The following is a 55,870-nucleotide window of genomic DNA, read 5'->3' on the forward strand; positions in this document are numbered from 1 at the left end:
AGGTCGTTGGGCATCCAGCGCCAGGGCGCGCCGGTCTTGATCACGTAGCGCAGGCCGTTGAACACCTCGCGCAAGCTGTGCTCGCGCTGCCCGGCCACCTCGAGCAGCAGCGTCAGATAGGGCGCGACCAGGGCCCATTCGTCATCGGAAACGTCAGAAGGGTAGGGCTTGCGGGCACTCATGCCCCGCAGCCTGATCGTTACCCGCCTGCAGGTCCATAACAGCCTCTAGGTGATGATGACCCAGGGTGACGGTGCGGCAGGAAGCCTTCCAACGCCTCCGGCCAAGCGGTTCACCTGTGCGTTGTTTCGAGCGGGAATCCGAGCATGCCTTATGTCATCACCTTCCTCGATGATCCTGGAACCGAGCGGAAGCGGCAGGAATTTCGCCCCCTGCATCTGGAGCATGTGATCCGGAATGCGCACCGCATCATCGCCAGCGGTGGCCTCTTCGCCGATGACGGCCAGACCTATACCGGGGGGCTGATCATCCTGGATACCGATCACCGCCAGGAAGCCATCGACTACATCGAGAGCGATCCTTTTTTCCTGCAGGGAATCTTCAGTCAGTACACCGTGCATCGCTGGCGCAAAGCCATCTTCGACCACCAGCGCGTGACGATCTGACAGGCCCGGGCCATGCGGGGTGCGAGCGGAACAGCAAAGCCTGGCCTGCAAGAAATCCGGCAGCGGCACGGGCCGTCAAGCACCCTCATCTGCCGCGGAGCGCCGCTGGATAACGGGGTGTTATCACCCTGAACGGCCGCGCATTGTCTTTGCCACGTGAATGAAAATACTCAACGGCAGCGCGATGCTCCTGCGCCGCTGCAAACGATGAGGGACGTCACATGAAAATCTCCGAAGCCGCCAACGCGGATTCCGGCGTCGTCGGAACGATGCGCGAGGGTGTCCTCGCGCAGAAATTCCTGCTCAAGGGCAAGGATGGTTCGCCGAACAACTATCTTCTGAATGTCGGGCGCACCGGGACAGGCGGGTGGGCGGCGCCGCGCCACAAGCACAATTTCGACCAGATCCGCTATGTGCTGAAGGGCAACTACCCCTACGGCAAGGACCAGGTCATGCCGGAAGGCACGGTCGCCTACTTCCCCGAGAGCGTCTATTACGGCCCGCAGGACCGCCCGGAAGGCCTGGAGATGATGGTCTGCCAGTTCGGCGGGGCAAGCGGCCAGGGCTATCTCAGCGTCACGCAACGCGAGGCGGCCAATGACCGCCTCAAGAAAAAGGGCGAGTTCAAGGGCGGCCTCTTCACCTGGCGGGACGAGGAGGGGAACCAGCACACCCAGGACGGCTTCGAGGCCTGCTTCGAGGAAGCCATGGGCCGCAAGCTCGCCTATGCCCCGCCGCGCTTCGGCGACGTGATCCTGATGGACCCGGCGAATTTCAGCTGGATCGCGGATGCGCATCAGGCGGGCGTCGCGCATAAATGGCTCGGCTCCTTCACCGAGCGCGAACTGCGCGTGGGCCTCACGCAGATCGCAGCGGGCGCGACCTTCCGCGCCGGTGAACAGCCTGCCCTGGAGGTGATGTTCCTGAGCCGCGGCTCCGTCACCGTCCAGGGCAGGACCTATGGCCGGCACACGGCGTTCGAGCTGCTGCCGGAGGATCCGCATCTGGAGGTGACAGCCGCCGGGGAGGCGGAATTTCTGCGCCTCATCATGCCGAAATTCTGAGGGTGCACCCTGGCCGGCGGCTGGCCTGGATCCGGCCGGGCCGCAGGCCAGCGCGCCCCACCTCTCCCCCCGCCGCCGGCACAGACCACAGGACCGCGCATGACCTCCCTGCCCGATCATGGCCCCCCGCGCCCCGTCATCAGCTTTCCGCCGCTTGAAGGCATGGCCTATCCCCGGCTGGAGGCGGCGGGTGTGCTGCGCATCCTCGCCGATGCGGCCGCCATCCTGGCCCTGCCGGCGGCGGAGCGCGCCGCGGTCCGTGTGCTGATGACCAGCGCGACGCGCGGCTGCGGCGCCCCCCTCGCCGATGCCCTGCCGCATCTGCGCCTCGTCCTGTCGCAGGGGGCCGGCCAGGACAGGATCGACCTCCCCGCGCTCCAGGCGCGCGGCGTGCGGGTGCGCTCCGTGGGGGAGGCGCTGACGGAAGATGTCGCGGATCTGGCGATGGCCCTTGTCCAGATGACGACGCGCGATCTCCTGCGGGCCGATGCCTTTGTGCGCGGCGGGGGCTGGGCCTCCGGCCGCTTCCCCGTCGGCCACAGCCTGGTGGATGCGACGATCGGCATCGCCGGGGTCAGCGGGCGGATCGGCCAGGCCATTGCCCGGCGGGCGGTCGCCTCCCGCATGAAGGTGGCGGGGCTCCGCCGCCCCTCGAATGCCGGGCTCGGCATTCCGCTCTACGAGGATATGCGGGCGCTGGCCGCGGCGAGCGACATCCTGGTTCTGGCCATGCCGGGCGGCGCCTCGCTGCGCCATGTCGTCGGGGCGGCGGAGCTGCGGGCGCTCGGGCCCCGGGGCCGCCTGATCAATGTCGGGCGCGGAGAGCTGGTCGATACCGACGCGCTGGTGGCGGCGCTGGAGGCGGGCGAGATCCTCGCCGCCGGGCTGGATGTCGTGGAGGGCGAGCCGCATGTGCCGGAGCGGCTGGCCCGCCTGCCCAATGTCGTGCTGACGCCGCATATCGGCGGCGCGACCTGGGGCCATCGCGAGCGCGCGGCGCGGATCGCCGAGGATGAAATCCTGGCCGCCCTCGCGGCGGCGCAGGAGGCCGCTCGCTGAGGCCCGCGCGGCCTCAGCACCTTCCGGCGGGGTGGTGATGCGCCACGATCGCCGCGGATGGCGGCGGTGCCGTGCCGTGGCGCGCCTCCCCGGCCTGCGCCGGTGTTCCGGCATCGTCGCTCATGGCGGCCCCGGCGGCCGCGATCTGGGCCACGAGGCCGCGCGCGGCTGCCGGCAGCACGCTGCCTTCGCGGAAGATGACGGCGATGTCGCGGTTGAGCAGCGGGTCAGCCATATCGAGCGCCTGGATGCGGCCTTCCCGCACATCCGCGCCAATCGCGGAGGCCGGCAGCGTGGCGAGGCTGTCGCTGCCGGCAACCATGGCCTTGATGCAGTTCGCTGAGCTGCACTCGGTCAACTTCCCCGGCAGATCCAGGCCCTCGGGTTGCAGCAGCCGCTCCAGCAGCGTTCTCTGCTTGCCGACCATCTGCAGGATCCAGGGATAGCGCACCAGGGTGGACCAGGTGAGAGGCTGCGCGTCGCTGGCCGGATGGCCCGGCCGGGCGATGACATGCAGCCTGTCGCGGAACAGCACCCTCTGCTTCAGACCCTCCAGGAAGCCGTAGAATTCCGTTTGCGCCACGATGAAGTCGAACTCGCCGCGCATGAGGCCGAGCAGAAGGTCGAGCTGGTTTTTCTCGGCCAGGCGCAGCGTGGCATCCTGGTTCTCCGCCTGCCAGAGGGTGACCGCGCGCGGGATGATGGTGACCGCGAGGCTGGGCAGCACGCCCGCATGAATGGTGCCCTCGGGGCTGGCGGCTCCGCCACTCACGCAGCGTTCCGCGAGCACGAGTTCCTCGCGGATCAGGCGGGCATGGGCATAGAGCAGCTCTCCGATCGGCGTCGGCGTGACCCCTGTCGGGCTTCGCTTCAGCAATTTCTTGCCCAGGTCACGCTCCAGGCGGTCCATCGAGGTCGAGAGCGCGGGCTGCGAGATCAGCAGATGCCTGGCCGCTTTCTTGAAGCTTCCCTGCTCGATGACACAGGCCAGATAGAGCAGCTTGCGCGGATCCATGGTTCCCTCCGGAAGAAACAGCTTTGCTTGCTTTTTTGTCGGGGAACGGCACCCGCATGGCCGTGGCGGCTGGCATCCCGGGCAATGCTAACGACATCCGGCCATGCCCCGCAATCGCGCGCGCCATTCCGATCCTTCGCAGGCGGCAGAAGGAAACCATCCATGCCTGTGCAGCGCAGCGAAGTCCCGCGGCGGATGCCGTGGCGGGGCTGCTCCGCGCCATCATGCCTCGCCTCCGTCCGCGGGCGATTGATGCCCTGCCGGGATGGGGGCATGCGGATTTCCACGGCTAATCCGGCCCGCCCGTGCCGCCTAGCCTCCGGCGCATGGCGGATCTGCCGCCAGCCAGGAGACAGAGCGATGAAGAAGCGCGTGCTGGGGCAAAGCGGCCTTGAGGTTTCCGCCCTTGGTTTCGGCTGCATGGGCCTGAACTTCAGCTATGGCCACGCCCTCGGCAGGGGCGAGGCGGTCGCCCTGCTGCGTGATGCCGTGGAGCGCGGCGTCACCTTTTTCGACACCGCCGAGGTCTATGGCCCCTTCACCAACGAGGAGATCGTGGGCGAGGCGCTGGCACCGGTCCGCGACCGCGTGGTGATCGCGACCAAGTTCGGCTTCCACATCGAGAACGGCCAGATGGCCGGGCTGGACAGCCGCCCCGGGCAGATCCGCGCGGTCGCCGAAGCCTCTCTCCAGCGGCTGGGCATTGAGGTGATCGACCTGCTTTACCAGCACCGCGTCGATCCCGCCGTGCCGATCGAGGATGTGGCCGGCACGGTGGGCGACCTGATCCGTGAGGGCAAGGTGAGGCATTTCGGCCTGTCCGAGCCAGGGGCCCAGACCGTCCGTCGGGCCCATGCGGTGCAGCCGGTCGCGGTGCTGCAGAACGAATATTCGCTCTGGACGCGCGGGCCCGAGACCAATGGCATCCTGCAGGCATGCGAGGAGCTCGGCATCGGCTTCGTGCCCTATAGCCCGCTGGGCAAAGGCTTCCTGACCGGGGCGATGAACCCGGATACCCGGATCGAGGCCAGCGACTTCCGCGCCAGGCTGCCCCGCTTCACGCCGGAGGCGATGCGGAAGAACCAGGCGCTGGTGGACCTGCTGGCGGAGGTGGGGCGGCAGAAGGGCGCGACGCCGGCGCAGATCGCCCTGGCCTGGCTGCTGGGGCAGAAGCCGTGGATCGTGCCCATCCCCGGCACCACCAAGCGGCACAGGCTGGAGGAAAATCTCGGTGCCGCCGATGTGGCGCTGACGGCGGAAGAGCTGGGCGCCATCGCCCGCGCCGCCGCCGCGATCCCGATCGAGGGCAACCGCTACACGCCGGAACACGAGGCGATCACCGGCCGCTGACCCGGCGGCGGGGGGAGAGGCCTCGCCAGGATTGCCGATCCGCGGCCCCGCCGATATGTTCATTGGGAAATAACGGGGTGGCGGGGCCACCAGCCCTGCCGCTTCGCCCGCCCCAGGCCGGCGCGGGTGCCAGCCCTGGCACCCACCCGGTGCCGCACCCAGGAGATCGGGTTCATGACGCTGCCCGCCCGCAACCTGCTGCCCGGCGGTATGGCGGACACCGGCGCCATCCTGGGCAAGGCGTGATGCCGGCCGCCCCTGGCCGGCGTGCGCTGCTCGGCGCGCTCGCCACCTGGCCCCTGGCCGCGCGGGCCCAGGAAGCGCGCGCGCTGCGCGATCAGGACAGGCGCGCGCTGCGCGATGCCGCCGGGCGGCAGGCGATCCTGCCCGCGCGGGTGGCGCGCGTCTTCGCCGCCGGGCCCACCGCCGCGCTGCCGGTCTGGAGCATCGCGCCCGACCTGCTGGCCGGCTGGCCGCGCGCCCCCAGCGGCGCGCAGCTGGACTTCCTGCCGCCCGAGGCCGCCGCCCTGCCCGAGACCGGCCGCCTGACCGGCCGCGCCGGCGACACCGCCAGCATCGAGGCCGTCATCGCCGCGCGGGCGGACATGATCCTGGACTACGGCTCCGTGACGCCGCCCTATGCCGCGCTGGCGGATCAGCTCCAGGCGCGGACCCGCCTGCCCACGCTGCTGCTGGATGGCGCGCTGGCGAAAATCCCCGAGACATTCCGCCTCCTGGGCGCGATCCTCGCCCGCGAGGCCGCCGCCGCTCCCCTGGCCGAAGCCGCCGCGCGGTTGCTGGACGAGGCGCAGGAGGCCGCCGCGCGGCTGGCGGCGCGCGGGCGGCCCCGCGTCTTCTACGCGCGCGGGCCGCAGGGGTTGGAGACGGGCGTGGCGGGCTCCATCAACACCGAGATCCTGGAGGTCTGCGGCGCGGAGAATGTCGCCGCCGTGCAGGCTGGCACGGGCGGCCTGGCCGAGGTCCCGGCTGAGCAGGTGCTGCTCTGGGATCCGGACTGGATCGTCACGCCGGAGGCCGGGCTGGCGGCCGCCATGCCGGGGCACCGGCTCTGGGGCAGCCTGCGGGCGGTGCGCGCGGGGCGGGTCGCGCTTGCCCCGGCCCTGCCCTATGGCTGGGTGGACAGCCCGCCCTCGGTCAACCGCCTGCTGGGGCTGGCCTGGCTGCCGGTGCTGTTCGGCGCGCAGCCGCGCGACGCCCTGCCAGGCCGGATCCGCCAGCTGCACGGCCTGCTGTACCACCGCCTGCCGGATGCGGCGCCGCTGGCCGCCCTGCTGCGGGGAGCTTTGCCGCAGGGCCTGCCCTGATCCGCGCGGCGGCAGGCCCGCGTGGCCGCCGCCGCGCTCAGTATCCCGGCTCGATCGCCTCGATACGGACGGAGACCGCGGCCTGGCCAGCGCCGGCCTTCCCCCGTCAGCGCTGGTACTGCGCGTCCGTCACATGCTCCAGCCAGTCCACCGGGGAGCCGTTGAGCTTCTCCTGGATGGCGATGTGGCTCATGGCCGTGGTCGCCGTGGCGCCGTGCCAGTGCTTTTCCCCCGGCGGGAACCAGATGACGTCACCCGGCCGGATCTCCTCGACCGGGCCGCCCTCGCGCTGCACCCAGCCGCAGCCGGCGGTGACGATCAGCGTCTGGCCCAGCGGGTGGGTGTGCCAGGCGGTGCGGGCGCCCGGCTCGAAGGTGACCAGGGCGCCGGCCACGCGGGCGGGGGCGGGCGGATTGAACAGCGGGTCGACGCGGACCGTGCCGGTGAAATACTCGGCCGGCCCCTTGCCGGAGGGCTGTGCCCCTGCGCGGGTGATGTCCATCTTCTCTCTCCTTGTCGCCTGAGAGGCGGGCCCGCCCTGCGGCGGGCCGGTGGCGGTCTTGCAGTCTGGCAGCCTGGCGCAGGAGATAGGCGAGGAATGCCCGCAGGATTAGAGCAGGAAACCGACATAGTCCTATCGGGCCGGCTCATCAGTGGAGCGGGCGTAACGCGGCGGGGCCGGGGCGGGCTCCCGCGCGGCGCACCTCACCCGGGCATGATCTTTATGGAACACGGGCTTAAGGAGATGGAAGCTTCGGGGGGGTGAAAATAAGGGGCTTCACAGCCCCGGATTGGTCACACCGATGCCCTGCCCTGGTTTCCCCCGGCGACAGCACGTCCCCACCGGAGCCCCGGGGCGCCGGCAGGCCTGCATGGTGCTGGCCTCGGTGATGCTGGCGGCACCGCGCCTCGCGCGTGGGGCGCCTGCCACCGTGCTGCGCATCGGCTATAGCAGCGGCACCACCGGCCAGCTGGGCGAGGGCGCGCGGATCATGGCCGAGCGCCTCCAGGCCCTGACGGAAGGGCGCGTCCAAATCGACTCCTACCCGCAAAGCCAGCTCGGCGGCGATCTGGACATGCTCCAGGCCATGGAGCGCGGGACGCTGGACATGACCATCAACGCCGCCCTGTCGAGCTTCGTGCCGGAGCTGGGCATCTTCGAGGTGCCCTTCCTGTTCCGCGACATCGCCCATGCCCATGCGGTGCTGGACGGGCCGATCGGGCAGGCCGCGCTGCGCCGGCTGGAAGCCCGCCAGCTCGTGGGGCTGTCCTGGGGCGAGAACGGGCTGCGCCACATCACCACCACCGCCCGCCAGATCCGCGGCCCCGCCGACATGGCCGGGCTGAAGCTCCGCTCCGCGCCCTCCCAGGCCATCCTGACCACCTTCAAGACCCTGGGCGCCGAGGCCGCCATGCTGCCTTTCGGCGAGCTCTATGCCGCCCTCGCCGCCGGGCGCTTCGAGGCGCAGGAAAACCCCATCGGCACCATCGAGAGCGCCGGGCTGTGGCAGGTGCAGAAATTCATCAGCCTCACCGGCCATGTCTATTCGCCCGCCGGCCTCGTCATCTCGCGCCACAGCCTGGAGCGGCTTTCCGCCGCTGACCGGGCCGCGCTGGAACAGGCCGCGCGGGACGGCGCCCAGGCCTCCCGCCGCGCCGCCGTCCTGGCGCAGCAGAACGGCCTGGCCCGGCTGCGCGACCGCGGCATGACCGTGATCGAGGTGGACCGCACCGCCTTCGCCCGCGCCCTCGCCCCCGCCGAGGCGGCCTTCGCCACCATGTTCGGGGCCGAGCAGCTCGCCGCCATCCGTGCCGTCAAGGCCTGACAGGACAACCGTCGCCATGGCTTTTTCCCTGGGCATCCGCGGCCGGATCTTCGTCGGCTGCGGCACGCTTCTGGCCTTCCTCCTGCTCTCCGCCATCCTGGCCTGGAATGGCATCGCCTCCATCCGGGCCTCCGCGGACCGCGCGGGGGAGGCCGCCGAGCAGGCGAGCCAGGCCAGCACGCTGGGCTTGCAGGCCACCCTGCTGCGGACCCATGCCCTCCGCTTCATGGTCACCGAGAACCCCGGCGACCGGCTGGAGGTGGAGCGCGCCCTCGCGGCGCTGCGGGCGGAACTGGCGCGCTTCGCGCCCCTCGCCAATGATTCCGGCTTCCAGGATACGCTGCGGCGCTACGAGGCGGCGCTGCAGAAGATCCTCAGCGGTTCGGCCGCCCGCCAGGGGGCGCTGGCCACCCTGCAGCGCGACGGGGCCGAGGCGCGCAATATCCTCTACACCCTGCTGCGCGACATGGCCGGGCGGGGCGCGCCCCAGCTGGTCCCGGCGCTGCGGGTGCAGGATTCCGTGGATTTCCTGCTGACATTCCAGGCCCGCCACTTCGCCACCCGCCAGCCGGGCGATGCCGATATCGTCGCCACGGAAGCCCGCCGCCTGGAACAGCGCATGGCGGATCTGCTGCCCCTCCTCGCCGGCCTGCCCGAGGCCCGCCATGCGGAGGAACTGGCCAAGCGCGCCAAGTCGCTTCGGGAGACCGTGCTGGCCAGTGTGGAGGCCAGCCTGCGATTCACGGCGGGCCTGGCGGAGGCCACGCCGCTCGCGGGGGAGCTGGTCCGCCGTGTCGCCGCCGCCAGCGAGACCGCCCGGAGCGAAGGGGATGCCAGCCTGGGCCAGGTGCGCGACAATGCGGCCACGGTCGGCTCGGGCGTGGCCGCCATCGCCCTGGCTGCCTTCCTGGCGGGGTTGGGCATCGCCGTGCTGATCGCCCTCTCCATCACCCGCCCCCTGGGGCGGCTGCAGCGGACCCTCGGGCGCATCGCCCAGGGGGATCTCGGCATGCCGGTGGGCGATACGCAGCGGCGCGATGAAATCGGCGATATCGCCCGCGCGGTCGAGATCTGCCGGGGCGGGCTGGAGGAGGCGGCCGGGCTGCGGGCCGCCGAGGAGCAGCGCAAGGCCGAGGCGGAACTGGCCCGCCAGGCCATGCTGCGCCAGGTGGCCGATGGCTTCGAGAAGGATGTGGGCGGCACCGTCGCGGCGGTCGCGCAGGCCGCCTCCAGCATGGAGAGCACGGCCCGCGACCTCTCCTCCACGGCCCGGCAGGCCAGCGAGAAGGCCGCCACGGCCAGCCGCGCCTCGCACGATGCCAGCGGCAATGTCGCCACCCTGGCCAGCGCCACGGAGCAGCTCAGCGCCTCCATCGCGGAAATTTCGCGCCGCATCGCCGAGACGGCCGCCGTCAGCCAGCAGGCGGCCGAGCGGGCCCAGCGGGCGGATGCCACCGTCACCATCCTCTCCGGCGCGGCGGAGCGGATCGGTGACGTTGTCTCGCTGATCCAGAACATCGCGGGGCAGACCAATCTTCTGGCGCTGAACGCCACGATCGAGGCGGCGCGGGCGGGGGATGCCGGCAAGGGCTTCGCCGTCGTGGCGAGCGAGGTGAAGAACCTCGCCAGCCAGACCGCCAAGGCCACCGAGGAAATCGCGGAGCAGATCGGCCGCATCCAGTCCAGCACCGGCGAGACCGTGGCGGTGCTGCGCGCCATCAGCCAGAGCATCACGGAAGTGAGCCACCTGTCCTCGGCCGTGGCGGCCGCCGTGGAGGAGCAGGGGGCCGCGACGCGCGAGATCGCCAGCAGTGTCGCCGCCGCCGCGCAGGGCACCAACGAGGTGTCGGCCAATGTCACAGGGCTGAGTCAGGTCTCTGGCGTGGTGGGCGAGGCGGCGGGCAGCGTGCTGTCCGGCGCCAGCGGCCTGGCGCTCCAGTCTCAACAGCTGCGCCAGCAGATCGGCCAGTTCCTCCAGAAGGTCCGCACGGCGGAGTAGCCCGCCCCCGCCATCGCCGCCTCCGCGGCGGCACCCGGCGGGCAGAGCATGGCTTGGCGAAAACAGACGGCGTGGGTGTGCGTCTGCCGCCGCTTTGATGATCCCTCCGGCAGCGCCCGCGCCATGCGCCGGGCCCGCATGCGGCCCAGGGGCGCGCGGCGCGGCTGGAAAAACTTCGCGCCCGGCAAATCCGGAGGCCTCAGGCGGGCGGGGCCTGGGTTTGCAGGTAGCGCACGAGGTTCTGGCCGCCTTCCAGCAGGTCGCCCTGCAGCGCCTCGCGCGCGGCCACGGGGTCGCGCCGGCGCAGCGCCTCCAGCACGTCCAGGTGGCGATGGCGGATGGCATAGCTGGGCGGCGCGTGCGGATAGATCACCGCATGCATCGGGCCATTGCGCAGCCAGATGGTTTCGATCAGCGCCATCAGTTCCGGCATGGCCGCGGCCCGGTAAAGGCCGCTGTGGAAGGCCCAGTTCCAGCGGCTGGCCTCCAGGCCATCCCCGGCGCGCTCGGCCGTGATGTAGTGCTCATGCGCCGCCTCCAGCGCGGCGATTTCCTCGCTGCCGATGCGGCTGGCCGCCGCCTCCGCCGCCATCCCCTCCAGCGCCAGGCGGATGGTCCGCAGTTCCAGATACTGCGCGAGGCTGAGCCGCGCGACGGTGATGGAGCGCGCCGCATCCATCACCAGCGCGCCGGTGCGCGCGAGCTGCACCAGCGCCTCGCGCACCGGCGTTTCGGAAACCTGCATGGCCGCCGCCAGATCGCGAATCTTCAGCCGCTGCCCGGGTTGCAGGCGGCCCTCGAAGAGGGCCTGCCGCAAGGCGTCATACACGCGCTCTGTCAGGCTGGAACGGCCCACGGGTGCCACGAAATTCGCATCCGCCGTCATCGCTTCACCCGTCCCTGCCCCTGTTCTGCTGCGCGGGCTTATAGCGGCAGGGCGGCCTCGGACGGAACAGCCCCCGCCACCTCCGGCGGGCGGTGCATGGCCCAGGGGCGCGCCGCCTCGAAGGCCGCCGACATCTGCAGCACGCCGAGATCGTCGAAGCGCCGGCCGACGATCTGCAACCCCACCGGCAGCCCGGCGGCGGTGAAGCCGCAGGGGATCGAGGCCGCCGGATTCTGCGAAAGATTGAAGGGGTAGGAAAATTCCGCCCAGCTCATCCAGTCCCACGGGTGTTGCGGCCAATGGGGCGGCTGTAGCCGGTCCGCCGGGAAGGCGGCCACCGAGACGGCGGGGGTCAGCAGGAAGTCCCATTCCTCGAAGAAATGGTGGATCTCGGTGCAATAGGCGTATTTCACCAGCCGCATCTTCTGGTACTCGGCCAGGGTGATGTGCTGGCCGGCCTCGATGCAGGCGACGAAGCCGGGGTCCATCTTGTCGCGCCATTCCGGCAGGCGCTCGGCATGGCGGCTGAAGTGGGCGGGCCAGAAGAAGCGCGCGAGGTCCGGCCCGCGCGGCCCCCAGGGCGTCGCCACCTCCTCGACCGGCAGGCCCAGATCCTGCTCGAAGGCGCGCACGGCCCGTTGCACCAGGGCCGCCACCTCGGGGTCCACCCGCGCATGGCCGAGATCGGCGCTATAGGCGATGCGCGGCCGGCGCGGGCGCTGTGCCAGGAGGGCCGGGTAGTCCGCCGGCGGTGCCTCAAGGCTCGACTGGTCATCCGGGTGGGGGCCGGCCATCACCTTCAGCATCAATGCCGCGTCGCGCACCGTGCGGGTCAGCGGGCCGAGATGCACCGTCTGGTCGCTGGCCGTCATCGGTGATTGCGGCACGCGGCCATAGCTCGGCTTCAGCCCATAGACGCCGCAGAAATGCGCCGGCATGCGGATGGAGCCGGCGCCATCGCTGCCCTGGTGCAGCGGGCCATAGCCCGCCGCCGCCGCCACCCCCGCCCCGGCCGAGGACGCCCCGGCATTATAGCCGTGCTGCCACGGATTATGGGTGATGCCGGTCAGCGGGCTGCGGCTGACGCCGGTCCAGCCGAATTCCGGCGTGGTCGTCTTGCCGAGGATGATGGCCCCCGCCGCGCGCAGGCGGGCGACCATCGCATTGTCGGCGGCGGCGACATCGCCGCGGCGCAGATGCGTGCCGTATTCCACCGGCATGCCGCGCACCGCCTCATGATCCTTGATGGTGACGGGAATGCCGTGCAGCGGCCCGAGCGGCGCGCCCGCCACCAGCGCGGCCTCGGCCTGGCGCGCCGCCTCGCGCGCTTCCCCGGCGGCGAGATGGGCGAAGGCGTTGAGCTGCGGCTCCCGCGCCGCGATGCGCGCCAGCACGGCCTCCACCACCTCGGTCGGGGAGAGGGTGCGGGCGCGGATCATCGCCGCCAGGGTGGTGGCGGGCGCGAAGCAGAGATCGGTGTCGTCCATGATGCGCTCAGCCCTGCTTGCGGAGGTTGTAGAAGAGCGGAATGCCCTTCAGCACGCCGCTCAGCGTGCTGCGATAGGCCGTGGCCTGATAGAAAAGGCCGAGCGGGATATAGGGAAGATCCTCGAAGGCCTGGAGCTGGATGTCGCGGCAGAGGCGCTGCTGCTCCTCCGCGTCGGTGCTGTCCATCCAGGCCTCGCGCAGCGCCTCGATGCGCGGGCTGCTGGGCCAGCCGAACAGCGCCGCCTGCCCCGCGCCGCGCAGATAGGAATGCGCCGCCGGCGTGCGGCAGCCAAAGCCCGCCGCGTAGTTGCAGTTGACGCTCCAGCCGCCCTGCTCCGGCGCCGCGCGTGAATTGATCTTCTGCGACACCGTCGCCCAGTCCAGCGCCTGATAGTCCAGCGTGATGCCGAGCTTGCGGAAGAGATCGCCCGCCACCTCGCTCATCGCGTTGAGCACGGGGAAATCGGTGGGCACGGCGAGGACGACGCGTTCCCCCTTGTACCCTGCCTCACGGAGCGCGCGGCGCGCCGCCTCCAGGTCGCGCGGGCCGGTCAGCGCAGCCATGCCGGCCTCGCTGGCCATCGACGAATCCGGCTGGAAGAAGCCGATGCCCTCCTTCCACATGCCGCTCTCGGTGCCGGCCACGGCGGTCATGAAATCCGCCTGGCGGATGGCGGGCAGCAGCGCGCGGCGGATGGCCGGGTTGTCGAAGGGCGGGTGCAGGTGGTTGAAGCGCAGCACGGCCATGAAGCCGGTGTTGTCGATGATCTCCACCCGGATGTTGCGGTTGCGGCGCAGCAGCGGCAGGAAATCCGCCGTCGGCTGCTCCCACCAGTCGATCTCGCCGGATTGCAGGGCGGCGGCGGCCGTCGCCGCGTCGGGGATGGTGTGCCACTCCACGCGCTCCACCTGCGCGAGCTTCGGGCCGGACCAGAAGCTCGTGCTGCCCGGGCGCGGCTGATAGCCGGGGAAACGCGCATAGACGGCGCGCGAGCCGGGGATGCGCTCGCTGGCGACGAAGCGGAAGGGGCCGGAGCCGATCACCTCCGGCACCTGTTCCGTCACCGCCAGCTGGGCGTGACGCTCGGGCATGATGACGGGCAGTTGCGGCGCCGGCTTGCCCAGGATGTCGGCGAGCAGGCGGAAGGGCTTCTTCAGCCGCACGCGCACCGCTTTGTCCGAGGCAGGCGCGAGGTCGGCGATCTGCGCGAAGAGCGTCTGCGCATAGGTATCGCGCTTGCCCCAGCGCTGCAGGCTGGCCACCACATCCTGCGGGCGGACGGGCGCGCCGTCATGGAAGGCGAGGCCCTCGCGCAGCGTCAGCCGCCATTCCAGCCGGTCCTCGCTGACGGCATAGGAGTCCAGCATCTGCGGGTGCGGCCGGTAGGCCTCGTCCACGCCGAACAGCGTGTCATAGACAAGCGCGGCGTGGTTGCGCGTGACATAGGAATTGGCCTGGATCGGATCGACCGAGGCCAGGTCCGCCTGTGGCGCGAAGCGCAGCGTGCCCTGCGCCTCCGCCGCGCGTGACAGGCGCGGCGCGGCAAGGCCGATGGCGGCCGTGCCCAGAAGCAGATCCCGACGTTTCACCATAGTCGCCTCCTCGATGGGGGTGATGGCGTCCCTGTGTGATTCTTCTTGTTGTGCTCAGAGCGCCGCGACGGCGGCGAAGCCGTGCTCCGCGGCGCGGATCGCGGCGTCGATCCCGGCCTCGTCATGGGCGGCCGAGAGGAACATGTTGTGGCGCGGGTGGAAGTAGACGCCCTGCGCCAGCACCGCGCGGCAGAAGGTGCTGCCCTTCACGCCCTCCGCATCCTCCTCGAAGAGGACCAGCGGCATCTGCGCCGGCCCGGATTGCCGGAGGCCGAGGCCGTGGCGCGCCGCGCCGCGCGCGAGGCCCTCGCGCAGGCGCAGGCCCAGCACGGCGAGGCGCGCCGGCACATCGTCACGCCGCACGACGCGCAGCGTGGCCAGCGCCGCCGCCATCGGCACCGCCGCGCACCAGAAGGAGCCGGTGAGGTAGAGCCGCCCCGCCGTCGCGCGCAGCCACTCCGCCCCCGTGATGGCGGCGAGCGGATAGCCATTGGCGATGGCCTTGCTCCAGGCGCAGAGATCGGGCGCGATGCCGAGCCCGGCCCAGCTTCCCCGCACATCGAGGCGGAAGCCGGCGCGCACCTCGTCGATGATCAGCGCCGCGCCGCGCGCGTCGCAGATCGCCCGGGCCTGGGTGGCGAATTCGGCGGTGGGCATCTCCTGGTCCCGCCCGAGGTCGTGGCGGAAGGCGCTGACCAGGATGCCCGCCAGATCCTCCCCCGCCGCCGCCGCCGCGCGCGCGAGGCTCTCCGCGTCGTTGAAGTCGTAGTGCAGCAGATGCGCGCGGTCCTCGCTGGTGACGCCGAGCAGCGAGGGCGAGCACCACGGCACCGCGCCATGATAGGCGCCGCGCGCGACGAGGATCTTGCGCCGCCCCGTCGCGGCGCGGGCGAGGGTGACGCAGCCCGTCGTCGCATCCGTGCCGTTCTTCTGGAACAGCACCCAGGCGGCGTGCGGCAGCGTGTCCACCAGGAGTTCCGCCAGTTCCACCATCACCGGCGCCGGGCCGTTGAGGCAATCGCCCTGGCGGCGCTGGCGCTCGGCGGCCTCCTCCACCTCGGGGTGCTGGTGGCCGAGCAGGTTGGGGCCCCAGCTGCACATGAAGTCGAGATAGCGCGTGCCATCGGCATCCCACAGGTGGGCACCTTCGCCGCGCGTGAAGAATTGAGGGTAGCCCTCCGGCAGGCGGGCGGCATGCAGGTGGCCCCACATGCCCGTGGGCACCACCCGCGCGGCCCGGGAGCGCCATGCCGCATCGGCGGAATTGATCAGCCCGTCCATGGCCGACTCCGATATGTTATTTGATATATCATATGTTGACATGAGCCGGATCGAACCGCAATCGATATGTGCAGCAGGGCGCCACCCCAGGCCGCCCCGGAGGATTCCCATGAACGCCACAGCAGAAGCCGATCTGGAGGCCTGGCTGGCCACCCTCGCCGCCCGCCTGGAGGCGGGTGACCCCGCCGGAGTGGCGGCGCTCTTCGAGGAAGGCGGGCTGTGGCGCGACATGCTCGCCCTCAGCTGGTCCATCGTCACCTTCGAGGGTCATGGCGAGATCGCGGCACTGCTGGCGCGCAACCTCGCCGCCGCCGCGCCGCGTGGCCTGCGCCTGTGGCCCGGCAGCGCGCGGATGGAAGGCGGCGTGCTGGAAGGCTGGTTCCGCTTCGAGACGGCGCAGGGCCGGGGGCGCGGCCATGTCCGCCTGCGCGGCGGGCGGTGCTGGACGCTCTTCACCGGGCTGGAGGCGCTGGCGGGGTTCGAGGAGCCACTGGGCCCGCGCCGCGCCCCTGGCACGCATCACGGCGCCTTTCCCGGCCGCCGCGGCTGGGGCGAGCAGCGCGCCGCCGGGCGCGCCGCCCTGGGCCGCGAGACGCAGCCCTTCTGCCTCATCATCGGCGGCGGCCAGGCGGGGGTGACGCTCGGCGCGCGGCTGAAAATGCTCTCCGTGCCCTTCCTCATCATCGATGCCCAGGAGCGGCCGGGCGATGCGTGGCGCCAGCGCTATGAATCCCTCTGCCTGCATGACCCGGTCTGGGCCAACCACCTGCCCTACCTGCCCTTCCCGCAGCACTGGCCCGTCTTCACACCGAAGGACATGATGGGCGACTGGATCGAGGCCTATGCGCGCATCATGGACCTCGACATGTGGTGCGGCACCCGCGCCCTCTCCGCCGGGCGCGACGAGGCTGCCGGCGCATGGCGCGTGACGGTCGAGCGCAGGGAGGGCGGCAGGACGGAGCGCCTGCAGCTGCACCCGCGGCATCTGGTGATCGCGACCGGCATGTCCGGCGCCCCTGCCCTGCCCGCCTATCCCGGGCGCGAGCGCTTCCGGGGCGAGCAGTGCCATTCCAGCGAGTACCGCAGCGGTGCCGCCTATGCCGGGAAGCGCTGTGTCGTCATCGGCTCCAACAACTCAGCCCATGATATCTGCGCCGATCTCTGGGAGCATGGCGCCGAGGTGACGATGCTCCAGCGCTCCTCCACCCTCGTGGTGCGGGCGGAGACGGTGATGCGCTTCATCAGCGGCAAGCTGTTTTCCCAGGCGGCGGAAGAGTCCGGCCTGACGACGGAGGAGGCGGATTTCATCCTGGCCGCGCGCCCCTTCGCCCTGCACGCGGCGCTTCAGAAATCCATCTATGCCGAGATCCGCCGCCATGACGCGGCCTTCTACGCCGGGCTGGAACGGGCCGGCTTCCTGCTCGACTTCGGCGAGGATGAGACGGGGCATTCGCTGAAATACCTCCGCCGGGGGTCTGGCTACTATATCGATGTCGGCGCCTCGGAGCTTGTCATCCGCGGCGATATCCGCCTGTGCAGCGGCGCCGCGGTGCGCGCGGTGACGGAGGAGGGGCTGGCGCTGGAGGATGGCCGCCACCTGCCGGCTGATCTCATCGTCTACGCCACCGGCTATGATCCGATGGAAGGATGGATCGCGCGGCTGATCTCGCCGGAGGTGGCGGCCAGGGTCGGGCCGGTCTGGGGCCTGGGCTCCGGCACGCGGCGCGATCCGGGGCCCTGGGCGGGCGAGCTGCGCAACATGTGGAAGCCCACGCGGCAGGAGGGGCTGTGGCTGCATGGCGGCAACCTGCAACAGGCGCGCTTCTATTCGCGCATCCTGGCGCTGCAACTGAAGGCGCGGCTCGCAGGGCTGGCCACGCCGGTCCATGATCCACGCCTGGGCGGAGTTTGAGGGGGCCCCCCTCAGGACAGACCACCGCTCAGCGTGCCCCCGGCCCATCCTCCAGCTGCGGGCTGTGCTCGCCCAGTTCCCGATCGATCTCCAGCAGTTCGTGGCGCATTTTCTCCATCTCGGCGATGATGCGCTCACGGCGGCGGATCAGTTCCGCCTCGCGGTCCAGCCGCGCCTGCCGCAGGCGCCGCTTGAAATCGATGATGGCATCCCGCCGTGCCCGGGGGCCGACCAGCCCTTCCTTCCGGGCGGCATCCAGTTCGGCCTCGCTCAGGGTGGTGAGCTGGTAGGCCACGGAATAGTTCTGCGGCAGTTCCGCCGGGGAAATCCGGCCCTCCGCCAGGGCGCGGGAGACGCATTCGAGCTGGGACGCGATCTGCACGCTGAATGGCAGCTTGCCGAGGAAGACGCGCCATTCCGCATGCATCTGCGCCCGCCGCTCGGCCGGTGTCAGATGGGTGTTGCTGCCCCGGATGCGGTCCTCGATGAGGTGGCGGGCCTGGATGATGCGGTGGCCGATGGTCAGGAAGGCTTCCTGCGCCCGCGACCACAGCGTGCCGATTTCCACGGCCAGGTGATCCGGGTTGGAGGTTTCGAAGGCGGCGATCGCCAGCGCATCGCCCCGCTGGTCGGGGTTGGCGGCCGGCTCGTGGTCGATGGCCTGTTCGATGGTGCGGCGGATGCGCGCCGGGTCAAAGCCCCGGCGCTCGGGCGCGGGGCTGCCCGTGGTGGTGCGGCGGACCGCCATGGCTCAGCCCTCCCCCAGCCCGGCGCGGCGGCGGACGGCCCCCCAGACCGCTTCGATATCCTCGCCACCGGTGCATTTGCGCATTTCGGTTGCCCCGAGGCCTACCTCGTCGGCAGCGAGGAAATCATAATACTCGCCGATTTCCACGGCGCAGAGTTCGGCATGGCGGACCAGCCGCTTCTTCGCCAGGCCGATGACGCGGGTGGCCTTGGGCTTCACGAGGTTGAGCACCGCCAGGGTCGGCCGCTTCCAGACGGAGAGGGCATGCAGCAGGGTCTCGGCGCTCTCGGTATCGGAAATCCCGACCTTGGTGGGCACCAGGACAAGATCCACGCCGAAGGAGAGGGTCTTCAGCACCTCGGAACTCTGGTCGATCGCGGGGGGGGTGTCGAAGAACACGATGTCATGCTCATCGAGGGCCAGGACATCGGTGGCGTCGCGGGCCTCGTGCGGGTCCGCCTCATAGCCGGTGATGGGGGCGGCATCGGGGCAATACTGGGTGCGCCGCTGCAGCCACTTGGTGACCGTGCGCTGGGTGTCGAAATCCACCACGGCGACATTGTAGCCATTGGCGGCGGCGGCACCGGCGAGGTTCTTCACCAGGAAGCTCTTGCCCGGCCCCCCCTTCGCCCCGGTGCTCAAGATGCGGATGGTCCGCTTCAGCCGCCTGGTGCCGCCTTCTGCCATGATCTGCTCCGGGAAAAATCCTGTCGGGACCCTAAAGCGTTTTCGGCGGTGCGGCGAGAGTGGCCGGCAGTTTCTTACCGGTAAGATTTCCCACTGCCTTCCGGCATCACGGCGAAAGCCCGGGCGGGGCAGCGCCTCCCCACACCATGCTCGCCAGACCGCGCGGAAGCAGGCAAGCTGGCGCCAAACAGAATACGCCATGGGAGGATGACATGACGGACCAGGAAGGCTTTTGCCGCGCGCTGCCCCGGCGCGGCCTGCTGGGCGCGGCCGCGGCGCTCGCGCTGCCGGCCGTGGCGCGGGCGCAATCGGGCACCATCACCCTTATCGTCCCGACCGCCGCCGCCGGCACGACGGATTTCGCCGCGCGCCTGCTGGCGGAACCGCTCTCCCGCCTGCTGGGGCAGACGGTGGTGGTGGAGAACAAGCCCGGCGCCAATGGCGCGCTGGGCACGCAGGATGTGGCCCGTGCCCGGCCCGATGGCACGCGGCTGCTGGTGCAGTATTCCGGCTATCAGGTCGGCACCCCGGCGGTGGTGAGCAATCTCGGCTATGATGTGCGCAAGGATTTCGCGCCGGTGGCGCTGCTGCTGGATGCGCCGCAGGTCATCTTCCTGCACCCCGCCATCCCGGCGGGCAATGTCGCGGAGCTTGTCACCTATGCCAAGGCGCATCCGGGGCAGCTGAATTACGCCTCCTCCGGCTCCGGCTCGCTGCAACATCTGGGCACCGAACTGCTGAAGCTGCGGACAGGGACGGACATGACCCATGTGCCCTATCGCGGCACCGGCCCGGCGACGCAGGACCTGATCTCCGGCCGCGTGCAGATGATGATGACGACACCGCCGCCCCTGATGCCCTTCGTGCGCGAGGGCAGGCTGAAGGCGCTGGCCATCACCGCCGCCACGCGCAGCCCCGCCCTGCCGGATGTGCCGACCCTGGCCGAGCAGGGCCTGCCGGGGATCGAGGTGGTGGGCTGGTTCGCCCTCTTCGCCCCGGCCGGCACACCGCCCGCCCTGCTGCAACGGCTGGGCGAGGCGGCGGATGCCGTGGTCGCCAGCCCCGAATTCCGCCGCCGTGCCGAGGAGCAGGGCGCGGTGGCCCGCCAGATGCGGCCCGAGGAGATCCAGGCGCGGGTGAACCGCGAGTTGGATGAATGGACCCACGTGGTCCGCGATGCCAGGATCCAGCCGGAGTAATCCTTGCCCGATCCGCGCCACCCAGCGCGGGCCGGGCCGATGGGGGCGGGAGCCTGGTGCTGCATCCGGGCGTGGTGCCGGCGCATGGCGGGTGCGCCGCGCTCTGAAAGACGGTTTGCCAGCACGGCGCAACCCCGAAACAGGCTTCGCCCTGCTTCAAACTGAAGGCGGGTGCAGGGGACCCTGTCCCCTGTTGGGGGTGTTTGAGGGGGCAAAGCCCCCTCAAGACCACCTGAGAGACACGGGGACGGGAAGGGCCCCCCCGCTCAGACGGGAAGCTCGGCCTGCGGGCTGCCGGCGCGGAGATAGCGATAGCGGTAGGTCTTCGCGCGGCCGGAGCCGATGATCTCCTCCGACCAGGAGACGAGGCCGCCCGCCTGCTGCATATCGCTGAGCGCCTGCCGGACTTCCTCGCGCAGCTTGACGCGCTGCTTGGTCGTCTCGGCCCTGTAGTCACGGCCGGCGAGGCTCGCGAGCAGTTCGACGTCGATCCAGCTATGGGCGGGCTGGGAGTCGATATAGGGCCACCAGCAGCGTGCATAATCGCTCTTGAGCCGAAAATAGACATCCGCATCGACGGCGACGAGATGGCGTTCCTCCAGGGTGCGGCGCACCCACTCGCCATAGCTCACCGTCACCCGGCTATCGAGCTGGGCGCCCTCCCACTCGATCTTGCCGATCAGCGCATCCGACCAGCCGGCCCCGGCGAGGAGGCCGCGGGCCTCGGCTTTCATGAACTCCTCATGCGAGCCACGGAAGACGCGGATGGAGACGCGTTGAAGTTCCTGCAGCACGCGCAGGGCGGTCAGCAGATTCGTCACATGGACGCTCAGGCCCGAGGCCACCAGCAATTCCCGCCATGAGGTCTCGGTCTGGCACAGGATGATGCGCTGGCCGGCATCGGTCCTGGCTTCCACGCGGCGGGCCCGCAGGCGGAAGAGGGCGACCAGCATGTCGCGGTGCCGGGTGCCGAGTTCGCGGCCCGCCACCTCCACCACCGAATGCGGCGGGACGATGTAGATGCGCCGGAAGTTGGAATCCGTGTTGAGCGAATGCGTCCGCGCCGCGAAGGCGGAGGTGCGGGCGAGGCGGGAGGGCATGACGGCGGGTGCCCGGCGGCCGCGGGCATTCTGGCGGGTCTTTTCCAGCCGCGCCAGACGGCGGCGCTCGACCTCGCTCAGGTTCTTCGGGCCAACCTCGACCATGTCAAAATGCCCCCGCGATTCCGCTTCGCGCCGGAATGCCCCCGCGATTCCCGATGGGGAGGAGCATAGACAGGAAATCCCGGCTGGGTATCCCCTAAAGTGCTCCGGTGATTCCCGGTGGGGCATCACTTTATCCACAGGACCGTGGATAAGTTTCCCGGTCCAGTGAATCGCAGGGGCATTTTGCGTAAAAGCGGGGGCATTTTGCGTAGAAGCAGGGGCACTTTACCCCATTAAGTCCCTGATAAAAAAATGCTTTTTACCCTTTAGACTTATATTATTAGACGAATCATAGACCCCAGGCTGTGGACACATTCTGTTGCGTGGAAGGCGTGGTGAAGCACCGGACAGTGGATGGCTGCCTGGGATAGGCCCCAAGCCTTCAGACCAGGGATCGCCAAAAGGTAGAACAGCCGCCAGGGAAGGGGCGCTCTGGGGCCAAAATGCCCCCGCTTTTACGGCTTACCAGGGAGGCCGCTGTCCCAGACCGGCAGACGTTCCAGGAAAATAAAATATATTTTTCAGTGTGATACGGTCAAAGCCTCATCCTGCGGCAAGGGCCGATACCCGGCAGCTATAGCCGGGCCGGATGCCGATGCACGGCTCAGAGCGGCACGATAGGCCGCCGGCGTCGTTCCCAAAGCCGCGCCAAACACCCGCGTCAAATGGCTCTGACTGGAAAAGCCACAGGCCGTGGCGATCTGGATGATGGGCATATCCCTGCGGAGCAGCGCGCGGGCACGCTCCAAACGGCGCCACTGGACCCATGCCTGTGGTGAAACGCCATGGCTGGCCCGGAACATGCGCTGAAAGTGAAAGGCGCTGAGCTTCGCCAGGGCCGCAAGCTCGTCCAGCCGGAGCGGCATATCCAGATGAGCCTCAATATACTCGCCGATACGCCGCCGCAGATGCGGGGCCAGGCCCCCTTTCAAGGCGGGCAGGGGCAGGCCCTGCGGCGATGCCATGGCCAAAGCCGCAAAGGTGGCTTCCGTGGCGGCCTCGTCCGCCGCGAGGGCATCGCCACGGGGCAAGGCCAAGGCCAGATGGCCCAGCGCGGCCGCCACCCGTGGCGCCTCCCCCAGGGAAAGTTCCGGCAGCACCATCAGCCGGGCATCGCGGTCGAAGGCCTCCGTATAGGCCCGGCGCAACCCGGCATCCGGCAGGTACAGGTGCACGAAGGCGAAGCGCGTGGTGATCTCCCAGTCCGAGACATGGCCCTGGGGCATGACACATACCGCCCCGGGACGGCCACGCCCGGCCTGCCGCCCCAGGCGGCGTGTACCCTCACCTCCCTGGATGTAGAGGCTCAGGGCATGCCCCTCCGGCCGCTCATAGGCGACCCGGTCCTGGCTGTTGCTCCAGATCGCCGCGGACCGGCCGAAGCCGAGTTCCATGGCGTGCAGCCTGCGGGCATTGGAGGCGGAGAGGATGGCCTGAACAGTGAAGGGCTGGATCGGCATCAGCACGCGGTGAGGCTTGGAAGCACCAGGATGCGGCCGCGCCCCAGGGCGGGCAAGGATGATCCGCCGCAAGATCCTGCAAACGCCGCGCGGGCGGCGGTGCTATCGCCATGGCTATGCAGAACGCGCTTCTCTTCCTGTCCACCGTGCTGATCTGGGGCAGCACATGGCTTGCCATCACCTGGCAGGTCGGGCCGGTGCCGGTGCTGGTGTCGGTTTTCTACCGCTTCGCCAGCGCGGCGGTGATCCTCCTGGTGGTGCTGGCGGCGCTGCGGCGGCTGCCGCTGCCCGGATGGCGGCACCAGCCCTTCCTGCTGGCCCAGGCGCTGTGCCTGTTCAGCTGCAATTTCCTCTGCTTCTACAATGCGGCGGGCTATCTGCCGTCCGGGCTGATCTCCGTCATCTTCTCGCTGGCGACGCTCTACAACGCCGTCAATGCCCGCCTGTTCTTTGGGGACAGGATCAGCCCCCGCACGGTGCTGGCGGCGCTGCTGGGCGTCTGCGGCGTGCTGCTGCTGTTCGGGCAGGATATCTTCATCCGCTTCGAGGCCGATACTCTGAAGGGCCTTGGGCTCGCCGCGCTGGGCACCCTGTTCTTCTCGCTCGGCAACATGGCCTCGCACCGCAACAGCGCCGCCGGCATCGCGCCCCTGACGGCCAATGCCTGGGGCATGGCCTATGGGGCGGTGGTGCTCCTCGCGCTGATCGGGCTGACCGGCACCCCCATGGTTGCCCCGCCCGATGCTGGCTATCTCGCCGCGCTGCTCTATCTCTCGGTCATCGGCTCGGTGGTGGGCTTCACCACCTATCTGATGCTCGTCTCGCGGATCGGCTCCTCGCGGGCGGCCTATACGACGGTGCTCTTCCCGGTCGTGGCCCTGTCGCTTTCCACCCTGTTCGAGGGGTATCGCTGGGGGATGCCGGCGCTCGCCGGGCTGGGGCTGACGCTGCTGGGGAATGTGGTGATCTTCTGGCGCGGGCCGCTGCCACGCCGCCCAGCCGCCTAGCGGAGAGGACGCCTCAGAGACCGTTCGGACATGCAGGCCGCCCGTGACCTGAAGGAAACAGGCGCTTTCCAAAAGGGTTTCCAAAGGCCTCAGGCCTTTGGTGGGGAGAGTTTGAGAGGGGCAAAGCCCCTCTCAAGACCGCTCAGCACATTGCCAGACAGACCCTCACTCCAGGCGGATATTGGCCTCCCGCACCACCCGGCCCAGCCGCTCGCGCTCGGAGGCGTAGAACTGGCCCATCGCCTCCGGCGTGCCGCCCAGGATATCGGCCCCGCTCTCGACGATCCGTTTCCGGGTTTCGGCTTCCGCGATCATGCCGTTCACCGCCGCGTTCACCTGCCCGATGATGTCGCGCGGCGTGCCGGCGGGGGCCATGAGGCCCCAGACGCTGGCCAGCTCGACGCCCTCGATCCCCCCCTCGCGGAAGGTCGGCACATCCGGCAGCGCGGCAGAGCGCCGCGCCGAACTCACCGCGAGGGGCCGCACCCGCCCATCCTCGATATGGCCGCGCAAGGTGGGGATGGAGCCCATGTAGCTGTTGATCTGCCCGCTGATCAGGTCCGGCAGGGACTGGGCGATGCCGCGATAGGGGATGTGGTTCAGCTGGATGCCGGCGCTGCGCTGCCACAATTCCAGGATCAGGTGGGACACCGTGCCGATGCCGGGGGAGCCAAAGGTCAGCTGGCCGCCGCGGGCGCGGGCGGCGGCGGTGAATTCGGCCAGGGTCTTCCAGGGCGCGTCCGCCCGCACCACCAGCACGGCGGAGCCGCTGGCGATGAGGGCCACCGGCATCAGGTCGCGGTCTGGGTCATAGGGCAGCTTCGGATAGGTCAGCGGGTTCAGCACGACATTGTCGGTCTGCGCCATCACCAGCGTGTGGCCATCCGGCCGGCTCTTGGCCGTGGCGTCGAGCGCGAGATTGCCACCGGCGCCCGGCTTGTTCTCGATCACGATCGTCCAGCCCTGCGCCGCGGTCAGCCGCTCCGCCACCAGCCGGGCCAGGTTGTCCGTGCCGCCGCCCGGCGGGAAGGGGACGATGAGGCGCACCGGGCGGCTCGGGTAGCTCTGTGCGATCGCGGGGGCCGTGGCCATGCCGAGGCCCGCGGCCAGCAGGCCGCGCCGTGTCAGGCTCATTTCGTGTTTCCTCCGGTTCTGGTTGCGCCCAGAGTGCGGGTGTTGCCCGGCCACGGGAAGGGCTTATCGGCCGGTGCGGGGTTCTCCTCCGCCGGGACGGGCGGTGGACAGGCGGGCCACGATCCTCATCATGGATCCCGATGGAGCGGCGGCTGGCAGCGCCCTGCCGGCCGGCTCCACCCAAAATTCCCGGAGGAGAGACGCCCCATGGCAACGGTAAACGCTTTGGCCCGGCCCAGGGCCAAGGCCCGGTCATGAATCGTGTGGAACTGCTGGATTCCCGCGCGGCCTGGCTGCGCCTTGGCGTCCTGGTCGCGCTGTCCACCGTGGGCGGGGTGGGGATGTGGTCCGTGATTGTGGCGCTGCCCTATGTCCAGGCGGAGTTCGGCATTACCCGTGGCGCGGCATCGATGCCCTATACGCTGACCATGCTGGGCTTCGGGGCCGGTGGCATCCTGATGGGGCGGCTGACCGACCGCATGGGGCCGATGAAGCCTCTGCTGGGCGCCACGCTGGCGCTGGCGGCGGGATATCTGCTGGCGGGGCTCGCGCCGGGCATCGGCGTCTATACCCTGGCGCAGGGCCTGCTGATCGGGATGCTCGGCTCCTCCGCCGCCTTCGCGCCCCTGGTGGCCGAGGCCTCCCTGTGGTTCCGCCGGCGGCGTGGCATCGCGGTCGCGATCGCCGCTTCCGGGAACTACCTCGCGGGGGCGGTCTGGCCACCGCTCCTCAGCGGGCTCATCGGCGCTTACGGGTGGCGCACCGCCCATCTCATCGTTGGTGCCATCTGCCTGGTGACGATGGTGCCGCTGGCCCTGTTGCTGCGCGCGCGGGCTCCCGCGGGGCAGGGGGGGGCCACGGCGGGTGAGGCCGGCATGGCCGGGGCCTTTGGCCTCTCCCATGGCGGGCTGACGGCCGTGCTGGCCACTGCCGGGGTGGCCTGCTGTGTCGCCATGGCGATGCCGCAGGTCCATATCGTCGCCTATTGCGGCGACCTCGGCTATGGCGTCGCCCGGGGGGCGGACATGCTGTCGGTGATGCTGGCCTGTGGCATTGTGTCCCGCCTTGCCTCGGGCCTGATCGCTGACCGGATCGGCGGGCTCCGGACGCTGCTGCTCGGCTCCGTGCTGCAGGGCCTAGCGCTGTCGCTGTTCCTGTTCTTCGACGGATTGGCCTCGCTCTATGTGCTGTCGGCGCTCTTCGGGCTGGTGCAGGGCGGTATCGTCCCGTCCTATGCGGTCATCGTGCGGGAGAGCTTCCCGGCCGCCGAGGCGGGCACGCGGGTCGGGATCGTGCTCATGGCGACCCTGGCGGGGATGGCGCTCGGGGGATGGCTGTCCGGGGTGATCTTCGATGCCACCGGCAGCTACGCCGCCGCGTTTCTCAATGGCGTCCTGTGGAACATGGCGAATGTGCTGGTGGTGGTGGCGCTGTTGATGCGCCGCCGCGCGCATCTTGCCCCGGCATGACGCGCCTGTTGGCATTGGGGGAGCGCAAGACACCCCGCTTCAGCATGTCGGAGCGGGGCGTTGGCCGATGCTGGGGGAGGAGATCCCTGGAATAAGGCGGGAGCTTTTACCCACGCGGTAAGCGGGGTTTACCGCGTGTTATATTTCACACGCGCCATGAAAATAAAAATCCAAAATATATAAATATTTTCTGAAAAATTTCTTATTAATGTAATAAAATATACGATTATATTTTTAATATAAAATAATTAATACGATCAATAAATCGAATAAAGCCATAAAGTTATTTTGTCGGATATGTCCGGCCGCACCTTGGCTGGCAACTCGCCGACAGGGGCAGGCTCTGCATGCTGAGAGGCTGGCTGGAAACTCATGCGGAACGACCGGGGTGCCTGAGTGGCGGATGAGGCCGGCCACCGGGCACTCCCCTGGCGGCGATGAGGAGAGGGGAGCGGGATAACCTTGAAGACCGCCGCCCTGTGTAGAGTCATCTTATGGTTTTTCATGAAAAACTTTAATAAGAAAGCGATACGCCGAGCCTGATGAAGGTTTTTCCCATGAAGCGTGCCGACCTCGCGCCCGCGCTCATCGCCCGCCTGAAGCGCTATCCGGCGCCGTATGACAGCCATTACGGGGTTGTCCCGCTGCCGCCGCCCGCGGAGCCGCCAGCCATCCTGGGGCTCAGGGACCGCTATGAAACGGCCATCGGCGCCCTGGCCCGGCTGGAGGCGCTGGCCGCGGAGCTGGGGGATGGCTGGCTGGTCTCCCGCCTCCTGGCGCGGCGCGAGGCGGTCACCAGCTCCGCCATCGAGGGCACGAACAGCACCCTGGACGAACTCCTGCTCATCGAGGAGACGGCCGAGGAGGAGGCCGCCCCCCGCCAGCAGGCCGCCGGCCAGGTGCGGGACTACGCCCTGGCCCTGGAGCGCCTCATGCCCGAGGCCCGGCGGCTGGGCACGGCCATGTTCACGCGCGATCTCGTGTCACGCCTGCATGGGGCCGTCATGCAGGCCGATCCGGACTTCCCGGGCGTCCCGGGCCAGATCCGCGAAACGGTGGTCTGGATCGGCCCTCCGGGGTCCGGCATCGCCTATTCGACCTACAACCCCGCGCCGCCCGAAGACGTGCCTGCCTGCCTGGAGGAGAGCCTGGCATACATGCGGGGGGAGGCCGATGCCCTGCTCCCCCCCAGCATCATCACCCGCATGGCGGTCGCCCATGCCCATTTCGAGGCGGTGCATCCCTTCACCGATGGCAATGGCCGCGTCGGCCGCCTGCTGCTGCCCTTGCTGATGGCGGCGGAGCGGCACATCCCGGTCTACCTCTCGCCCTATATCGAGGCCCATCGGCGGGACTACTACGATGCCCTGAAAGCGGCGCAGCAGCGGCTGGCATGGCAGGAGATGATCGGCTTCATCGCCAGTGCCATCACGGCCACGGTCGCGGAACTGGACGAGACCCGGAAGGCCCTGGCGCGGCTCCGGGCCATCTGGGAGGCGCGGCGCCGCTTCCGGGTGAACTCGGCCAGCCTGCGGGCGCTGGACATCCTGCCGAGCTATCCCGTCATCACCACGGGGCGGCTCGCCGGCCTGCTCGGGGTGACATTCCCGGCGGCCTCCGCCGCGATCGGCCAGTTGCAGGAGGTGGGCATCCTGCGCGAGAGGACGGGCTATCAGCGGAACCGCATTTTCGCGGCCGAGGAGGTGCTCACGGTGATCAACCGGCCATTCGGCGAGGCGCCGGTCCTGCCAGGAGAGGCGGGGTAGCGCCCCGGCCGCCACAGGCCGCTCCTTTGGCCTGCCCCCTTAAAAGCGGATCGCCGCTGATGCGCGACGGGGAAGGGGGGACGCGGCGGGGCGATTGAGAAGGCGGGAGCAGAACACGCCGGAAGAGATCATGGCAAAACCGCGCCGGATCGAGGTTCCCGTGGCGCAGGGCATTCCTCTGGGCGGAGGATTCGCCCCTTGCTCAGCGACTTCCGGTGTAGCACTTCGCCGTGGCCTCAGTGACCGCGCCTGAACTGTTTGAGCTTCGCCCAGCGCGGATCTTCGTCGTCCTCAGTGATAACCGCCGCCTTCGCATCCGCCCGGCGGCGGAGGGCCTGCTCGATCAGGGCGTTAAAGCGCAGCCGTTCATCCTGGGCCAGCCTGGTATCCCTGTAGTGCTCAGGGAAGCGGCGGGCGAGCCAGAGATAGGCGCTCAGCCGCAGCACCTGATGCTCGCAGGCGCCGAGTTCGCTGTAGCTGGAAGGAACTTTCCAGATCGGGCTGCGAGGCGCGGAGATGGATCTGCCGGCGGCGTGCAACCTGGCCCAGAATGCGATTTCCGACAGCATCCGGGGGCCATCGCCACCGGCGGGCACCCCCAGATATCGATAGCGGTCTTTGAGGGGCAGGCTGTTGGTATCGGTGAAGGAGGCAATACCCCGCGCGCTGTCCATGGCGGCCGGGCGCAGGCGCGGGTCATCCCCGATGAGATGCTGCGCGATATAGTCCAGGATGGGCCGCAGCTTCTCGGTTTGCAACCGCTGGGCAACAGCGGCCACGGCGTTCCAGGGCGGCATCACGGGCAGGCGGTCGTCTTCGGGCGGCTCCGCCGCGCCCTCCAGGGCGGCGGCCACGAGAGCCGGCTCCTGGCCTGCCAGCACACCGGCAACCCCACTCTCGGCCAGCCCGTAGCGGCCGGCGCGCCCGGCAATCTGGCGGATCTCCGCGCTCGTCAGCGGGCGCTTGCGGCGGCCGTCGAATTTCTCCAGCGTGGAGAAGATCACCCGCTGAATGGGCAGGTTCAGCCCCATGCCGATGGCATCCGTGGCCACCAGCACCTGGGCGTCGCCAGTGCGGAACCGCTCGCTTTCCGCCCTGCGCACCTCGGGGCCGAGCGCGCCATAGATGGAGGCCACCGCGAAACCCCGCTGCAGCAGCAGCGTGCGAAAGCGCAGCACGTCCGTGCGCGTGAAGGCGACCAGCGCGTCACCAGGCCGGACATCCTCAAGGCGCAGCGGGGTGGGCTCGGCCACCAGCGGCGATTTGCGCTCGAAGCTGAGGACCTCGAGTGCCTCACCGGTCATATCGGCCAGCCTGGTCACGAAGGGCACGGCATCCGGCGAGCCGGTCATGACGATCGTCCGGGCTGGCATGCCGACCAGCGCCTGGGTCCAGGCCCATCCGCGGTCATGGTGGGCGATGATCTGCACCTCGTCCACCACCGCCACGTCGATCGCGCGGTCAAGCTCGGCCATCTCGATGGTCGAGGACACGTGCGTGGCCCCGTCAACCAGGACCTCCTCCTCACCGGTCCGCATATCGGTGGGCACGCCCGCGGTGTTGAGGCGGTCGGCTCCCTCCAGTGCCATCAGGCGCAGGGGTGCCAGATAGGCCCCCTGCCGCGCCGCCTTCAGCGCCTCCATGGCCGCGTGGGTCTTGCCGGAGTTGGTGGGGCCGATATGCAGAACCAGCCGCCGGCGCATGGCCCGGGCCGTCGGGAACATGCGGGCGTAGTCGTCAAGGCCGGTCTCGCTCCGCAGGGCGTGCCGGTCGCGCTCCTGAGACCACCGGTTGATGGCCTGGGCCAGGGCCTCCTCCAGCCGGCCGGTGACCAGGCGGATCAGCCTGTCAGCAGGCGCCGGATCGAGGCTCCCGATGGTGCCGAGGCCCTGGCGGACCGCCTTTTCCAGCGCCTCGGTGAAGCGGGTGTGCATGGTGTCCGGCATTCCCTGCCGGACGGACGCCACGCGGGCCGTCCAGGCGGCCAGCGTGGCCCCCAGGCTGCGGCTCACCCGGCTGACCGCCGCATCCCCCGCCGACATCATGGCGGCCCGCAGCTGCTCCCGTGCTTTGCCCCTGGGGAAGGGCCCCACACGCGCCGCCATCGCATCGTCGGGTAAGACAAACAGGGTTTCAACGGCCGTCACGCCGAGAAACGGCAGGTCGATCCTGACGGGCCGCGCCATGGCCAGCCGGTGATCCAGCAACCTCGCCCCCGGTCCGGCCATGGCGAGAAGGGCCTGGTCGCGGCAGGCCTGCACCCGCGCCATGACCTTCTCGGACGCCAGTGCGCTGGCGCGCCGGCGCGCCTTCAGCACGCTCTGCCATTCACGGCGCCATTCCGGCACCCGCGTTGCCAGCTCGGGCAGGCGGGCAGGATCGAAGCGGGGCACACCGGCGCCTTCGCCCCGCTGGCCGTTCCGCTGGCCAGCTGGCCGTGTTTCGGCGACCGGCAGGCGGCCCTCCGCCAGCCAGCGCCGGAATTCGGTGGGCGTGATCGCCAGAAGCTGCCGCAGCCTGGAGCCTCCGATAAGGCTCATCTGCCAGCGCCGCCATGCGTCTTCCTCGGCCTGCCGCCGTTGCATGGCTTCTGCGGCGGCACGCTCCGCATCCTGTGCCGCGCGGCGGGCGGCCTGCTGCGCGAGCTTCTCGCGCCAGATTTCCTCCCGCTGGGCGCGCTGAACCAGCATGGCCATGCCCTGCGCGGCCTGCGTGCTCAGGCCGAGCGAGGGCGCGACCAGATCCGCCACGGCCTTGGCGAGGGAAACGCCGGGCGGCAGTATGGCGTTCAGGGCCGCCAGTCCGGCAGCGGGCTTTTGCCTCAGCCGCTCGGCCAGGGCCTTGCCGTCCGCGAGACCCAGTTCTGAGAGCCCTGCGCGGATCCGCCCGGACATCCGTTCCGCGAGGATTTCGACCGCGTCCTCAACCCGGCGCGCCAGCATCGCATCGGCGATATCCGGGCTGTCCAGGATATCGGGAAAGAAGGGAAGGCTTTCGGCCTCCAGCATGCGGCGCAACGTCGCGGAGGCCTCGGCGCGGGCCTGGGCCATTTCCCCGGCTTCTGGCCTTTCCCCGAGGCGGCTGTCCTGCGGGGCAAAGACCACGCGATCGCGGGCATCAGGGCCAGTCTCCGCGCGCGCATTGGCCGTCAGGCACGGATCCTGGCTGCCATGGCCTCGCGGGGCACCGGTCATGGGCAAACACGGCAGGGGCGTTGTTCAGCCCCGGGCTCCTGGGATCTGTCTTTCCGGATGGCCTGACTTTCCTTCTGCCTCGGATGGTACCGGTTTGCTGTCGTATCGATGCCACGGATTGCTGTTCCCCTCAACGGGGCAGAGGGATCCGGGCCAGGCAGGGGGCAGGGTCATGGGCAGGGTCAGGGCCGGGGGATTTCAGCGCCTCCCTCCTGGACCGCGCCGGGCATGCGGCATGGCCGCCGGCCAGCGCCCGGCGCCACAGCCCTCTGGCGCCGCCGCTATTCCCCGGCTCTATAGCATCAGCGGAAGAAGTGATGGCTGTCAGGGCGCCGGTCCCCCCTAGCCTCGCGCGGCATTCCAGCGAAAGCCATGGGAACCGGTCCGCTGCCGGAGTGCACGGCGACAGGCTGCGGCGTCGTTCACCTGGAGCCACGCCGCCCGGACGCCACGGCAGCCCTGGGGGAGGAGAAAAAACGCATGCGCCGGACAGACGCCACGCCCTCGCACGGGAACGGCTCCACGCCGCACAGCCGCCATATCAGCCGCCGCCTTGCCCTGGCGCTGGCCGGTGTGCTGGGGGCGCCATCGCTCGCCCAGGCCGCCTTTCCAGACCGCGACATCCGCCTGATGGTCGGTTTCTCGGCTGGCGGCGCGGTGGATCTGGCCGCGCGGCTGGCCGCGGACGCCCTGCGCCCCGTGCTCAACCAGAATGTGGTGGTGGAAAACCGCTCCGGGGCCTCGGGGCTGATCGCGGCGGACGCCGTCGCCAAATCCGGTGCCGACGGCCATGTGCTCTATGTCGCGGCGGCGAGCGCCTTCACGGTGCTCCCACAGCTTCCCGGCCAGCCGATGCCGCTCAACATGGAGCGCGACCTGACGCCGGTGGCCAATCTCGCGGCGGTGCTGAACGCGCTGGTGGTGACCCCGCGCGCGCCTTTCCGCACCCTCCCCGAATTGATCGCCTATGCGAAAGCCAATCCGGACAAGCTCTCCTATGCCTCGACCGGAAACGGCACGAGCCAGCATCTGGCGGGCGAATTGTTCGCGCGGCAGGCGGGCATCCGCATGATCCACGTGCCCTATCGCGGCGGTTCCAACGCCATCCTCGATATCGCGGCCGGGCGGGTGGATCTGATGTTCGGCAACTTCCCTGAATTCATCGGCCAGATCCGCGATGGCGGGCTCAGGCTCCTCGCCTTCGGCGGCCGGCAGGCCTCGCCGCTCTTTCCGGAAACGCCGCTGGTGCGCGACACCCTGCCCGGCTTCGAGGTCACGAACTGGATCGGCCTCGCCGGCCCGGCCGGCATGCCGGAGGCCGCCGTCTCGGCATGGAACGCCGCCCTGGCGCGCATCGTGGCCGCGCCGGATTTCCAGCGCCGCGTGGCGGAGAACGGCATGGCGGTCCTCGGCCAGGATCAGGCCACCTTCCGCGCGACCATCGAGGCGGACCGGCAGCGCTGGGGCGAGGTGATCCGCGCGGCTGCGATCCGGGCGGAGTAAACCGGGACGCAGGGCCTGCTGGCATGGGCGGATTGGCCGGTGGCGCATCCGCGCCGCGCTGCGTGCGCCCGCCCTCCCCCCCAAGATGGCTGCCTCCGCCCTCAATCGGCGCTGATGCCGGCCGCCTTCACCACGCCGCCCCACTTCACCGTCTCCGCTCCGATCAGGCGGGCCAGGCTGCCGGCATCGCCCTCCATCGGCTCGGCGCCGATCACGGCCAGCTTCTCGCGGATGAGCGGGTCGCGGAGGGCGGCGAGCACGGCGGCCTCCACGCGCCCGCGGGCGGCTTCTGGCAGGTCCTTCGGCGCCATCATGGCGAACCAGGGATCCACGGCATAGCCGGGCAGCCCGGCCTCGGCCACGGTCGGCAGGTCCGGATAGGCCTGGGCGCGCCGGCTGGTGGTGGCCGCCAGCACCCGCAGCCGCCCGCCCGCGATATGCGGGGCCGAGGAGGTGACGCTGTCGAACATGACATCCACCCGGTTGCCGAGCAGGTCGGCGAGGGCAGGGCCAGAGCCGCGATAGGGGATATGCGTCATCTCCACCCCGGCCATGGCACAGAACAGCGCCCCCGCGAGGTGGATCGAGGTGCCATTTCCCGCCGAGGCATAGGTGATCTGCCCCGCCCTGGCCCGTGCCGCCGCGATCAGCCCCGGCATGTCCCGGATGGGCGAGGTGGTGGGCACGACGAGGATATTCGGCACCACCGCCACGGGGGCAACCGCCAGCAGGTCGGACGGCGCATAAGGCAGGCGCGGGTAGAGAGCCGGGTTCACGGCCTGGGCCATGGAGACCATGAGCAGGGTGGCCTGGTCGCCGGAGCGGGCCGCGGCCTCGGTCCCGATGGTGCCGCCGGCGCCGGCGCGGTTCTCGACCACGCAGGGCTGGCCCAGCGCCTCGCCCAGCACGGGGGCGAGGAGGCGCGTCATGGCATCGATCGCGCCACCGGGCGGGAAGGGGACGATGATGCGCAGGGGACGCGCCGGCCAGGGCTGCGCCATGGCGCTGCCGGGCAGCGCGGGGCAGGCGGGCGCCGCGGCGGCGAGGCCGAGCAGCAGGGTGCGGCGGTTCATGATGCGCGCCCCCCTCAGAGCGCCGAGGGATGCGCGGCGAGCGGGGTCACCTGGATGTCCATCCAGGGAAAGAGCGGCAGGCCGGAGAGCAGCGCGTGCAGCTCGTCATTGTCGGCCACGTCGAAGATGGAGACATTGGCGTAGCGCCCGGCGATGCGCCAGATATGCGGCCATTTGCCCTGGCGCATCAGCGCCTGGGCATAGGCCCTCTCGCGCGCCTTGATGTCGTCCGCCTCCAGCTTCGGCATGTCCGGTGGCAGGTTCACCTGCATGGTGACGTGGAACAGCATGTCTTGTCTCGTTTCCTCGGAAGGGATGGGCCGGGGCCGGGGGCAGCCCCGGCCTGAAAACACGGCGCGTGTTCTTGAGAGGGGCTTCGCCCCTCTCAAACTCTCCCCACCAAAGGCCTGAGGCCTTTGGAAACCCATCAGGGTTCTTTCCTCAGGGCCTGTCGCGGTTCAGGCCCGGGCGCGGATGCGGGAGGAGAAGCCCTCCTCCCTGTCCGTGGCGGCGCGCTGGAGCGTGAAGTCGAAGGCAATGGAGGCGTTGCTGCCCTGGCGGTTCGGCACCGGCAGCAGCCCCTCCCGCGTGCCAAACGCGAAGTCATCCGCGGCGAAGGGGTCGTCACCGAAATTGATCTGCGTCGTCAGCGTGCGGTAGCCCGGCGCCTCGATGAAGAAGTGGACATGCGCCGGCCGGTTGCCGTGGCGGCCCAGCGCGGCCATGAGCCTGTCGGTCGCGCCGCCGGGCGGCACGCTGTAGCCATTGGGCATCTTCGAGCGGAAGGCATAGCGCCCTTCGCCATCCACCCGGATGCGGCGGCGGTTGTTGAACGGCGTCTGCGCGCCGGTCGGATCGAAATGTGAGTAGAAGCCTTTCGAATTGGCGTGCCAGACATGGATGATGGCCTGGCCGACCGGCTCGCCATCCGGCCCGCGCACGCAGCCATTCATGAACAGCGTGCCCGTGTCGTCGGGATCATCGGTCAGGTTGACATCGCCCTCCACCAGCGGGGCACCTTCGACATAGAGCGGCCCCTCGATCGTCCGCGGCGTGCCACCCGTCAGCCCGGCCTCGGCATCCTTCGCGTCCATGTAGAGATCGAGGAAATGCTCGATCCCCACGCCCGGCGCGATCAGGCCGAACTCGGCGGCGCCATTCTGGAAGAAGGCGAGGGCGCGCCAGAATTCACTCTCGTCGATGTCGTGCCGGACGATCACGCGCATGGCCGCCTCGATGAGATCGCGCGTGATGGCCTTGATCCGCGCATCGCCACCCTCGGCCCGGGTGCCGCTGGCGCGGTCGAGCAGATCCTGCACCGCCGGGCTGTCCACGAAATCGACCTTCATAGGCTTTCTCCCTTGTTTTGTTTTGAGCCGGCCGCGCCCGTCTTGACCGGTGCGGCATGGCCTGCCCCGCAGGGTCAGCCGGACACCAGCAGGCGGCTCCGGTCCGTGCGGAAGTGTTCGAGCTTGTCCTCGTCGAGATCGGTGCCGATGCCCGGCCCGTCCGGCAGGTGGATGGCGAAGTCGCGCACCTCGATCTCCCGCGTCGCGAGGCTGTCGCGCAGCAGCAGCGGGCCGAACAGCTCCGTCCCCCAGGCATGTTCGCCCAGCGTGCTGTAGAGGTGGAGCGAGGCCAGGGTGCCGATCGTCCCTTCCAGCATGGTGCCGCCATAGAGGCCGAGCCCGGCCGTGCGCGCGATCGTGGCCACCGCGCGCGTGCCCGCCACGCCGCCATGCTTGGCGGGCTTCAGCGCCACCGCGTGGCAGGCCGCCTCCGCCGCGTGGCGCAGCGCGTCCTGCGGGGTGGCGATGCCTTCATCCCCCATGAGGGCCAGGCGCGGATTGGCGCGCTGCAGCCGCGCCATGGCGGGCACGTTCCACCCCGCCACGGGCTGCTCCGCCATCACCACCCCGGCCTCGGCCAGGGCGGGCAGGAAGCGGGCGGCGGTCGGCTCGTCCCAGGCCTGGTTCACATCCACCCGGACGGAGGCGCGGCCCTCGAAGGCGCGGGCAATGGCGGCCACATGCGCCACATCCTGCTCCGGCGCATGGGCGCCGATCTTCAGCTTGAAATCGCGATGGCGGCGGAGGGAGAGCATCCGCTCGCCCTCCTCGATGTCGCGCGCCGTGTCGCCGCTGGCCAGGGTCCAGGCGATGGGGAGGTGGTTGGTCTGCGGGCCGCCCAGCAGCTCGGCCAGGCGGAGGCCCCCGGCCCGCGCCACCGCGTCGTGCAGCGCCAGGGAGAGCGCGGATTTGGCGAAGTGGTTGCCGCGCACGGCGCGCGCGATGCGGGCCTCCACCTGGTTCAGCTGGGCCGCGTCCTGGCCCAGCATGGCCTCGGCCAGATAGGTGCCGGCGATGGCGGCGATCCCCTCCGGGCTTTCCTCCCCCCAGCGCGGGCCGCCGATGGTGCTGGCCTCGCCATAGCCCTCAACGCCGCCGGCCGTCACGCGGAGGATGACGACATCCATCGCCGCCACGGTCGCGAAGGCCAGATGATGCGGGCGGATGGTGGGGATGCGGGCGGGGATCGCCTCGATGCGCTCGATGGGCAGGCGCGGCATGGCGGATCCTCCTCGCGGCATTCTCGTTGGTGCGGGAGACTGGTCGGGTGCAGTGCTTCGATCAATATTCATATTTCGAATGTTGCGTTCGAAGGAATCGAATGGATTTGAACCAGCTCCGCCTGTTCCTGGCCCTGGCCAGGACCGAGCATCTCAGCCGGGCCGCGGCGGAGGCCGGGCTGGCCCCCGCCACCCTCTCCCACCATCTGGCGGCGCTGGAACGCAGCCTCGGCACCACGCTGTTCGACCGCTCCGGGCGCGGCCTGCGGCTGACCGAGACGGGCCGCCTGCTGCGCGGCTTCGCCCTGCGCATCGTCAACGAGGCCGAGGCGGCGCGGGCGGCCATCGCCGAGCAGGAGCGGGCGGAAAGCGGCACGCTGCGGCTGGGCGTGATCCATTCCTTCCATGCCAACCTGATGCCGGGGCTGGTGGCGGAGTTCCTCCGCGCCCATCCCGGCATCCGGGTGGAGGCGCGCGAGATGATCGCCAGCGCCATCGAGCAGGGGCTGCTCGATGGCGAGCTGGACCTTGGCCTGGCCTTCGCCCCCGCCGCGCATCCGGGCCTGGGCTGCGCGCGCCTGTTTGACGAGGCGCTGGTGCTCGTCACGGCCCGCGGCAGCCCCTGGGCGGGCGCGCCGCCCGAGAGCATCCCGCTCGCCCTGCTGCCGCCGCGCTTCGCCACGCGCCGCATGATCGACGCGGCCCTGCAAGGCCGCTGGGCTCCGAAAGTGGTGGCGGAGGTGGATGCCATCGGCTCCATCCTCGCCCTGGTCCGCAGCGGCGCGGTGGGCACGGTGCTCTCGGCGCGGTCGGTCGTGGGGGAGGGGCTGGATTGCCGCGCCATCGCCGACCCGCCGCCCATGCGCAGCGCGGCGCTGCTGTGGTGCCCGGCGCGCTACCAATCCGCCAGCGCCCGGGCCTTCTCCGCCCTCGTCCGCGCCCGGCTGGCGGAGCCAGGGGGGCGCCGGGGCGCGCGGCGCTGATCCGCCTTTTGAGAGGGGCTTTGCCCCTCTCAAACTCTCCCCACCAAAGGCCTGAGGCCTTTGGAAACCCATGCGTGGGGCTTCCCTCGTGGGGGGCGAGGGGGCAGGGCCTTATGGGGTAGGCATGGTCAGACAGGCCGTGCCCCGAAATCCGCATGCAGGGCCAGGATGCGGCGCCGCAGCCACTGGATCCCGGCATCGCCCTGGAAACTCGCATGGGTGTGGACCCCGACCTCGATGGGGGGGAGAGTGAAAGGCAGGGGGTGGAGGCGGAAATCGCCATGGCTGTTGAAGCGCTCGGCGATGCTGCGCGGGAAGATCACCGCGAGGTCCGTGCTCCGCACCACCTCGGGCGCGACGGTGAAATGTGCGATCCGCAGGATGAACTCACGCCGCACGCCCAGGGCCTGGAGCACCCGCTCGATCACCTGGTGCCCCGCCGCGTTGACGGTGGCGTAGACGTATTGCAGCCCTGACAGATCCTCGGCCGTGACGGGGCGGTCTGGCAGCGGGTGCCCGGCGCGCACCATGCAGACGAACGCATCCGAGAAGATGGCGCCGCTGTCGATGCCCTCTTCCGGGCCGGGGACGTAGCCGAAGGCGAGGTCCACCTCCCCCGACCGCATGGCGGCGGCCACCGTCTCGACCGAGAGCGGGGTGATCTCCAGCCGGACAGAAGGGGCTTCCCGCTTCAGCGCGGGCAGGAGCTTCGGCAGCAGGAAATACTCGGAGGCATCCGTCATGGCGATGCGGAAGATGCGGTCGGAGCGCGCGGGGTCGAAGGAGCGGTGCTCCTGGACCGCGCGGTGCAGGAGGGCGAAGGCCTGGTCCAGCGGCTCGCGCAGACGCGCCGCGGCCTCGGTCGGCACCATGGCGTGGCCGGCGCGGACGAAGAGGGGATCGTGGAACGTCTCGCGCAGGCGGCGCAGGGCGTGGCTGACCGCGGGCTGCGTCAGCCCCAGCCGGTCTCCCGCCGCGGTCAGGCTGCGCAGATCCCAGATCGCCATGAAGACGCGCAGGAGATTCAGGTCGATGCCGCGTGGATTATTCCAATTCATCCGGAAAATTCCAAACATGCATTGGACGCATTAGCAAATCCTTTTCTACGCTCCCGGACATCCCCAGCACGCCGCTCCCCGCAGCCGGCGGGCGCGCCGCCAAAGTTTCCTGGAGCAGAGCCGCATGAACGTCGTGAACGATCCGGGCCGGCTGGCCAGCACGCCGCCTGCCGCCGCCAGCTGCGGCACGACCGCCGGCGCGGCGGCGCTGGATGCCCTCGTCGCCGCCATCGCCGCGCGGCGCGAGGAGTTCGAGCGCCTGTCGCATGTTCCCCGCGACATCGTGGCGATGATGAAGGCGGCTGGCATCTTCCGGTCGAGCACGCCGCGCTGCTTCGGCGGTGACGCCCTGCCCCCCGCCGACTTCCTGCGCATCCTGGAGCGCATCGCCATGGCGGATGGCTCGGCGGCCTGGGTGGCCGCCTTCGGCTCGGCGAACACCTATCTCGCCGCCCTGCCCAAGGAGACGCAGCGCGAGATCTATGCCAGCGGGCCGGATCAGGTCTCGGCCGGGGGCCTGTACCCGATCCAGCCCGCCCGGGCCGCGCCGGGGGGCTGGAGCGTCACCGGGCGCTGGCATTTCGCCAGCGGCTGCATGGGGGCCGAATGGATCATGGTGGGCATTGGCATCGGCGAGCAGGTGGCGGCCGAGCGCGGCACCGCCACGGGCAAGCCGCTGACGGCGGTGCTCCCCGCGCATCAGGTGGAGATCGTGGAGAACTGGGACGTGGTGGGCCTGCTCGGCACCGGCAGCCATGACCTGCGGCTGCGGGATCGCTTCGTGCCGGAGGGCTGGACCTTCGTGCGTGGCGGCCCGCCGGTGATCGATGAGCCGCTCTACCGCTACCCCGCCATCGCCTACCAGGCGCAGGTCCATGCGGTGGTGAATCTCGGCATGGCCCGCATGGCGCTCGACCGGGTCGCCGAGATGTCGGGCGGGCGCAAGACCAACACCGGCGCGCCGCGCCTCGCCGACCGCGCCTATTTCCGCACCGGCCTGGGCAAGGCCGAGGCGGCGTGGCGCGCCGCGCGTGCCTTCTTCTACGAGACCTCGGAAAGCGTCTGGGACACCATCCTGGCGGGCAACCCCGTCACCCCTGAGGAAGCGAACCTGCTGCGCCTGAGCGCGACCCATGCCGCGCATGTCTCCGCCGACGCCATCCAGCAGGCCTACCGGATCGCGGGGATATCGGCGATCTACCGCGCCAACCCGCTCCAGCGCCTCGCGCGGGATTCCATGGTGGTGACGCAGCACGCCACGCTGGGCGAAGCGACCTATGACGGGGCCGGCGCCATCTTCGCCGGTGCCCAGCCGGCTTTCGCCTACCCATGAGCGCGAAGGCCGGGATCGTGCCGGGGCCGGGCACAGCCCGCGCCCCGTCTGCCATGCGGTCAGCGGCATCCTCGCGGCGATGGGCCCCTATGTGCTCGGCGCTCCGGTCCATGCCGTGGAGATGCGCTGTGCCGCCTGCGATGGCGGTGCCGAGTGCCTGTTCAGGGTGGCGTTGAGCCCCGAAGGGGATCTCCAGCCCAGCCTGCGGGCGGCCGTGGAGAGCGCCATGCCCCTTTAGGAGACGTGCCTTCCGCCTGCCTGCAGGGCAACGCGGCCTCCCCGGTGGATGGCCGCGAGAGGGGGAGAACCCACCGCCCGCAATATGCCCCGCGCCAGTCGGGGCTCCCGATGACGCGGTGGATTTAAAAATTTCCAGTGAAATTTCGATGGAATATTCTAACAAAAGCCGATACTGATTTTGCCGTCCTGAACGTCTGGGTCTCAAGAATCCGGCCAAGGTGACCGGGAAGGAACAGAGATGACTCTGCTCGCTGCACCGCCGCATCCCGCCACGCCGGCTGCCTGTCCGGAGGGAAACCATTTCGTCCTCAGCCTGCCGGCGGGCGGCAATGGCCTCCGCGTGGCCATCAAGGACACGATCGACATCGCGGGCCTGCCAACCCGCGCGGGGTCCCGCGCCTTCGAGGCCGTGGCGCCGGCCCCGCGCAATGCCGATGTCGTCGAGGCCCTGCTGCGCGGCGGTGCCGTGATCGTCGGCAAGGCCAACATGCATGAGCTGGCCTTCGGCGTGACCGGCGTGAATGGCTGGACGGGCACGCCGGTCAATCCCCGCTACCCCGGCTTCGTGCCCGGCGGGTCCTCCAGCGGCTCCGCGACCGCCGTCGCGGCTGGCCTGGCCGATCTCGCCCTGGGCACGGACACCGGCGGTTCCATCCGGATTCCGGCGGCGTGCTGCGGCATCATCGGCTTCAAGCCCAGCTTCGGGCGCCTGAGCCGCCGTGGCCTGACCCCGGCGGAGAGTTCCCTCGACTGCGTCGGCCCCCTGGCCCGCGACATCGCCACCCTGCAGCGGGCCATGGCGATGCTCGATGCGACATTCCAGCTGCCCACACTGGGAACGCCGCGCATCGGAATCCTGCGCGGCCTGGCGGAGCCGGCCCTCGACGCGGCGGTGCGGGCGGCGCTGGAAGGGGCCGGCTGCACCCTCGTGGCGGTGGAATTGCCCGGGATGGAAGCGGCCTTCCGCGCCGGCATGGCCATCATGAATGCGGAGATGCTCGGCGCCTTTGGCGGCCTGCTCGAAACCGGCGCGCTGGGCGCGGATATCGCCGGCCGCCTCAAGGCCGCCCGCATGATCACCCTGGAGCAGCTGGCGGATGCGGAGGCTGTCCGCGGCGCCTTCACGGCGGCGGTGGATGCCGCGCTGGTGGGGCTGGACGCCCTCGCCATGCCGACCATCCCCGGGGCGCCGGTGCGGCTGGCCGAGGCCGCCGATTCCGCCGCCGCCCTCGCCATGACGCGGCTGGTGAGGCCCTTCAACCTGAGCGGGCATCCCGCCCTCTCCCTGCCGCTCTCCAACTTCCGGCAGATGCCGGCGGGGCTTCAGCTCGTCGCGCTCCGCGGCGACGACGCCCGCCTCTGCGCGGTGGCCGGCTGGGTCGCCGGCCAGTCGCCGCATGTCCTTCGCCACTCCGCGTGACGGGAGCTGAGAATGAACCATGCAGTCAGGGCTGCCGGCCCCCTTCCCGATGGCATCCCCGGCGCCGCCGGGGCATTCGGCGCATTGCTGGCGGAGGTCCAGGCGCGGCGCGATGAATTCGCCGCCCAGCGCCACCTCTCCCCGGACATCATCGAGCGCCTGCGGCAGATGGGGGTATACCGCGCGCTCGTCGCCCGCCGCTTCGGTGGTGACGAGCGCAGCCCCGGCGAATTCTGCCAGATGATCGAGCGCATCGCGCAGGCCGACGGCTCCGCCGGCTGGGTGGCGAGTTTCGGCGCGGCGGCGGCCTATCTCGCGGCCCTGCCCGAGGCCACGCTGGAGCAGGTCTATGCCCAGGGGCCGGATGTCGTCTTCGCGGGCGGCCTCTTTCCCCTCCAGCCGGCGCTCCGCACGCCGGAGGGGTTCCGCGTCTCCGGCTGCTGGAAATTCGCCAGCGGCTGCATGGGCGCCTCGCTGATCGGCGCCGGGATTTCCGTGCCGGGCGAGGAGAAGGGCGGCCTGCCGCGCGTGGCGGTGATGCCCGCCGACAGGGTCACCATCCGGCCGAACTGGGATGTCATCGGGCTCCAGGGCACCGGCAGCCATGATGTCGTGATCGAGGATGTGCTGGTGCCGGAGGCATGGACGCTGATCCGTGGCGGCGCCGCCTCGGTGGATTCCCCGGTCTATCGCTACCCCACCATGGCGCTCGCGGCGCAGGTCCTCGCCGTTGTCGGCCTCGGCGTGGCCCGCGCGGCGCTGGATGAGGTCACGGAACTGGCCGGGGGGCGGGTTTCCATCACCGGGGCGCCCCGCATGGCCGACCGCCCTTATGTGCAGTCCGAGGTGGCGCGGGCCGAGGCGATGCTCCGCGCCTCCCGCGCCTTTTTCTATGAAGCGACGGAGACGGTGTGGCGCACGGTGCTGGCGGGCGACCCCGCGCCGGCCGGGCAGGTCGCGCTGCTCCGCCTCGCCTCCACCCACGCGGCCCGGGCCTCGGCGCAGGTCGCGCGCATCGCCTGCGGCCTGGCGGGCACCACCGCCATCTACAGCGGGCACGCCCTGGCCCGCGCCATGTGCGACAGCCTCGTCGTCTCCCAGCACGCCTTCCTGAGCGAGGGGACGCTTCAGAGCGCCGGGCGCCTGCTGCTCGGCCTGCCTGGCACCCCTGGCTTTCCCTGACCGTCCCCACCGGCCATCAACACGAGAAGCCCCGCATGGACACCCTGACCGCGCCTTCCCTGGCGCTCGATGCCCTGGTCCAGCCGGACCGCGCCCGCACGACGCTCTACACCGACCCCGCCCTGTTCGAGGCGGAGATGAAGAAGGTTTTCGAGAACACCTGGGTCTGGGTGGCGCATGCCAGCGAGATTCCGCGCCCCGGCGACTTCAAGACCGCGCAGGTCGGGCTGCAGCCGGTCATCGTGGTGCGCGACCGCAAGGGCGTTGTGCATGTCCACGTGAACCGCTGCCGCCACCGGGCGGCCACGGTGTGCGAGGTCAGCAAGGGCAAGACCAGCAGCTTCGTCTGCCCCTATCACGGATGGAGCTATGCCCTCGATGGCTCGCTGCGCGGCGTGCCCTATGAGAAGGGGTATGATGGCGATCTCGACAAGAGCCAGTACCCGCTGCTCTCCCTGCGCGTCGAGGAGTATAACGGCCTCATCTTCGCGACCTTCAGGCGGGATCTGATGCCGCTCTCCGACTTCCTGGGCGGTGCGAGGAAGTGGATCGACCTGTTCATGAAGCAGGGCGGCGGCTTCCCGATCAGGACGCAGGGCGAGCACCGCTTCCGCTTCCCCGGCAACTGGAAGATCCAGCTGGAGAACACGACGGACGCCTACCACTTCCCGCTGGTCCACAAATCCTTCCTCACCGCCGCCGACAGCGAGACGGAAGAGAGCTGGGACATCATGAACAAGGGCGGCTATGTCGAGGATCTCGGCAATGGCCACAGCGTCATGGTCATGATGCCCGAGCTGGTGGACCTCGAGGAAAATCTCGACGCGCCGATTCCCGAAAAATTCAAGGCCCTGGCTGCCGAACTGGCGGAGGAGCATGACGAGATGACCGTCCGCCGCATCGTGCGGGCGGTGGGGGGGGTGGGCTTCAACCTGAACCTCTTCCCCAATCTCGGCTGCTCCGCCGCGTTCTTCCGCGTGCTGCAGCCGATCGCCGTGGATGATACGGAGGTCCGGCACGTGGCGCTGGGGATGGAAGGCGGGCCGGCCGCCGCCAACCGCGAGCGGCTGCGCATCCACGAGTTCTTCCAGGGGCCGATGGGTTTCGGCAGCCCGGACGATGCCGAGGTGTGGGACCGCGTGCAGCATGGCGCCCAGGGCGGGCGTGACCTGTGGGTCCTGCTCAACCGTGGCCTCTCGCATGAGGAGGTGCGGGAGGATGGCCACCGCCGCAGCGATGTGAGCGCCGAGACCGGCATGCGCGCGGCCTATGCCCAGTGGAAGCGGTTGATGGAGGCCTGAGGGATGGACACGAACATGCCCGCCATCGCGATCGATCTGGATGAGGCGATGCGCTTCGTCTGGCTGGAGGCCGACCTCCTGGACCATGCGTGCTATGCCGAGTGGCTGGCCCTCTGGACGCCCGGCGGCCGCTATGTCGTGCCGATCGAGCCCGGCGCCGAGGATTTCGAGAACACGCTGAACTACGCCTATGACGACCACGCCATGCGGGTGAAGCGGGCGGAGCGGCTGACCAGCGGGCAATCCGTCTCCGCCTCTCCGGTCGCGCGGACGGTCCGGCTCCTCTCGCGCTTCCGCCTGCTCTCCGCTGGCGTGGAGGGCTGCGAGCTGCGCTGTGCCCAGCTTCTCACCGAGTACCGGCGGGGACGGGAGCGGATGTACACGGCCGATCTCACCTTCCGCCTCGTGCGCGGGGCGGATGGCCTGCGCATCGACCGCAAGGTGATCCGCCTCATCAATGCCACGGATGCCCTGCGCGGCATCGGGTATATCCTGTGAGCGGGGCGCGCGTCGCCCTTGTCACCGGCGGCGGGAATGGCCTGGGCGCGGTCATCATCCGCCACCTGCACGCCGCCGGCTACCGCGTGGCGGCGGCCGACCTGGATGAGTGCGCGGCGCGCGCCGTGGCGGGCTCGCTCGATGCCGCCGGCGGCACGGCCATCGGCCTCGCGCTGGATGTCCGTTCCAGGGCGGACTTCGAGGCGGCGCTGGGCGCCCTGGTGGAACGCTGGGGCGGCGTCCAGGTGCTGGTCAACAACGCGGCCCGCACCGTGGCCCGGCCCGTCATGGAGATCACCGCCGGGGAATTCGACGATGTCGTCGCCGTGAACCTTCGCGGCACCTTCTTCGGCTGCCAGGTCTTCGGCGCGCATTTCCGCGACCGGGGGCATGGCCGGATCATCAACATGGCCTCGCTGGCGGGCCAGAATGGCGGCACGGCGACGGGGGCGCATTACGCGGCCTCGAAGGGCGCCATCATGACGCTGACGAAGGTCTTCGCGCGTGATCTCGGCCCGTCCGGCGTCACCGTCAACGCCATCGCGCCGGGGCCGCTGGACCTGCCCATGGTCCACCGGACCGTCCCGGCCGCCCGCCTGGCGGAGCTGAAGGCCGCCATCCCCGTGGGCGATATCGGCGACCCCGCCTTCGTGGCGAGCCTGGTCGTCCAGCTCGCCTCCCCCGAAGCCGCCTTCACGACCGGTGCCACCTGGGACGTGAATGGCGGCCTGTTCATGCGCTGAGGCCCGAGCGGGAAAGCCCCATGACAGAGCAGACCCTGAATGTCCTGATCGCCCGCCGCGAGGAGCAGGCTGAGGGCATCGTCGTCCTTGACCTCGTCGCGCCCGATGGAACCCCGCTCCCGGCTTTCGAGGCGGGGGCGCATCTGGACGTGCATGTGGGGCCGGGCCTCGTACGCCAGTATTCCCTCTGCGGTAGCCCCGCTGACACCGCGCGCTACCGCCTGGGCATTCTGCTGGATCCCGCCTCCCGCGGCGGCTCCGCGGCGATCCACCGCGCCTTCCATGCGGGGCGGCAGGTCACGGTCAGCAGGCCCCGCAACAATTTCCCGCTCTCCGCGGGCGCCGCGCATTCGGTCCTCATCGGCGGGGGCATCGGGGTCACGCCCATCCTGGCGATGGCGCACCACCTGGAGCGCGCGGGGCAGTCGTTCAGCGTGCATTACTGCGCGCGGGAGCGCGGGAAGGCCGCCTTCCTGAAGGAACTGGCCGAGGCGCCCTATCACGCCCGCGTCCACCTGCATTTCGATGACGAGGCCGAGGCGCAGCGCTTCATCCCGGCGCGCGACCTGCCGGAGCCCGCCCCCGGCACGCATCTCTACGTCTGCGGCCCGGCCGGCTTCATGGACTGGGTGATCGCCGAGGCCGGGAAGGCGGGCCACGCCGCCACAAACATCCACCGCGAATACTTCAAGGCGGAGGCGGATATGGCCGGCGGCGCCTTCGAGGTGGTCCTCTCCGCCTCGGGCAGGACGGTTCCGGTGCCTGCCGGCAGCAGCATCGTCCAGGCCCTGGCCGGGGCGGGCGTGAAAATCGCGCTGTCCTGCGAACAGGGTGTCTGCGGCACCTGCCTCTGCACCGTGCTGGAGGGCATCCCCGACCACCGCGACGTCTACCTGACCGAGGAGGAGAAGGCGGCGAACGACCAGATCCTCCTCTGCTGCTCGCGCGCGAAGACCCCGCGCCTCGTGCTCGATCTCTGAAGGAAGGCAGGCCATGGAGAACCGAACCACGGCGGATGCGTTCCGCACGGCGATGAGCCGCCTGGGCGCGGCCGTCAGCATCGTCACCACGGATGGCCCCGCCGGGTGCCATGGCCTCACCGCCTCGGCCGTGAGCAGTGTCACGGATGCGCCGCCGACCTTGCTGGCCTGCGTGAACCGCGCGGCGGGCGCCCATGATGTGCTGCGGGCCAACGGGGTGCTCTGCGTCAATGTGCTGGCCGGGCGGCACGAGGCGCTGTCCGCCCGCTTCGGCCGCCGGGGCCTCACGGTGGAGGAGCGCTTCGGCGATGCCGGGTGGCACCGCCTGGCCACCGGCGCGCCCGTGCTGGCCGATGCCGCCGTTGCCCTGGATTGCCGGATCGCGCGCGTGGTCGGGGTGGGCACCCACAGTGTCCTCTTCTGCGAGGTCGTGGAGATCGCGCTCGCGCCGGAGATCGGCGGGCTCATCTATTTCAACCGGGCCTACCACCACCTCGGCGGCGTGCCGGCCCATGCCTGAGAGGCGGCGGCCGGCCTGCCCGGCCGCCCCCACGCACGGAACCGCGGCCACATCAACGGATCGCGGGCCGGATACGGGAAGCGCGGGTCTCGGCCATCGCTGAGACAGCAGGAGACAGCACGATGAAGCGTCGTACCCTTGGCCTGGCCTCCCTGGGCTGGGCTTCTCTGGGCCTTGCCGCATCCCCGGTGCCGCTGCGCTGCGCGCAGGCGCAGCCGCCGCAGGGGGCATGGCCCTCGCGCTCCGTCCGCTGGCAGGTCGGCTATGGCGCGGGCGGTGCGAGCGACATGCTCGCGCGCCTCGTCGGCGGCGTGATCACCGAGCGGACGACAATCCCCGTGGTGGTTGAAAACCGCCCGAGCGGCGGCGCCATCGTGGCGACCGAGAATGTCGTCCGCAGCGCGGCCGATGGCTACACGCTGCTTCAGGTCGACAATGCCGTGATGGTCTACAATCCGGCGCTCTACACCCGCCTGCCCTTCGACCCGGACGCGGATCTGGCGCCGGTCGCCTTCGTCGGCCGCTTCCCGCTCTTCGTCCTGGTCCGCAGGGACAGCCCGCATCGCAGCTTCGCGGATCTGCTGGCGGCCTCCCGCAGGGCCAGCGTGACCTATGGCACGCCATCGGTCGCCTCCCCGCACCATCTGGGGATGGAGCTGCTGAAGATCCGTTCCGGCCTGGAGGCCACGCATGTGCCCTTCCGGGGCACGCCGCCCGCGGTGCAGGACATGCTCGCGGGCCGCATCGACTGCATGATGTGCGACGGGATGGCGGCGCTCCCGCTGCTGGCCAGCGGCGATGCCCGCGCCCTGCTGGCGGCGCATGGGGAGCGCCTGCCCTATGCCCTGGACGTGCCCACGGCCCGCGAACTGGGCTTCGACGCCGTGGCGCCCGGCTGGCAGGGGGTCTGCGTCGCCGCCGCCACCCCGGCCCCGGTGCGGGAGATGATCGAGAGCGCCCTGGCCAGCGCGCTCGCCGCGCCGAAGGTCACCGAGCGGCTGGCCACCCTCGGCGCCGAGCGCCCCGCCGGCGGCGTCCGGGAATTCCTCGCCTACATCCGGCAGGAGCGCGCCCTCTGGCGGCCCCTGATCCGCGAGCTCGGCCTGCGGATGGACAGCTAGGCCGTTTCCCACAACCCCGGAGACCCTCGATGAATCACGATGATCTGACGGCTGCCGTGGCGGCCCTGACCCGCGAAGTGCAGGTGCTCCGCGCCGAGGCGGAGATCCGCCGCCTGCAGGCCCGCTACATGTTCCTCTGTGACACCCCCTGCCCGGAGCCGGGCTGTGCCGATGATGCCGCCCGGATCGAGAAGATCCTGGAGCTCTACACCGAGGATGCGGTGTGGGAGGGCGTTGGCGCCTACTACGACAATCAGTTCGGGCGCAGTGTGGGCAAGGACGCCATCCGCAGGCACTTCCAGGGCTTCTGGGGGCAGAAGCGCGACCCGGCCCTGATCCTGAACGTGCACTACCTGACCTCCGAGCAGATCCATGTGCGCGGGGACGAGGCGGATGGCCAGTGGGTGCACATGCAGCCCTGGATCTTCTCGGATGGTTCCTCCCTGATCCGCTCCAGCCGCCTCAACAACCTCTTCCGGCGGGTGGATGGCGTCTGGAAGGTGTCGCGCACGCGGACCGAGAATGTTTTCGTCGCGCCGATGCCGCCGAACTGGGCCGAGAGCCTCCCCTCCGCCTCCGTCCTCATGGCGGCGTGACGGGGCAGCCCGGCGCGATGAACCCTCGCGAGGCCACCCCCTGCGGCCGGCCGTCCCGCCGGCGCGGGGGAGCCTTCCCCTCCATCCAGGCCGGCCCCGCTGCCGGGGAGACCGGCGGCGCCCTGCCGCCGGACATTGCCACCAACCAGGGGAACCGACCCATGACCGCTTCCTTCCATCGCCGTGCGCTCCTCGCGGCGGGCCTCGCGCCATTGGCGGCCCCCGCGCTGGCGCAGCCCGGCCCCTATCCCTCGCGGCCGGTGACGCTGCTCGTCGGCTTTCCGCCGGGTGGCCAGTCCGATTTCATCGCGCGCCTCGTCCAGCCCGGGCTGTCCCGGCTGCTGGGCCAGCCCGTGGTGGTGGAGAACCGCGCGGGCGCGGCCGGCAATATCGCGATCGAGGCGGCGATGCGCGCCCGCCCGGACGGGCACACCCTGTTCGCGGCCAATGGTGCCTTCGTCACCATCAACCCGCACACCTTCCCCAATCTCGGCGTCGATCCACGCCAGCTCGTGCCCGTGGGGATGCTGGCGCAGTCGCCCATGGTGCTGAATGTCCACACGGCGGTCCCGGCGCGGAGCATCGCCGAATTCGTCGCCTGGGCGAAACCGCAGCCGGAGGTGCTCTATGGCTCGGTGGGCGCGGGCACGCTGGGGCATGTCGCCATGGAGTATCTCGCCGCCCGCACGGGCCTGACGAACCTGACCCATGTGCCGTATCGCGGCGGCGGCCCGGCCAACCAGGACCTGCTGGCGCACCGCTTCGCCGGCCTGTTCGATGGCGCGTCCGGTGCCCTGCCCTTCATCCGCGGCGGGCAGAGCCGCGCCATCCTGGTCACCAGCCCGCAGCGCTCGCCCGTGCTGCCGGAGGTGCCGACGGCTGTGGAGCAGGGGCTGGAAGGCTTCACCTTCACCAACTGGTTCGCCCTCTTCGCCCCGCCCGCCACGCCGCCCGCCATTGTGCGGCAGGTGAACGCGGCGCTGGGCGAGGTGATGGCCAGCCCGGAGGTGCGCGGCCGCATCCTGGCCCAGGGCGACACGCCCGGCGGCGGCGGGCCGGAGGGGGTGGAGGCGCTGATCGCGCGGGAATACCCCCAGTGGGGCAGCGTCATCCGTGACCAGAAGATCCGCGCGGATGGCTGACAGGGACGGGAGAACCGATTTGCACACCAAGAACCGTGACGATTTCGCGGCGCGCGCCGCGCGCGAGGTGGTGGACCTGCACACCGTGCTGCAGGCCTGGTTCAACGCGGAAGGAAGCGAGGATGTGGCGACCGTGCTCGACCATTTCGACGAGGGCTTCACCATGATCACCCCCACCGGCGCCGTGGTGACCTACGACGCGGCCAGGGCCGGCTTCGCGGCGGGCCGTGGCGGGCGCAGGAGCCTGGTCATGGAGATCAGCGACGTGGTGGTGCGCCATGTGGACGCCACCTCCGCGCTGGTCAGTTACCGGGAGCGGCAGACCCAGGATGGCAAGGTGACGAACCGCCTCTCCACGGCACTGCTGCTGGACCGCCCGGATCGCGCGGCGCCCGTCTGGCGGCACCTGCAGGAAACCTGGCAGCCCTGAGCCGGCTGCGACGCGAGGGGAGGGGAGGGGACGAGATGGCGCAGGCCGAGATGTGGGGCACCTACCTGTTCCGCGGCCTTCGGGTGCGGGTGATCCAGCAATGGTCCGACCCTTTCGGGGTGCGGATGGTGCGGATCGAGATGGCGGCCGGGGAGGATGACAGGGCCGAGGGCATGCCCGAGGAGGCTTTCCTGCGCGAGGCCGCCGCCTGCCCGCCTGCCGGCGGGGGGCGGCCTTGACCGGGCTGTCCCGGCCAGGGGTGCGCATCCGGCCGGTCGCCGGTGCGGTATGGCGGCGCGGTATGGCGGCGCGGTATGGCGGCGCGGTGCCGCCCGCGCCGCTGCGCCGCGCCTTCCCGGGTGAGGCGCCCTCCTACGACTGAACCGCGGGAGGAAACCCGATGAGGAATTTCGACGAGGGCCGCATCACCCGCGCCGTGCTGGAACGCCTCTCCGGCGCCCGCTCGCCACGCGCGCGCCAGGTGAGCGAGGCCCTGGTCCGCCACCTGCACGCCTTTATCCGCGAGGTGAGGCCCACCCAGGCGGAATGGGGGGAGGGCATCGCCTTCCTGACCGGGGTCGGGGCGATGTGCTCGGCGACCCGGCAGGAGTTCATCCTGCTCTCCGACACGCTGGGCGTCTCCATGCTCGTCGATGCCATCAACCATGCCGGCCAGGGCGGGACGACGGACACCACGGTGCTCGGCCCCTTCTATGTCGAGGGGCCGCCCGAGCTGCCGCTGGGGGCCGATATCGCCGGCCCCTGCGCGGGCGAGCCGATGCGCGTCGAGGGCACGGTGAGCGATACCGGGGGGCGCCCCCTGCCGGGTGCCTGGGTCGATGTCTGGCACTCGGATGCGCAGGGGTATTACGACGTGCAGAGAGGCGATGCCGGGGCCCCGGGCCTCGCCCTGCGGGCGCGTTTCCGCACCGATGCGCGGGGCCGCTTCCATTTCCGCTCCATCGTGCCCTCCTTCTACCCGGTTCCGCATGACGGTCCGGTGGGGCGGATGCTGGAGGCACAGGGGCGGCACCCCTACCGCCCCGCCCATGTGCACTTCATGATCGGCGCCCCGGGCTTCACGACGCTCGTGACCCACCTCTTCCTGGCGGATGATCCCTACCTGGATTCGGATGTGGTCTTCGGCGTCAAGGATTCACTGATCCGGCCGCTGGAGCGGGGCACGGGCGGGGCGGTCCTGCGCTATGACTTCGTGCTGCCCGCGGGCGCCCAGGAAGAGCCGGCCCCGGCGGGCAGCCCAGGGCGTCAGAGCGAGAGGTTGCCGTAGATCTTCTCCGCCAGCCGGGCGAATTCCAGCATTTCCTCGTCCGCCACGCCGCGGAAGGCTTCCTCGAAGATGAGGCCGGCCTTCTCGCGAACCTGTTCGAGGGCCTCCCGACCCTGGCCGGTGATCGAGACGATGACCGAGCGGGCATCCTCGCTGGAGACTTCCGTGGTGACGAGGCCCTGGAGCGCCATGCGCTGGATGATCTTCGCCATGGTCGAGAGCTGGGCCACGGCCTCGTCGGCGATCCGGGAGACGGTGGACGGGCCGCGCGCGTCCAGCAGGCCCAGCACCCGCCATTGCGGGACATCCATGCCGATGGGCTTCAGCACCGCGTTCATGCGCCGGTGATAGGCGCCCACGAGCCGCGCCGCATGATAGAGGGGGGACTTCTCGATCCGGTAGAACGGGCTGGCTGGATTGGCTTCCTGCCGGGGGAGCCTGGGCTTCTTGGGCGGCATGTCCTGGTCGTGTTCTCGTGGGCCCGGTGCAGGATGGAGGCGTTCCGGCGGGCTGCTCAGGCTTTTCCCGCTCCGCCCGGGCCATACCGGACTTCCCCCGCGAACTCAAACCGTGATCTGGCGGCCCGCCGGCCAGGCCCCGCGCCTCGGCCCAGGGATGTGGTCGGGAAATCGGCAAAAAATTGACTGTTCAGACAAGAAAATTTCTAAATCTTGACCGATCGGGCGTGATGTTCCTAGGCTTCCCACCGCAGGATGCGGCCCGGCGCCGCGTGCCAGACACCGGCTCCAGGCCCGCGAGAGAGGAACGACACCATGCTGCGCCGCAGCTTCCTGAAGACGGCCGCCACCTCGGGCGCCCTGCTGTCGAGGCCCTCGCTGGTGGCGGCACAGGGCCAGCGCGCGCTCACCTTCATCCCGCAGGCGGATCTCGCGGTGCTGGACCCGGTCTGGACCACCGCCTATGTCACCCGCAACCACGGCTACATGGTGTTCGACACGCTCTTCGGCCTGGATGCCCATCTGCGCCCCGTGCCGCAGATGGCCGAGGGCGCGGCGGTCGAGGAGGAGGGGAAGGTCTGGCGCATCCGGCTGCGCCCTGGCCTGCGCTTCCATGATGGCGAGGCCGTGCTGGCGCGGGACTGCGTGGCCAGCATCCGGCGCTGGGGCAGGCGCGATGCCTTCGGCCAGGCGCTGATGGCGGCCACCGATGAGATATCGGCCGCCGATGACCGCACCATCCTCTTCCGCCTGAAGGCGCCGTTCCCGCTGCTGCCCCATGCGCTGGGCAAGGCGCCCTCCCTGATGTGCGCCATCATGCCGGAGCGCCTGGCGCAGACCGATGCCTTCACGCAGGTCACCGAGATGGTCGGCAGTGGCCCCTTCCGCTTCCGGGCGGAGGAGCGCGTGCCCGGCGCCCAGGTGGTGTATGAGAAATTCGCCGGCTATGTGCCGCGCGAAGGCGGCGCGCCGGGCTGGACGGGCGGCCCGAAGGTCGTGCATTTCGACCGTGTCACCTGGAAGGTGGTGCCCGACGCGGCCACCGCGGGCGCCGCGCTGCAGAGCGGTGAGGCCGATTGGTGGGAATACCCGCTGCACGACCTCCTGCCGGCGCTGGCGCGCGGGCGCGGCGTGAAGGTCGAGATCAGCGACCCCACGGGCATGATCCCGACCATGCGCATGAATACCCTCACAAAGCCTTTCGACAACCCGGCCATCCGCCGCGCGCTTCTCGGCGCCATCGAGCAGGCGGATTTCATGCAGGCCCAGGTGGGCGACGATCCGCGCATGTACCGCACCGGCGTCGGCGTCTTCTGCCCCGGCACGCCGATGGCGAACGAGGCCGGCCTTGCCGCCCTGACCGGCCCGCGCGACCTCGGCGCGGTGCGCAAGGCCATCCGTGAGGCCGGTTACCAGGGCGAGAAGGTGGTGATGCTCGCCGGGCAGGACGTGCCCAATGTCAAGAATGCCTGCGACCTCGCCGCCGACATGATGCGGCGCGTCGGGCTGGAGGTCGACTATCAGGCAGTGGACTGGGGCACGGTCATCCAGCGCCGCGCCAGCAGGGAGCCGACGGAGAAGGGCGGCTGGAGCTGCTACTGCTCCTCCTGGGGTGGCATCGACCACCTGGACCCCGCCGGGCACCTGATGCTCCGCGGCAATGGCAGCTTCTTCGGCTGGCCCAGCAGCGAAAGGCTGGAAGCCCTGCGCGGGCAATGGTTCGCGGCGCCCGACCTCGCCGCGCAAAAGGCCGTGGCCGAGGCGATCCAGCGGCAGGCGCTGGAAGTGGACGTGCCCTACCTGCCCTTCGGCCAGTATATCCAGCCCACCGCCTACCGCTCCGACCTGCAAGGCGTGCTGCCGGGCTTCGCCACCTTCTGGAACGTCCGCAGGGGCTGAGAGGCCGTCGGCCGGCATGGGGCATGGTCTTGAGAGGGGCTTCGCCCCTCTCAAACTCTCCCCACCAAAGGCCTGAGGCCTTTGGAAACCCAACAGAAGGCGGGTGCAGGGGACCCCATCCCCTGTCCAAGGGAAAGAAAGGGGGGCGTTTGAGGGGGCAAAGCCCGTTCATCCCTCCGCCCAGCCTCGCGCCAGGGCGATGGCGCGGGCGAAGCGGTCATGCAGCGCGGGTGGCAGTGGCGCCTCCGGCGCCACGCGCCGGGTGCCGTCCGGCCGTGGCCGCTCCGGCTGGCCCAGCGCCTCCAGGCACAGGTGCAGCACGCCCAGCGCCGTGATATCGGCCGAGCCCGCCACCTCCAGCGGCATGCCCAGCGCATCGGCCAGGAAGCGGGTGAAATAGGCGCTGCGGCTGAGCCCGCCATCCACCGCGATACGCCCCGTGCCCCCCGGCAAGCCATCCAGCGCGCCGCGCAGCGCCCGCACCAGCTCCGCCGCCCGCAGGGCGATGCCCTCCAGCACCGCCCGCCGCAGATCCGCCGGCCCGGTGGAGAGGTCCAGCCCCAGCCAGGTGCCGCGCGCGGCGCGGTCCCAGTGCGGGCTGCCCAGCCCCGCCAGCGCCGGCACGAAGGCCAGCCCGCGTGCCAGGGCGCTGGGGCCGGTGAAGCCGTCCAACCCGGCATATCCACCGGGCAGCAGGCCGCATTCCCGCAGCCACTCGATGGTGGCGCCGGCGGTCAGCAGGCCGCCATCCAGCGCATAGAGTGGCGCCTGCCCCGCCATCTGCCAGGCGCAGGTGGGCAGCAGCCCGCCCGGCATGCCGCCCACCGGCGCGGGGCCGGTGAGGCCAAGGGCAAAGGCGCCGGTGCCGAAGGTGATCTTCAGGTCGCCCGGTTCCCGGCAGCCATGGCCGAAGAGGGAGGCCTGCTGATCCACCACGCTGGCCACCATCCGGGCGCCACCGGGCAGCTGGCCGAAGCCGCCCGTGGTGGGGCGGATCTCCGGCAGGCACTCCACCGGCACGCCGAAGGCCGCGCAGAGCTCCGCATCCCAGCACAGCCGGCGCAGATCCATCAGGCTGGTGCGGGAGGCGGTGGAAGGGTCCGTGGCGCAGGTGCCGGTCAGCCGGTGCAGGAAGAAGGCGTCGCTGGTGCCGAGCCGCAGCCGGCCCTGGCGCAGCAGCGCGCGGGCACCCGCGGCATTGTCCAGCAGCCAGCGCAGCTTGCCGGCGGAGAAATAGGCATCGAGCGGCAGCCCGGCGCGCGCCAGGGTCAGCGCCTCCACCCCCTGTGCCTTCAGGCGGGCGATGGCATCGGCGGTGCGCTCATCCTGCCAGACGATGGCATGGTGCAGGGGCTGGCCGCTTTCCGCATCCCAGGCCACCACGGTCTCGCCCTGGTTGGCGAGGCCCGCGGCGGCGCAGGGGCCGGCCAGCCGCACCAGCTCCCCAAGCTGCGCCAGGATTTCCCCCGCGTCATGCTCCACCCAGCCGGGGCGGGGGCGGATCTGCCGGTGGGCGCGCTGGCCCACCAGGGAGAGCACGCCATCCCGCCACAGATAGGCCCTGCTGGAGGTCGTGCCCTGGTCGAGGGCCAGGATGCCGTTCATGCCAGTTCCACCGTCACCCCGGCGGCACCCCTGAGCAGGCCGGTATCGAGGGGCAGGGTGATGCGCCGCTCCGGCAGGGCGTGGATCGCCCGCTGCCACAGCACCACCCCGCCGGCGGAGAGGCGCAGCCAGCCCCGCCCGGCGGCGGCGGCGCGGGCCAGCAGCCGCACCATGCCATCGCCGGGCACCACGCGCTGGGGATAGACATAGCGCAGCCCCCCCGCCGCCACGACCGGCAGCGCGGCCGAGGGGGGCGGCAGGCGGCCCTCCAGGGCGCGCAGCATGGCCCGCGCGGCGGCGGCGCCCTCCGCGGCGGCCGCGCCGGAATGCTCCACCGGGCGCAGCACATTGCCGGCGGCGAAGAAGGCCGGGTCCGAGCAGCGCCAGTGATTGTCGATGGCGGGGCCGCCGGTGCCGGGGTCCATGGTGAGATGGCCGGCCCGCGCCAGCGCCGCCTCCGGCACGAAGCGGCCGGAGAGGATGACGCCATCGCAGGCGATGCGCTCCCGCCGCCCGTCCCGTTCCACCAGCACCGCCTCCACCCGGCCCTGCCCCTCCACCGCCAGCAGCCGCGTGGCGGTGCGGACCGGCACGCCGAGCAGGTGGCGCGCCACCCAGTCGCCGGGGCGGCGGGC

The 55,870-nt window shown here is 70.5% G+C and carries 52 protein-coding genes (1 of these 52 cut by a window edge); 31 read left to right on the top strand and 21 right to left on the bottom strand.

Going from position 1 to position 55,870, the window contains the following annotated elements; genetic code table 11:
* Positions 1 to 182: transposase (locus NON00_RS07895; protein WP_256019427.1), on the bottom strand; the 182-nt coding region annotated here is incomplete at its 3' end.
* 144 nt (positions 183 to 326) lie between these two features.
* On the opposite strand from NON00_RS07895, the gene NON00_RS07900 reads away from it, so the two are divergent.
* From NON00_RS07900 to NON00_RS07910, 3 genes are all read left to right on the top strand, one after another.
* The gene (locus NON00_RS07900; protein ID WP_256019431.1) at positions 327 to 626 is read left to right on the top strand and encodes a YciI family protein; all 300 of its coding nucleotides are present in this window, start codon (positions 327 to 329) and stop codon (positions 624 to 626) included.
* Between the two features lie 221 nt (positions 627 to 847).
* Positions 848 to 1,690 (top strand): hypothetical protein, encoded by an 843-nt coding sequence (locus NON00_RS07905; protein WP_256019434.1) that lies wholly within the window; start codon positions 848 to 850, stop codon positions 1,688 to 1,690.
* A 99-nt stretch (positions 1,691 to 1,789) separates the two neighbouring features.
* Positions 1,790 to 2,749, top strand: coding sequence for an NAD(P)-dependent oxidoreductase (locus tag NON00_RS07910; protein ID WP_256019436.1), 960 nt, complete (start codon positions 1,790 to 1,792; stop codon positions 2,747 to 2,749).
* Between the two features lie 13 nt (positions 2,750 to 2,762).
* Here the strand turns inward: NON00_RS07910 and NON00_RS07915 are convergent, their stop codons facing one another.
* Positions 2,763 to 3,764 carry a LysR family transcriptional regulator gene (locus tag NON00_RS07915; protein ID WP_256019439.1) on the bottom strand — a complete coding sequence of 334 codons (1,002 nt, stop codon included), beginning with the start codon at positions 3,762 to 3,764 and terminating at the stop codon, positions 2,763 to 2,765.
* A gap of 360 nt (positions 3,765 to 4,124) precedes the next feature.
* On the opposite strand from NON00_RS07915, the gene NON00_RS07920 reads away from it, so the two are divergent.
* Together NON00_RS07920 and NON00_RS07925 are read left to right on the top strand one after the other, a co-directional pair.
* Positions 4,125 to 5,114 (top strand): aldo/keto reductase, encoded by a 990-nt coding sequence (locus NON00_RS07920; protein ID WP_256019442.1) that lies wholly within the window; start codon positions 4,125 to 4,127, stop codon positions 5,112 to 5,114.
* Positions 5,115 to 5,359: 245 nt separating this feature from the next.
* Entirely contained in the window at positions 5,360 to 6,439 is a 1,080-nt protein-coding gene (locus NON00_RS07925) for an ABC transporter substrate-binding protein (RefSeq protein WP_256019445.1), read from the top strand.
* Positions 6,440 to 6,545: 106 nt separating this feature from the next.
* Here the strand turns inward: NON00_RS07925 and NON00_RS07930 are convergent, their stop codons facing one another.
* Entirely contained in the window at positions 6,546 to 6,941 is a 396-nt protein-coding gene (locus tag NON00_RS07930) for a cupin domain-containing protein (protein WP_256019448.1), read from the bottom strand.
* A gap of 370 nt (positions 6,942 to 7,311) precedes the next feature.
* Between NON00_RS07930 and NON00_RS07935 the strand changes: the two genes are divergently transcribed.
* Together NON00_RS07935 and NON00_RS07940 are read left to right on the top strand one after the other, a co-directional pair.
* Entirely contained in the window at positions 7,312 to 8,265 is a 954-nt protein-coding gene (locus tag NON00_RS07935) for a DctP family TRAP transporter solute-binding subunit (protein WP_256019451.1), read from the top strand.
* 16 nt (positions 8,266 to 8,281) lie between these two features.
* A complete protein-coding gene (locus NON00_RS07940) occupies positions 8,282 to 10,264 on the top strand; it encodes a methyl-accepting chemotaxis protein (RefSeq protein ID WP_256019454.1) in 1,983 nt (660 codons plus the stop codon).
* Between the two features lie 199 nt (positions 10,265 to 10,463).
* Here the strand turns inward: NON00_RS07940 and NON00_RS07945 are convergent, their stop codons facing one another.
* Genes NON00_RS07945 through NON00_RS07960 form a run of 4 tightly spaced genes read right to left on the bottom strand, consistent with a single transcriptional unit; the run spans position 10,464 to position 15,512 of the window.
* Positions 10,464 to 11,150 (bottom strand): GntR family transcriptional regulator, encoded by a 687-nt coding sequence (locus NON00_RS07945; protein ID WP_256019456.1) that lies wholly within the window; start codon positions 11,148 to 11,150, stop codon positions 10,464 to 10,466.
* A gap of 38 nt (positions 11,151 to 11,188) precedes the next feature.
* A complete protein-coding gene (locus NON00_RS07950) occupies positions 11,189 to 12,637 on the bottom strand; it encodes an amidase (RefSeq protein ID WP_256019458.1) in 1,449 nt (482 codons plus the stop codon).
* Positions 12,638 to 12,644: 7 nt separating this feature from the next.
* Positions 12,645 to 14,228 carry an ABC transporter substrate-binding protein gene (locus tag NON00_RS07955; protein WP_370688690.1) on the bottom strand — a complete coding sequence of 528 codons (1,584 nt, stop codon included), beginning with the start codon at positions 14,226 to 14,228 and terminating at the stop codon, positions 12,645 to 12,647.
* 57 nt (positions 14,229 to 14,285) lie between these two features.
* Positions 14,286 to 15,512, bottom strand: coding sequence for an aminotransferase class III-fold pyridoxal phosphate-dependent enzyme (locus NON00_RS07960; RefSeq protein WP_256019464.1), 1,227 nt, complete (start codon positions 15,510 to 15,512; stop codon positions 14,286 to 14,288).
* A gap of 109 nt (positions 15,513 to 15,621) precedes the next feature.
* Between NON00_RS07960 and NON00_RS07965 the strand changes: the two genes are divergently transcribed.
* Complete coding sequence (locus NON00_RS07965; RefSeq protein ID WP_256019467.1) at positions 15,622 to 17,424, top strand: NAD(P)/FAD-dependent oxidoreductase; 1,803 nt, start codon at positions 15,622 to 15,624, stop codon at positions 17,422 to 17,424.
* 28 nt (positions 17,425 to 17,452) lie between these two features.
* Here NON00_RS07965 and NON00_RS07970 read toward each other — a convergent pair whose 3' ends face one another.
* Positions 17,453 to 18,172, bottom strand: a complete 720-nt coding sequence (locus NON00_RS07970) for a hypothetical protein (protein WP_256019470.1) — start codon at positions 18,170 to 18,172, stop codon at positions 17,453 to 17,455.
* 3 nt (positions 18,173 to 18,175) lie between these two features.
* A complete protein-coding gene (locus NON00_RS07975; protein ID WP_256019472.1) occupies positions 18,176 to 18,859 on the bottom strand; it encodes a ParA family protein in 684 nt (227 codons plus the stop codon).
* Between the two features lie 212 nt (positions 18,860 to 19,071).
* Between NON00_RS07975 and NON00_RS07980 the strand changes: the two genes are divergently transcribed.
* Complete coding sequence (locus NON00_RS07980) at positions 19,072 to 20,058, top strand: tripartite tricarboxylate transporter substrate binding protein (RefSeq protein WP_256019475.1); 987 nt, start codon at positions 19,072 to 19,074, stop codon at positions 20,056 to 20,058.
* 266 nt (positions 20,059 to 20,324) lie between these two features.
* Here the strand turns inward: NON00_RS07980 and NON00_RS07985 are convergent, their stop codons facing one another.
* On the bottom strand, positions 20,325 to 21,263 hold the full coding sequence (locus NON00_RS07985; RefSeq protein WP_256019478.1) for a hypothetical protein: 939 nt from the start codon (positions 21,261 to 21,263) through the stop codon (positions 20,325 to 20,327).
* A gap of 521 nt (positions 21,264 to 21,784) precedes the next feature.
* On the bottom strand, positions 21,785 to 22,723 hold the full coding sequence (locus tag NON00_RS07990) for a helix-turn-helix domain-containing protein (RefSeq protein ID WP_256019620.1): 939 nt from the start codon (positions 22,721 to 22,723) through the stop codon (positions 21,785 to 21,787).
* A 110-nt stretch (positions 22,724 to 22,833) separates the two neighbouring features.
* On the opposite strand from NON00_RS07990, the gene NON00_RS07995 reads away from it, so the two are divergent.
* Positions 22,834 to 23,730 (top strand): DMT family transporter, encoded by an 897-nt coding sequence (locus tag NON00_RS07995; protein WP_256019481.1) that lies wholly within the window; start codon positions 22,834 to 22,836, stop codon positions 23,728 to 23,730.
* A 165-nt stretch (positions 23,731 to 23,895) separates the two neighbouring features.
* On the opposite strand, the gene NON00_RS08000 is transcribed toward NON00_RS07995, so the two are convergent.
* Positions 23,896 to 24,864 carry a tripartite tricarboxylate transporter substrate binding protein gene (locus NON00_RS08000; protein WP_256019485.1) on the bottom strand — a complete coding sequence of 323 codons (969 nt, stop codon included), beginning with the start codon at positions 24,862 to 24,864 and terminating at the stop codon, positions 23,896 to 23,898.
* Positions 24,865 to 25,118: 254 nt separating this feature from the next.
* Between NON00_RS08000 and NON00_RS08005 the strand changes: the two genes are divergently transcribed.
* Both NON00_RS08005 and NON00_RS08010 read left to right on the top strand, forming a co-directional pair.
* Complete coding sequence (locus NON00_RS08005; RefSeq protein ID WP_256019488.1) at positions 25,119 to 26,333, top strand: MFS transporter; 1,215 nt, start codon at positions 25,119 to 25,121, stop codon at positions 26,331 to 26,333.
* Positions 26,334 to 26,890: 557 nt separating this feature from the next.
* Entirely contained in the window at positions 26,891 to 28,099 is a 1,209-nt protein-coding gene (locus NON00_RS08010) for a Fic family protein (protein ID WP_256019491.1), read from the top strand.
* A 236-nt stretch (positions 28,100 to 28,335) separates the two neighbouring features.
* Here NON00_RS08010 and NON00_RS08015 read toward each other — a convergent pair whose 3' ends face one another.
* Positions 28,336 to 31,149, bottom strand: coding sequence for a helicase-related protein (locus NON00_RS08015; RefSeq protein ID WP_256019495.1), 2,814 nt, complete (start codon positions 31,147 to 31,149; stop codon positions 28,336 to 28,338).
* A 624-nt stretch (positions 31,150 to 31,773) separates the two neighbouring features.
* Here NON00_RS08015 and NON00_RS08020 point away from each other — a divergent pair.
* A complete protein-coding gene (locus NON00_RS08020; RefSeq protein ID WP_256019498.1) occupies positions 31,774 to 32,796 on the top strand; it encodes a tripartite tricarboxylate transporter substrate binding protein in 1,023 nt (340 codons plus the stop codon).
* Between the two features lie 101 nt (positions 32,797 to 32,897).
* Here the strand turns inward: NON00_RS08020 and NON00_RS08025 are convergent, their stop codons facing one another.
* From NON00_RS08025 to NON00_RS08040, 4 genes are all read right to left on the bottom strand, one after another.
* A complete protein-coding gene (locus tag NON00_RS08025; protein ID WP_256019499.1) occupies positions 32,898 to 33,869 on the bottom strand; it encodes a tripartite tricarboxylate transporter substrate binding protein in 972 nt (323 codons plus the stop codon).
* Between the two features lie 14 nt (positions 33,870 to 33,883).
* Positions 33,884 to 34,159 carry a muconolactone Delta-isomerase gene (gene catC / locus NON00_RS08030; RefSeq protein WP_256019500.1) on the bottom strand — a complete coding sequence of 92 codons (276 nt, stop codon included), beginning with the start codon at positions 34,157 to 34,159 and terminating at the stop codon, positions 33,884 to 33,886.
* A 168-nt stretch (positions 34,160 to 34,327) separates the two neighbouring features.
* The gene (locus tag NON00_RS08035) at positions 34,328 to 35,218 is read right to left on the bottom strand and encodes a dioxygenase (protein WP_256019501.1); all 891 of its coding nucleotides are present in this window, start codon (positions 35,216 to 35,218) and stop codon (positions 34,328 to 34,330) included.
* Positions 35,219 to 35,292: 74 nt separating this feature from the next.
* Positions 35,293 to 36,438, bottom strand: coding sequence for a muconate/chloromuconate family cycloisomerase (locus NON00_RS08040; protein ID WP_256019502.1), 1,146 nt, complete (start codon positions 36,436 to 36,438; stop codon positions 35,293 to 35,295).
* A 107-nt stretch (positions 36,439 to 36,545) separates the two neighbouring features.
* Between NON00_RS08040 and NON00_RS08045 the strand changes: the two genes are divergently transcribed.
* Positions 36,546 to 37,421, top strand: coding sequence for a LysR substrate-binding domain-containing protein (locus NON00_RS08045; RefSeq protein ID WP_256019503.1), 876 nt, complete (start codon positions 36,546 to 36,548; stop codon positions 37,419 to 37,421).
* 128 nt (positions 37,422 to 37,549) lie between these two features.
* On the opposite strand, the gene NON00_RS08050 is transcribed toward NON00_RS08045, so the two are convergent.
* The gene (locus tag NON00_RS08050) at positions 37,550 to 38,479 is read right to left on the bottom strand and encodes a LysR family transcriptional regulator (protein WP_256019506.1); all 930 of its coding nucleotides are present in this window, start codon (positions 38,477 to 38,479) and stop codon (positions 37,550 to 37,552) included.
* A 124-nt stretch (positions 38,480 to 38,603) separates the two neighbouring features.
* Between NON00_RS08050 and NON00_RS08055 the strand changes: the two genes are divergently transcribed.
* The 16 genes from NON00_RS08055 (at position 38,604) to NON00_RS08130 (ending at position 51,273) form a co-directional block, all read left to right on the top strand.
* The gene (locus NON00_RS08055; RefSeq protein WP_256019509.1) at positions 38,604 to 39,812 is read left to right on the top strand and encodes an acyl-CoA dehydrogenase family protein; all 1,209 of its coding nucleotides are present in this window, start codon (positions 38,604 to 38,606) and stop codon (positions 39,810 to 39,812) included.
* On the top strand, positions 39,784 to 40,050 hold the full coding sequence (locus NON00_RS08060; RefSeq protein WP_256019513.1) for a V4R domain-containing protein: 267 nt from the start codon (positions 39,784 to 39,786) through the stop codon (positions 40,048 to 40,050). The genes NON00_RS08055 and NON00_RS08060 overlap by 29 nt, the downstream gene beginning before the upstream one ends.
* Positions 40,051 to 40,290: 240 nt before the next feature.
* Positions 40,291 to 41,472 (top strand): amidase, encoded by a 1,182-nt coding sequence (locus NON00_RS08065; protein WP_256019515.1) that lies wholly within the window; start codon positions 40,291 to 40,293, stop codon positions 41,470 to 41,472.
* A 12-nt stretch (positions 41,473 to 41,484) separates the two neighbouring features.
* Complete coding sequence (locus NON00_RS08070) at positions 41,485 to 42,654, top strand: acyl-CoA dehydrogenase family protein (RefSeq protein WP_256019518.1); 1,170 nt, start codon at positions 41,485 to 41,487, stop codon at positions 42,652 to 42,654.
* A gap of 35 nt (positions 42,655 to 42,689) precedes the next feature.
* Entirely contained in the window at positions 42,690 to 43,955 is a 1,266-nt protein-coding gene (locus NON00_RS08075) for a Rieske 2Fe-2S domain-containing protein (protein WP_256019521.1), read from the top strand.
* 3 nt (positions 43,956 to 43,958) lie between these two features.
* Positions 43,959 to 44,453 (top strand): aromatic-ring-hydroxylating dioxygenase subunit beta, encoded by a 495-nt coding sequence (locus NON00_RS08080; protein WP_256019524.1) that lies wholly within the window; start codon positions 43,959 to 43,961, stop codon positions 44,451 to 44,453.
* The gene (locus tag NON00_RS08085) at positions 44,450 to 45,196 is read left to right on the top strand and encodes an SDR family NAD(P)-dependent oxidoreductase (RefSeq protein WP_256019527.1); all 747 of its coding nucleotides are present in this window, start codon (positions 44,450 to 44,452) and stop codon (positions 45,194 to 45,196) included. The genes NON00_RS08080 and NON00_RS08085 overlap by 4 nt, the downstream gene beginning before the upstream one ends.
* 20 nt (positions 45,197 to 45,216) lie before the next feature.
* Positions 45,217 to 46,176, top strand: coding sequence for a PDR/VanB family oxidoreductase (locus NON00_RS08090; RefSeq protein ID WP_256019529.1), 960 nt, complete (start codon positions 45,217 to 45,219; stop codon positions 46,174 to 46,176).
* Positions 46,177 to 46,189: 13 nt separating this feature from the next.
* A complete protein-coding gene (locus NON00_RS08095; RefSeq protein ID WP_256019532.1) occupies positions 46,190 to 46,696 on the top strand; it encodes a flavin reductase in 507 nt (168 codons plus the stop codon).
* A 122-nt stretch (positions 46,697 to 46,818) separates the two neighbouring features.
* A complete protein-coding gene (locus NON00_RS08100; RefSeq protein WP_256019535.1) occupies positions 46,819 to 47,817 on the top strand; it encodes a tripartite tricarboxylate transporter substrate binding protein in 999 nt (332 codons plus the stop codon).
* Between the two features lie 29 nt (positions 47,818 to 47,846).
* Positions 47,847 to 48,413, top strand: coding sequence for a nuclear transport factor 2 family protein (locus tag NON00_RS08105; RefSeq protein ID WP_256019538.1), 567 nt, complete (start codon positions 47,847 to 47,849; stop codon positions 48,411 to 48,413).
* A gap of 161 nt (positions 48,414 to 48,574) precedes the next feature.
* Entirely contained in the window at positions 48,575 to 49,555 is a 981-nt protein-coding gene (locus NON00_RS08110; RefSeq protein ID WP_256019541.1) for a tripartite tricarboxylate transporter substrate binding protein, read from the top strand.
* A gap of 19 nt (positions 49,556 to 49,574) precedes the next feature.
* Positions 49,575 to 49,985 (top strand): DUF4440 domain-containing protein, encoded by a 411-nt coding sequence (locus tag NON00_RS08115; protein ID WP_256019544.1) that lies wholly within the window; start codon positions 49,575 to 49,577, stop codon positions 49,983 to 49,985.
* Between the two features lie 35 nt (positions 49,986 to 50,020).
* Positions 50,021 to 50,224, top strand: coding sequence for a hypothetical protein (locus NON00_RS08120; protein WP_256019546.1), 204 nt, complete (start codon positions 50,021 to 50,023; stop codon positions 50,222 to 50,224).
* On the top strand, positions 50,221 to 50,367 hold the full coding sequence (locus tag NON00_RS08125; protein ID WP_256019549.1) for a hypothetical protein: 147 nt from the start codon (positions 50,221 to 50,223) through the stop codon (positions 50,365 to 50,367). Before NON00_RS08120 ends, NON00_RS08125 begins: the two co-directional genes overlap by 4 nt.
* A gap of 18 nt (positions 50,368 to 50,385) precedes the next feature.
* Positions 50,386 to 51,273 (top strand): intradiol ring-cleavage dioxygenase, encoded by an 888-nt coding sequence (locus tag NON00_RS08130; protein WP_256019552.1) that lies wholly within the window; start codon positions 50,386 to 50,388, stop codon positions 51,271 to 51,273.
* Here NON00_RS08130 and NON00_RS08135 read toward each other — a convergent pair.
* Positions 51,252 to 51,731 carry a MarR family winged helix-turn-helix transcriptional regulator gene (locus NON00_RS08135; protein ID WP_256019553.1) on the bottom strand — a complete coding sequence of 160 codons (480 nt, stop codon included), beginning with the start codon at positions 51,729 to 51,731 and terminating at the stop codon, positions 51,252 to 51,254. The genes NON00_RS08130 and NON00_RS08135 overlap by 22 nt on opposite strands.
* A 315-nt stretch (positions 51,732 to 52,046) precedes the next feature.
* On the opposite strand from NON00_RS08135, the gene NON00_RS08140 reads away from it, so the two are divergent.
* Complete coding sequence (locus NON00_RS08140) at positions 52,047 to 53,630, top strand: ABC transporter substrate-binding protein (protein WP_256019555.1); 1,584 nt, start codon at positions 52,047 to 52,049, stop codon at positions 53,628 to 53,630.
* A 168-nt stretch (positions 53,631 to 53,798) separates the two neighbouring features.
* Here NON00_RS08140 and NON00_RS08145 read toward each other — a convergent pair whose 3' ends face one another.
* Positions 53,799 to 55,235 carry an FGGY family carbohydrate kinase gene (locus tag NON00_RS08145; RefSeq protein WP_256019558.1) on the bottom strand — a complete coding sequence of 479 codons (1,437 nt, stop codon included), beginning with the start codon at positions 55,233 to 55,235 and terminating at the stop codon, positions 53,799 to 53,801.
* Positions 55,232 to 55,870: the 3' portion of an NAD(P)/FAD-dependent oxidoreductase gene (locus tag NON00_RS08150; RefSeq protein WP_256019561.1), read on the bottom strand. Its footprint extends 558 nt past the window's final position; 639 of the gene's 1,197 nt are visible here — the last part of the coding sequence; its start codon lies beyond the right edge, outside the window — the gene reads right to left on this strand; its stop codon occupies positions 55,232 to 55,234. Before NON00_RS08150 ends, NON00_RS08145 begins: the two co-directional genes overlap by 4 nt.

It is taken from the genome of Roseomonas sp. GC11, from assembly GCF_024437745.1.
In the GTDB taxonomy this organism is placed as follows: Bacteria; Pseudomonadota; Alphaproteobacteria; order Acetobacterales; family Acetobacteraceae; genus Pseudoroseomonas.

Bases quoted from the DNA above. Each gene is read 5' to 3' on its own strand.
- NON00_RS07900 (WP_256019431.1), top strand. From the start codon at position 327: ATGCCTTATGTCATCACCTTCCTCGATGATCCTGGAACCGAGCGGAAG.
- NON00_RS07905 (WP_256019434.1), top strand. From the start codon at position 848: ATGAAAATCTCCGAAGCCGCCAACGCGGATTCCGGCGTCGTCGGAACG.
- NON00_RS07910 (WP_256019436.1), top strand. From the start codon at position 1,790: ATGACCTCCCTGCCCGATCATGGCCCCCCGCGCCCCGTCATCAGCTTT.
- NON00_RS07915 (WP_256019439.1), bottom strand. From the start codon at position 3,764: ATGGATCCGCGCAAGCTGCTCTATCTGGCCTGTGTCATCGAGCAGGGA.
- NON00_RS07920 (WP_256019442.1), top strand. From the start codon at position 4,125: ATGAAGAAGCGCGTGCTGGGGCAAAGCGGCCTTGAGGTTTCCGCCCTT.
- NON00_RS07925 (WP_256019445.1), top strand. From the start codon at position 5,360: ATGCCGGCCGCCCCTGGCCGGCGTGCGCTGCTCGGCGCGCTCGCCACC.
- NON00_RS07930 (WP_256019448.1), bottom strand. From the start codon at position 6,941: ATGGACATCACCCGCGCAGGGGCACAGCCCTCCGGCAAGGGGCCGGCC.
- NON00_RS07935 (WP_256019451.1), top strand. From the start codon at position 7,312: ATGGTGCTGGCCTCGGTGATGCTGGCGGCACCGCGCCTCGCGCGTGGG.
- NON00_RS07940 (WP_256019454.1), top strand. From the start codon at position 8,282: ATGGCTTTTTCCCTGGGCATCCGCGGCCGGATCTTCGTCGGCTGCGGC.
- NON00_RS07945 (WP_256019456.1), bottom strand. From the start codon at position 11,150: ATGACGGCGGATGCGAATTTCGTGGCACCCGTGGGCCGTTCCAGCCTG.
- NON00_RS07950 (WP_256019458.1), bottom strand. From the start codon at position 12,637: ATGGACGACACCGATCTCTGCTTCGCGCCCGCCACCACCCTGGCGGCG.
- NON00_RS07960 (WP_256019464.1), bottom strand. From the start codon at position 15,512: ATGGACGGGCTGATCAATTCCGCCGATGCGGCATGGCGCTCCCGGGCC.
- NON00_RS07965 (WP_256019467.1), top strand. From the start codon at position 15,622: ATGAACGCCACAGCAGAAGCCGATCTGGAGGCCTGGCTGGCCACCCTC.
- NON00_RS07970 (WP_256019470.1), bottom strand. From the start codon at position 18,172: ATGGCGGTCCGCCGCACCACCACGGGCAGCCCCGCGCCCGAGCGCCGG.
- NON00_RS07975 (WP_256019472.1), bottom strand. From the start codon at position 18,859: ATGGCAGAAGGCGGCACCAGGCGGCTGAAGCGGACCATCCGCATCTTG.
- NON00_RS07980 (WP_256019475.1), top strand. From the start codon at position 19,072: ATGACGGACCAGGAAGGCTTTTGCCGCGCGCTGCCCCGGCGCGGCCTG.
- NON00_RS07985 (WP_256019478.1), bottom strand. From the start codon at position 21,263: ATGGTCGAGGTTGGCCCGAAGAACCTGAGCGAGGTCGAGCGCCGCCGT.
- NON00_RS07990 (WP_256019620.1), bottom strand. From the start codon at position 22,723: ATGCCGATCCAGCCCTTCACTGTTCAGGCCATCCTCTCCGCCTCCAAT.
- NON00_RS07995 (WP_256019481.1), top strand. From the start codon at position 22,834: ATGGCTATGCAGAACGCGCTTCTCTTCCTGTCCACCGTGCTGATCTGG.
- NON00_RS08000 (WP_256019485.1), bottom strand. From the start codon at position 24,864: ATGAGCCTGACACGGCGCGGCCTGCTGGCCGCGGGCCTCGGCATGGCC.
- NON00_RS08005 (WP_256019488.1), top strand. From the start codon at position 25,119: ATGAATCGTGTGGAACTGCTGGATTCCCGCGCGGCCTGGCTGCGCCTT.
- NON00_RS08010 (WP_256019491.1), top strand. From the start codon at position 26,891: ATGAAGCGTGCCGACCTCGCGCCCGCGCTCATCGCCCGCCTGAAGCGC.
- NON00_RS08015 (WP_256019495.1), bottom strand. From the start codon at position 31,149: ATGGCCCAGGCCCGCGCCGAGGCCTCCGCGACGTTGCGCCGCATGCTG.
- NON00_RS08020 (WP_256019498.1), top strand. From the start codon at position 31,774: ATGCGCCGGACAGACGCCACGCCCTCGCACGGGAACGGCTCCACGCCG.
- NON00_RS08025 (WP_256019499.1), bottom strand. From the start codon at position 33,869: ATGAACCGCCGCACCCTGCTGCTCGGCCTCGCCGCCGCGGCGCCCGCC.
- catC (WP_256019500.1), bottom strand. From the start codon at position 34,159: ATGCTGTTCCACGTCACCATGCAGGTGAACCTGCCACCGGACATGCCG.
- NON00_RS08035 (WP_256019501.1), bottom strand. From the start codon at position 35,218: ATGAAGGTCGATTTCGTGGACAGCCCGGCGGTGCAGGATCTGCTCGAC.
- NON00_RS08040 (WP_256019502.1), bottom strand. From the start codon at position 36,438: ATGCCGCGCCTGCCCATCGAGCGCATCGAGGCGATCCCCGCCCGCATC.
- NON00_RS08050 (WP_256019506.1), bottom strand. From the start codon at position 38,479: ATGAATTGGAATAATCCACGCGGCATCGACCTGAATCTCCTGCGCGTC.
- NON00_RS08055 (WP_256019509.1), top strand. From the start codon at position 38,604: ATGAACGTCGTGAACGATCCGGGCCGGCTGGCCAGCACGCCGCCTGCC.
- NON00_RS08065 (WP_256019515.1), top strand. From the start codon at position 40,291: ATGACTCTGCTCGCTGCACCGCCGCATCCCGCCACGCCGGCTGCCTGT.
- NON00_RS08070 (WP_256019518.1), top strand. From the start codon at position 41,485: ATGAACCATGCAGTCAGGGCTGCCGGCCCCCTTCCCGATGGCATCCCC.
- NON00_RS08075 (WP_256019521.1), top strand. From the start codon at position 42,690: ATGGACACCCTGACCGCGCCTTCCCTGGCGCTCGATGCCCTGGTCCAG.
- NON00_RS08080 (WP_256019524.1), top strand. From the start codon at position 43,959: ATGGACACGAACATGCCCGCCATCGCGATCGATCTGGATGAGGCGATG.
- NON00_RS08090 (WP_256019529.1), top strand. From the start codon at position 45,217: ATGACAGAGCAGACCCTGAATGTCCTGATCGCCCGCCGCGAGGAGCAG.
- NON00_RS08095 (WP_256019532.1), top strand. From the start codon at position 46,190: ATGGAGAACCGAACCACGGCGGATGCGTTCCGCACGGCGATGAGCCGC.
- NON00_RS08100 (WP_256019535.1), top strand. From the start codon at position 46,819: ATGAAGCGTCGTACCCTTGGCCTGGCCTCCCTGGGCTGGGCTTCTCTG.
- NON00_RS08105 (WP_256019538.1), top strand. From the start codon at position 47,847: ATGAATCACGATGATCTGACGGCTGCCGTGGCGGCCCTGACCCGCGAA.
- NON00_RS08110 (WP_256019541.1), top strand. From the start codon at position 48,575: ATGACCGCTTCCTTCCATCGCCGTGCGCTCCTCGCGGCGGGCCTCGCG.
- NON00_RS08120 (WP_256019546.1), top strand. From the start codon at position 50,021: ATGGCGCAGGCCGAGATGTGGGGCACCTACCTGTTCCGCGGCCTTCGG.
- NON00_RS08130 (WP_256019552.1), top strand. From the start codon at position 50,386: ATGAGGAATTTCGACGAGGGCCGCATCACCCGCGCCGTGCTGGAACGC.
- NON00_RS08135 (WP_256019553.1), bottom strand. From the start codon at position 51,731: ATGCCGCCCAAGAAGCCCAGGCTCCCCCGGCAGGAAGCCAATCCAGCC.
- NON00_RS08140 (WP_256019555.1), top strand. From the start codon at position 52,047: ATGCTGCGCCGCAGCTTCCTGAAGACGGCCGCCACCTCGGGCGCCCTG.
- NON00_RS08145 (WP_256019558.1), bottom strand. From the start codon at position 55,235: ATGAACGGCATCCTGGCCCTCGACCAGGGCACGACCTCCAGCAGGGCC.